30 protein-coding genes, 1 tRNA gene and 3 pseudogenes are annotated in these 43,213 nt (G+C 70.7%); 8 read left to right on the top strand and 26 right to left on the bottom strand.

All coding sequences use genetic code 11. The annotated features are described in order from the left end of the window. Positions 1-20: 20 nt before the first annotated feature. A complete protein-coding gene (locus MXD95_RS26695; protein WP_250643496.1) occupies positions 21-302 on the bottom strand; it encodes a hypothetical protein in 282 nt (93 codons plus the stop codon). 142 nt (positions 303-444) lie between these two features. Further along, positions 445-630: pseudogene (locus MXD95_RS29450) on the bottom strand (DDE-type integrase/transposase/recombinase); the annotation flags it as partial. A gap of 144 nt (positions 631-774) precedes the next feature. Between MXD95_RS29450 and MXD95_RS26685 the strand changes: the two are divergent. After that, complete coding sequence (locus MXD95_RS26685) at positions 775-999, top strand: hypothetical protein (RefSeq protein WP_250643495.1); 225 nt, start codon at positions 775-777, stop codon at positions 997-999. Between the two features lie 417 nt (positions 1,000-1,416). Here the strand turns inward: MXD95_RS26685 and MXD95_RS26680 are convergent, their stop codons facing one another. From MXD95_RS26680 to MXD95_RS26655, 6 genes are all read right to left on the bottom strand, one after another. Then, on the bottom strand, positions 1,417-2,553 hold the full coding sequence (locus MXD95_RS26680) for a hypothetical protein (protein WP_250643494.1): 1,137 nt from the start codon (positions 2,551-2,553) through the stop codon (positions 1,417-1,419). Between the two features lie 13 nt (positions 2,554-2,566). Next, positions 2,567-3,736 carry a hypothetical protein gene (locus tag MXD95_RS26675; protein WP_250643493.1) on the bottom strand — a complete coding sequence of 390 codons (1,170 nt, stop codon included), beginning with the start codon at positions 3,734-3,736 and terminating at the stop codon, positions 2,567-2,569. Positions 3,737-3,759: 23 nt separating this feature from the next. Continuing rightward, entirely contained in the window at positions 3,760-7,464 is a 3,705-nt protein-coding gene (locus MXD95_RS26670) for a hypothetical protein (RefSeq protein ID WP_250643492.1), read from the bottom strand. Then, the gene (locus MXD95_RS26665; RefSeq protein WP_250643491.1) at positions 7,464-9,746 is read right to left on the bottom strand and encodes a hypothetical protein; all 2,283 of its coding nucleotides are present in this window, start codon (positions 9,744-9,746) and stop codon (positions 7,464-7,466) included. The genes MXD95_RS26670 and MXD95_RS26665 overlap by 1 nt, the downstream gene beginning before the upstream one ends. After that, positions 9,743-12,538: a DUF6603 domain-containing protein gene (locus MXD95_RS26660; protein WP_250643490.1), complete on the bottom strand. Its 2,796-nt coding sequence runs from the start codon at positions 12,536-12,538 to the stop codon at positions 9,743-9,745. Before MXD95_RS26660 ends, MXD95_RS26665 begins: the two co-directional genes overlap by 4 nt. Positions 12,539-12,602: 64 nt before the next feature. Beyond that, positions 12,603-14,303, bottom strand: coding sequence for a hypothetical protein (locus MXD95_RS26655; protein WP_250643489.1), 1,701 nt, complete (start codon positions 14,301-14,303; stop codon positions 12,603-12,605). Between the two features lie 224 nt (positions 14,304-14,527). Between MXD95_RS26655 and MXD95_RS26650 the strand changes: the two genes are divergently transcribed. The 5 genes and pseudogenes from MXD95_RS26650 to MXD95_RS29445 all read left to right on the top strand — a co-directional run bounded on the left by MXD95_RS26650 (position 14,528) and on the right by MXD95_RS29445 (position 16,728). Continuing rightward, positions 14,528-15,250 (top strand): ATP-binding protein, encoded by a 723-nt coding sequence (locus MXD95_RS26650; RefSeq protein WP_308301591.1) that lies wholly within the window; start codon positions 14,528-14,530, stop codon positions 15,248-15,250. A gap of 92 nt (positions 15,251-15,342) precedes the next feature. Then, positions 15,343-15,603, top strand: a pseudogene (locus MXD95_RS26645) (class I SAM-dependent methyltransferase); the annotation flags it as partial. Positions 15,604-15,608: 5 nt separating this feature from the next. Next, complete coding sequence (locus MXD95_RS26640; protein WP_250643488.1) at positions 15,609-15,875, top strand: hypothetical protein; 267 nt, start codon at positions 15,609-15,611, stop codon at positions 15,873-15,875. Between the two features lie 59 nt (positions 15,876-15,934). Then, entirely contained in the window at positions 15,935-16,210 is a 276-nt protein-coding gene (locus MXD95_RS26635) for a Scr1 family TA system antitoxin-like transcriptional regulator (protein ID WP_250643487.1), read from the top strand. Next, positions 16,189-16,728 (top strand): RNA polymerase sigma factor, encoded by a 540-nt coding sequence (locus tag MXD95_RS29445; RefSeq protein WP_374122153.1) that lies wholly within the window; start codon positions 16,189-16,191, stop codon positions 16,726-16,728. Before MXD95_RS26635 ends, MXD95_RS29445 begins: the two co-directional genes overlap by 22 nt. Before the next feature lie 299 nt (positions 16,729-17,027). Here MXD95_RS29445 and MXD95_RS26630 read toward each other — a convergent pair whose 3' ends face one another. After that, positions 17,028-17,693 (bottom strand): TetR/AcrR family transcriptional regulator, encoded by a 666-nt coding sequence (locus MXD95_RS26630; protein WP_250643486.1) that lies wholly within the window; start codon positions 17,691-17,693, stop codon positions 17,028-17,030. Between the two features lie 224 nt (positions 17,694-17,917). Continuing rightward, positions 17,918-18,052, bottom strand: a complete 135-nt coding sequence (locus tag MXD95_RS28740; protein WP_285223783.1) for a hypothetical protein — start codon at positions 18,050-18,052, stop codon at positions 17,918-17,920. Positions 18,053-18,068: 16 nt separating this feature from the next. Between MXD95_RS28740 and MXD95_RS26625 the strand changes: the two genes are divergently transcribed. Beyond that, positions 18,069-18,506, top strand: a complete 438-nt coding sequence (locus tag MXD95_RS26625; RefSeq protein ID WP_308301592.1) for an alpha/beta fold hydrolase — start codon at positions 18,069-18,071, stop codon at positions 18,504-18,506. On the opposite strand, the gene MXD95_RS26620 is transcribed toward MXD95_RS26625, so the two are convergent. From MXD95_RS26620 to MXD95_RS26590, 7 genes are all read right to left on the bottom strand, one after another. After that, positions 18,485-19,030, bottom strand: coding sequence for a hypothetical protein (locus MXD95_RS26620; RefSeq protein WP_250643485.1), 546 nt, complete (start codon positions 19,028-19,030; stop codon positions 18,485-18,487). The genes MXD95_RS26625 and MXD95_RS26620 overlap by 22 nt on opposite strands. A 17-nt stretch (positions 19,031-19,047) precedes the next feature. Next, positions 19,048-19,749, bottom strand: a complete 702-nt coding sequence (locus tag MXD95_RS26615; RefSeq protein ID WP_250643484.1) for a hypothetical protein — start codon at positions 19,747-19,749, stop codon at positions 19,048-19,050. Between the two features lie 124 nt (positions 19,750-19,873). Further along, positions 19,874-20,710 (bottom strand): CbbQ/NirQ/NorQ/GpvN family protein, encoded by an 837-nt coding sequence (locus MXD95_RS26610; RefSeq protein WP_250643497.1) that lies wholly within the window; start codon positions 20,708-20,710, stop codon positions 19,874-19,876. Positions 20,711-20,715: 5 nt separating this feature from the next. Further along, entirely contained in the window at positions 20,716-22,254 is a 1,539-nt protein-coding gene (locus MXD95_RS26605; protein ID WP_250643483.1) for a nitric oxide reductase activation protein NorD, read from the bottom strand. Between the two features lie 266 nt (positions 22,255-22,520). After that, complete coding sequence (locus MXD95_RS26600) at positions 22,521-23,846, bottom strand: ABC transporter substrate-binding protein (RefSeq protein WP_250643482.1); 1,326 nt, start codon at positions 23,844-23,846, stop codon at positions 22,521-22,523. Between the two features lie 474 nt (positions 23,847-24,320). Further along, the gene (locus MXD95_RS26595; RefSeq protein ID WP_250643481.1) at positions 24,321-25,439 is read right to left on the bottom strand and encodes an NAD-dependent epimerase/dehydratase family protein; all 1,119 of its coding nucleotides are present in this window, start codon (positions 25,437-25,439) and stop codon (positions 24,321-24,323) included. A gap of 55 nt (positions 25,440-25,494) precedes the next feature. Next, positions 25,495-27,186, bottom strand: coding sequence for an MFS transporter (locus tag MXD95_RS26590; RefSeq protein WP_250643480.1), 1,692 nt, complete (start codon positions 27,184-27,186; stop codon positions 25,495-25,497). A gap of 386 nt (positions 27,187-27,572) precedes the next feature. Between MXD95_RS26590 and MXD95_RS26585 the strand changes: the two genes are divergently transcribed. After that, positions 27,573-27,914, top strand: coding sequence for a putative type II toxin-antitoxin system PemK/MazF family toxin (locus tag MXD95_RS26585; protein WP_250643479.1), 342 nt, complete (start codon positions 27,573-27,575; stop codon positions 27,912-27,914). A 435-nt stretch (positions 27,915-28,349) separates the two neighbouring features. Here the strand turns inward: MXD95_RS26585 and MXD95_RS29770 are convergent. From MXD95_RS29770 to MXD95_RS26545, 9 genes and pseudogenes are all read right to left on the bottom strand, one after another. After that, positions 28,350-28,615: pseudogene (locus MXD95_RS29770) on the bottom strand (SDR family NAD(P)-dependent oxidoreductase); the annotation flags it as partial. Between the two features lie 130 nt (positions 28,616-28,745). Further along, a tRNA-Leu gene (locus tag MXD95_RS26575) sits at positions 28,746-28,830 on the bottom strand. Positions 28,831-28,915: 85 nt separating this feature from the next. After that, on the bottom strand, positions 28,916-29,185 hold the full coding sequence (locus MXD95_RS29435; protein ID WP_374122155.1) for an MmyB family transcriptional regulator: 270 nt from the start codon (positions 29,183-29,185) through the stop codon (positions 28,916-28,918). 190 nt (positions 29,186-29,375) lie between these two features. Then, positions 29,376-30,308, bottom strand: coding sequence for an NADP-dependent oxidoreductase (locus MXD95_RS26570; RefSeq protein WP_250643478.1), 933 nt, complete (start codon positions 30,306-30,308; stop codon positions 29,376-29,378). Positions 30,309-30,406: 98 nt separating this feature from the next. After that, positions 30,407-31,498 (bottom strand): hypothetical protein, encoded by a 1,092-nt coding sequence (locus MXD95_RS26565; RefSeq protein WP_250643477.1) that lies wholly within the window; start codon positions 31,496-31,498, stop codon positions 30,407-30,409. Position 31,499: 1 nt separating this feature from the next. Continuing rightward, positions 31,500-32,462 carry a hypothetical protein gene (locus MXD95_RS26560; RefSeq protein ID WP_250643476.1) on the bottom strand — a complete coding sequence of 321 codons (963 nt, stop codon included), beginning with the start codon at positions 32,460-32,462 and terminating at the stop codon, positions 31,500-31,502. A 65-nt stretch (positions 32,463-32,527) separates the two neighbouring features. Beyond that, positions 32,528-33,301 carry a thioesterase II family protein gene (locus tag MXD95_RS26555; protein WP_250643475.1) on the bottom strand — a complete coding sequence of 258 codons (774 nt, stop codon included), beginning with the start codon at positions 33,299-33,301 and terminating at the stop codon, positions 32,528-32,530. Then, positions 33,298-40,005 carry a type I polyketide synthase gene (locus MXD95_RS26550; protein WP_250643474.1) on the bottom strand — a complete coding sequence of 2,236 codons (6,708 nt, stop codon included), beginning with the start codon at positions 40,003-40,005 and terminating at the stop codon, positions 33,298-33,300. The genes MXD95_RS26555 and MXD95_RS26550 overlap by 4 nt, the downstream gene beginning before the upstream one ends. Then, on the bottom strand, positions 40,005-43,213 hold a 3,209-nt coding region (locus MXD95_RS26545; RefSeq protein ID WP_250643473.1), incomplete at its 5' end, for a type I polyketide synthase. The genes MXD95_RS26545 and MXD95_RS26550, both read right to left, overlap by 1 nt.

Genomic DNA, 43,213 nt, shown 5'->3' with positions numbered 1-43,213 from the left:
TGGGGTTGTTCGACGTCAGATCAGTTCCACGTGCTGGCCGCCGGTTCCCGGTGCACCGCGCACGTCGCCCGGTCCGCGGATCGCACGGAACAGGCCGGGGAGACCGCCGGGTCCTCGTCGAAGTAGAAGTGTGCACCCGGAACCTCGAGAAGAGTCGGCGGCTCGGAGCACTCCCGTGCCCAGCCGTCCAACGCTTCGCTGGCGACGTGCGGATCGTCGGCCCCCTTGACGAGATGGACGCGGACCGCGAGCGGATCAGCGGGCCGGTAGCGGTAACGGGAGACGAGCTGAAAATCCGCCATCATCGACGGGGGGAAGCAGCGCGGCGAGCTCGTCGGAGTCGACCAGTTCCGACGGTAGCCCGCCGAAGAAGGCGACCGCGTCGACGAACTCCCGTCCTGTCAGCCGCGCGGTCTCGCCGCAGCCGGGTTTTCAACCGGCAGTGGCCGTCTGGTCGCGGCGGGTGCTGGCCAGGACGTCGATGACCTGGCCATGCTGGTCGACGGCCCGGCAGAGGTAGGTCCACCGGCCGGCGACCTTGACATACGTCTCATCGACGGACCACCTGTCACCGAGCCGGTGCCGACACGGCCGAGCCGCCTCGACCAGCAGGGGCGTGAAGCGCTGCACGCAACAAGTCGGCGAACTACACGCGATGCGGAGACGCGTGGAGACGGGAACCATTAGAGTCGCTGCCCTGGGGCTCGGCGCTCGGGAGGCCCGGGAAGGCGGACGGGGGCGGCGTGGCGGTGGCCACGATAGTTTGATGTTCTCATGGGGGTGCTCGTGGGCAATCGACTTCGTTTCGGCTTGGGGTGGATTATCGCCGCCACGGCGGTCGTTAGCCTGACGTTCTTCGATCGCCTGAAGTTCGACGATGATTCGGCGCCGGGGGCCCTGAAGCATGCGCTGATCGGTGGCGCAGAATGGTCTGCCACCATACTTGTCTTCTTTGGCCTGGTCGGCTGGTGGAGGCGTCGTAGACGTGGGGGCAGTTGAACGACGTAGCACGAGGCGTAGTTGGGTCACGTGGCCTTCCTACGGATGCCGGCGTGCACGGACACACACGCCGCGCGACGTCCACGGGCCTCTACGGGCGCGGCGAGGCTGGCGACGGCGCCCCCTGGCCTGCCTCGAACGCGGCCGGCGGCGTCCAGCGCACAGGGGGCAGCAGCCCCATCCCGGTGCGTGGCGGGGCAGCCGAGGCCCCGTTCGGTGCGGCGTGTGCGGCGTATGCGGCGCCCTCGGCTCGACGCTCCAGCATGTCAGTGTTGGGGGTGCCGCCCCGACCATCCGCATTGGACCTTGTCCGGCCTGGCCACCGCCAACTGTGACGGCAGCAAAAATACGTCGCGGCTGATACGGGCGCTGAACGCCGGAAGCACCTCGGTCACGGACCATTCGGTGCCGGAGCGGTCAATTGGTTCTGATCGCGTCCCCATCGGGGATCCAGACAAGGGAGAAGTAGGGCTCCGGGCTCTCCGGGACGCTGGGCGGGTCAAGGTGGCGGCAGACCGCGGTGACCTGGGCGCCGCGCCGGATCGGGAGGTGGAACGGGGTTTCCGCGGGGAGTTTGGTGGTGTCGGAGTTGTCGGAGGCGAAGTCGTTGACGTACTCGACGGTGCCGGGGGCCCTGGCGGTGACCTTGATGCCGGTGGCCCGGCCGCCGGCGTTCGCCGATACCCGGCCGAGGAGGATTCCGTCGGTGGGCGCGGTGAAGGAGTGGGTGGTGCCCAGGCCGACCTCGATGGGTTGGCTGGTGCCCATCATCTGGACGGTGTCCAGGGCGGTGAGGTCGTGGACCAGCAGGTGGGGGCGGGCCACGGAGACGAGTGCGGTGAGTACTCGTTCGGCCGTTCCCCCAAGCATGCTCGCGGCCAGGCGGAAGACCGTGGTGTCGTGGAGGGCCGGGGAGGTCCACGGGTTCTGGTCGCTGACGACGGCTGAGCCGCCGCGGCCGCCGGAGTGGCTCTGCCAGGTCATCGTGTAGACGGCGGGAGAGCCGTTCCAGGACAGGACGGCGTGGCCGCCGTTGGGGACGAGCATGGTGTCCGGCCGGAAGTCCGCGAAAAAGAAGTTCGCCGGGAATTTGGGCAGGGCCAGCCGGGTGGTGCGGGTCTGCCAGGAGGAGCCGTCCAGGGAGCTGTCCTCGGCGATCTGCAACTCGGCTGTCCCGGGCGCCGTGTTCACGGCGATGTCGGCGAGGCCGAAGGTGAGCGGCGTGACGGCCAGCAGCCATCCCCGGGCGAGGGTCGGGGTGGCGGTGAACGACCCGCCGGAGGGGGCCGCGATGCGCCAGCCCTCGCCCTGGTGGGGATGGTCGCCGCCGGTTACCGCCAACCGCCGGATCCCGCTCGGGCTGGCGGTGAGGGTGGTGGCGCCGGTGCCGATGGGCAGGGTCAGGACGGTCTTGCGGACATACACGGGGGTGTTCCCGGCCCGTGCGGTTACCCGCAGGGTGCAGGGGCGGCCGGCCTGGATCGGGTCCGGGTCGAAGGCGAGTGTGTAGTCGAGCAGGGGCGCGGCTTCGGTGGCGGCGACGGGCTGGGACACGGAGACTCCGAGGTCAGGATGCGGGCGGGGTGATCGCGGTGAGCTGTCCGACGCCGCGTGGCAGCCAGGTCAGGCCGCTGCTGTCGCCCTGCTGGCCGAACATGCGGACCGTCAGCTGGGCGTCTCTGGGTACCGGGACGTTGATCGGGGTCTCGGTGGGCGGCCGGGAGGAGACGCTGTTGTCGGAGGTGAACCGCATCGTGTACTCGTTGACGCCGGTCCGGCTGACCGTCACGGCGACGGTCGCGGCGGGGCCGCCGCTGGCTGCCTGCACATAGCCCACGACGGTGCCGTCGGTGGGCGCTTGGAAGTATCTGATGTTGTCGGCGGGGGCGGGGGTGGGTGCGTCGAGGTTCTGGCGGGTGCCCTGGACCTGGACGATGCCGTTGACCTCCAGGTTGCCGACCTTGAGATCGGGTTCGCGGACGGTGACGGCGGTGGTGAGCGCGTAGATCATCGGGGCGCCGCCGCCGTCCACCGACCGCTCGGCGACCAGCATGAAGGCTGTCGTGCTGGTCAGTTCCGGTGAGGGCCAGGTCGACAGGCCGGTGACGGACGTCTTGTCGCTGTCCCAGTGCATCCAGTACCGGGGGCCCAGGCTCGCCTCCCATCTCAGCGTGACGCTCTCGCCCCGCTCGACCGAGATGTGGTCGGGACGCAGATTGTGGAAGGTGAAGTCCGTCGGCCACTTGTCCACCGGCAGCGGGTCCACCGGCCGGGGCTGGTAGCCGCTGTCGGTCGTCGAGGTCCACTCGGTGACGTCGACATAGCAGGTCCCGATCGTCTCGCTGGCCGACAGGCCGGTGAGCGCCAGGGTGACGGTGTCGCTGCCGGACAGCTCGCACGGGTCGAAGTCGGTTTCGGGGGTGAAGGTGAAGACGGCGTTCTCGCCGTCGCGCCTCTTGCTCCTGGTCCAGATTCCGCCGAGGTCGGTGGGGCTGCGCCGTTCGACGACCATGCCGACCGTGGACGGTTCGGTCGGTGCCAGAGCGGCCTCGTCGTTTCCGATCCGATACCTGATCTCGATCTTCTGCAGGTAGGTGGTGGATCCCTCCCCGGCGGTGATCTTGAGCATGACCCGCAGGGGCTCGGGGTCGTCCTTGCCACTCGCCCGCACCACGGGAGGGTCGGTCAAGAGCGTGTAGGCCAGCAGGGTGCCGGCGCGGGGAGCGTGAATGGCCATGCGGGGGCTTCCTCTCGGGCAGGTCACTCGTCGCGGTCGGTCGGCGGGTCGAGCAGCAGGTAGCCGGCCCGGGCGTGCGGGACCGGATCGTCCAGGTGCGCCTGCTGGTCGGCGGCCAGCAGCGGCAGTTCCGTCCAGCCCAGCTCCGACTCGCCCGGTGCGGTGTACGGCTGGGCCCAGGTCCAGGTGCCGTGGTGCGCGGCCGGGTGGACCACCACCAGGTGTTCGGTCGCCCCATCCGTCCGGCTCGCGGGCGGGGCCTCCCGGGGCTCGAAGACCCGGACCGGGGCCAGCAGCGGGCTGAGCCGGAACGCCGCGCGGATGCGGCGCAACGCCTGGTGGACCAGGTCGCCGGGCAGCTGCGTCGGGATGACCGGCAGGATGTGCGTGGTGGCGTGGACCGGCACATGCGGATCGGCCAGGACCGTCAGGTGGTGGATCCGCTTCTCGGAGCCCGGTGGGGTGGCCGGCAGCGCGATTCCCTCCCCGTTTCCGATCTCGACCAGGTAGGGGTCCGCGCAGACGGGTCGGGTCACGTGCAGCTGGGTGTAGTCGGTGTCGCCGCCCGGCCCGGAGCCGCTGGCGTAGTAGCCGATCAGTCCGTCGGCAAGCCGGTCGGGGTCGCCCAGGCGGATCGGCCACGGGTAGGTGGGGTATTCGGGGGTGTCGGGGGTGACCGCCTGGTCCCACGCCTGGCTGGTCAGCGGTTCCCCGCGCAGTTCCAGGTTGAGCCGGGCGCGGTAGAGCGCGAGGGGACGGCCGATCAGCTTGGCCGGGCTGCGGTCGTCTTCGGCGGCCGGGTCGACGATGCTCTGGACGGAGTGGTTGATCGTGTTGAGCAGCGCGGTGAACCGGGCGGGCGGCCCGACCAGCGCGTGGACGAACCCGGCGAGGTGGGGATGGTCGGCGCGCAACGCCGGGTCGGTCTCGTCGCGGTAGGCCGAGCCGGGTAGCGGGGTGAACGTCACCCCTGAGCCGACTTCCCGCAGTTCACCGACCGGATCCCCGGCGGCGGCGTAGAGAAGCAGGTTCTGGTCGAGATGGTTGACCAGCAGCCACCCGGCGATCGGTGTGTTGGTGCCGGCCGGGGTGGCGCGGCCCGGGGGCAGCGCCTGGTCGTCCTGTGCGCGTGCGACCTCGAACCGGAGGCGGGCGTCGTGCAGCAATCGGGGCGGGAGCTGCAGGAACCGTTGCGGGTCGGTGGAATGAAGCGGTTCGGTCGGGGTGACGCTGTCGGCCAGAACGGGGGTGAACTGTTTGAACCGGTCCCCGGGCACACTGGTGATCACCACCGAGCGGCCGAACCGGTCTATGACCCGCAGATCACGGAAGTAGAGCTGCCCAGCGCGCAGCGGCTGGAACCGGGGCCGGGAGTCGTCCGCGTCGTCCGCGGGGGCCGGGACGTAGGCGACGTCCCCGGTCAGCGGGGTGATGTCGCCGGGCAGTACCGCGCGCACCCCGATGTCGCGCATCAGCAGATGGTCGTTGAACCCTTCCAGGGTCTGCGCGAGCAGGTCCATGTTTCGGTAGTCGTCGCGCAGCGCCCGCAGCCCGGCGTCCCGGGTCGCGCCGTGGGTTTCCAGTAGCCGGTCGATCTGCGCCGCCGCCACGTACGGCGCCGACGGGGTGATCAGCGCCCGCCCGGTGAACGCAAGCCAGGACGGGCCGTCGATGCCGTCGCCGGGAGCGTCGCCGGTGCCCAGCCAGGCGTACTCGGTCCCCTCATCGTTGATCGCCCAGTGTCTGCCCGTCTCGTCCTGGTAAGGGATCGCGTGGTAGCGCAGGTCCCACTGGACGTACATGGGCAGCCAGGGCTGCCGCCACATCCCCGCGTATTCCGGTGGGGTCCCCGCGATCAGCGACCGGTCCTCCAGCACGACCTCCAGGGCGGGCCGATTCGACTCGTGGTCGATGCTGATCGCGGCCAGGTCGAGGGCGGCGAACTCACGCAGCAGTGGGCCGGCCGCCGCTGGAAGACCGGCAAGGTTCACCTGCGGCGGCGGCGGCGACTCGGGACGCCCGTTGATCGTGACGGCGGTGATCAGCTCCGATTCCAGTCGGGTCGGCAGGGGTTTGTCGGGATGGCGGGTGAGGGGCTGGGTCAGCCCGCCGCCCGCGATCACAATGGCCGGGTCGGCGGTGGAGTGGAAGTCGCCGCGGGCGAGCCGCCGTAGCTCCAGCGAGTCGGACAGGCCGACCTTCGCCGCGTACGCCGCGATCTGCGGCTCCAGGTCCGCGGGAAGCAGCCCGTCGGGGAGCCCCTCGGTCTGCACCAACTGCCGCATGGTCGCCGCCGCCGTGACCGCCCGGTAGGCCAGCGTCGTGTCGGACGAGGCGTTGAACTGTGCCTGCGCCGCCGCGGCATCGAAGCTGTCGGGATGGTCGGGCAGCTCCTTGAGCCACCACAGGGTCCGCAGCCGCGCCTGCGCGTCATCCAGTTCCTGCGCCGCTGTTTCGTATTCGGCCTGGAAGGCGTTGAGTTCGTCCAGCCATTGCGGTGCGGCGGAGGTGGACGGCGGTGGTTCCCCGTCGCCGTTGTCGCGCGGCACCACCAGCCAGGTGTAGCCCCCCGATCGGGCGCAGAACCAGGCCCGGCGGGTGACCTCGTCGAAGTCGTACTCGCCGTCGGCCGCGTCCAGGCCGTCGATCGTTCCGCTGTACAGCGCCGACAGCAGCCGTCCGGTCTCCCGTGACCCCGTCTGGTGGGCGGTGAGCGCCTCCAGCGCGTCGGCGGTGCTGTGCCCGAAGGCGACCTTCTGGGCCTCGTGGTCGGGACGAGGGTCCGATGAGGGCCTCTCAGGGTCGGTGTAGTTCCACCAGATGCCCAGCGCGCTCCCCGCGTACAGCGACCGGGTCGGTTTCGGTGCCCCCTTCCCGTCGGAGTCCTCCGGCAGGTCGGTGAGGCCCGGCAGATCCCAGCGCAGGCCGCGCAGCACCCGCTGTGCCGTGCGCAGGTCGTCGGGAAGCGGGTGGTTCTCCCCGGGGGGCAGCGAGTCGGCGGGGTCGGGTGGCAGCAGGCCGGGAATCTCCTCGGCCTTGGCGAGGATGTCCGCCGTGTCCCACGAATACCAGCCGATCACCGCGTAGCTGAGGGCGCTCGGCCCCGGGTAGTCCGGCCAGGCGGGTCCCGTCAGATCTTCGAGGGTGTCGTAGAAGGAGAACACATTCTCGTGGTAGGGCTGGAATCCCGCGAATGCCGGGATCCCCGGCCCCGCCGCGGTCAGGAACAGCTCGTTCCCGGGCTCCTCCCAGCCGCCGGACCGCAGGTCGTGCGCCCGCCCAAGCTGGTCGGCCCTCAGCCCGCCCGTCGCCGCGTCCTTCACCAGGAACTGCACGGTGCCCCGCTGGGACCCGCCATGGGTCAGGCGCAGATAGTCCGACTGCACCACCCACGCGGCGGCGTGGCGCCGCCCCTCGTCGGGCAGCCCGCTGGGTACCTCGTAGGTGCGCACCACCAGCCACCGGTTCGGCACCAGCGGAAACGACGTCTGCCCGTCCTCGGGATCGAAAAGCCCGGAGGCGAGGGCCTCGGGGAGCTGCCACTGCACATAGACGCCGGTATTGATGTCGACGGTGTCGCCGGGGGGCGGCTCGGCGGAGGGTCTGTCGTCGGAGAGCATCGCCGTGAAGTTCAGCTTCCACCGGGCGAAGCTCTCCTGCTCGGTCACCGCCCGGTTCACGACCAGCGCGTGCACCTGGACGGGGACGATCAGGTCGATGTCGGGCATCACGCGCTCCCCGGCTTGGAAAGGTAGCGGAACTGCTGCAGCAACGGCGCGTTCACAAGTTGCAGCGCGAACTCGCTCTGCGTCAGGTCGGTCCGGTCCAACGCCCCGCCCAGATCACGCGCGAAGTCGCGCACCCGCAGCACGTCGGGGGTGTCGGAAGTGTCGGGGCTGGGGGCCGGCCGCAGGTAGCGCTCGAAGACGGTCTCGCCGCCGGTGGGGAACGCCTCCTCCAGCGACCAGCCCGGATCGGCTGGGTCCAGGCTGCGCAGCATCACCACGCCGCCGTGATCGATCCCGAAGTGGATGCCCTGCCCCGGCTCGCGGAACTCCACCGTGTCGGGGACCTGCCCGAACAGGACCAGGAGGATCTCCGGGCCGAGCAGATCCCGGCGCAGCTCGGTGACCGGCTGCCTCCTCCGGTATGCGGTGACCTCAAGGCCGGGCAGCGCCCGCAGCAGCCGGGAGTGGACGAGCAGTCCCGCCTCGGGCAGTTCCCCGCCGCGGGCCCGGGCGACCGCGCCGCGGATCTGCGGGTCCAGCGCCACGTCGAGCGGGGTGTGCAACCCCACGTCCGCCGCGCCCGCCACCAGCACTCGCAGCCACGCCTGGTCCACCCGGAACAGCCGCAGCGACTCGCCCGGCAGCATCTCGGCCGACGGCACCAGATAGCAGAACGGCACCCCCTCGAACCGGGCGAGCCGGTCCAGCCACGCGGGCATCGCCCCCGTGGACCGTTCGGCGGCCACTCGCAGCAGGCCCGCGGCCCGCTCGTCGGCCAGCAGTTGCGGGACGCTCAACGGCGCCACGCGGCGTCTGGGCCTGGGCGGTGGCGTCTCGGCGAGGGGGGCGGCCAAGGCAGCGGCCAGGGAACGACCGCCGAACGCCTCGAGCTGCCGCAGCCCGCGCAGGGTCCGCTCACGGTCGGGGTCGGCGGAGGCACGGGCGGGATCGGGGGCGAGTTTGCGCAGCGTGGCGGCCCGGTTGTGTAGCTGGCGGCGGGCCCGGATGATGTCGGCGGCGTAGTCGGGGTCGGCCATGGCGAGCGTGCGCCCGAGCGTCCAGGCGGTGGCGTAGGAAACGTCGAACAGGCCGTACTCCTCCTCGTAGATGAGGGCATGGTCGGAGGTGGTGTGCCCGGCGGCGAGCCCCGGGTCCGGGAGGGCGGGGGTGGCGACCGGGGCGAACGGTCCCCGGTACCAGGCGAAGGTGGTCTCCCCGGACAGGGTCCGAAACGGGGTGGCCACGTAGCCAAGACGCAACCGCTCCCGCACGTAGGTCTCGGAGCTGGACCCGCTGGTTCGCGCGGACGGCGCGGACGGCGCGGACGGCGCGGACGGCGCCGGGGGATTGAGCCGCAGCAGCAGGCTGTCGGCGTGGTCCTCTCTGCTCGGCGTGGCGAGGTTGGCGAGCATACCGGCGATGTCCGCAACATTGTGGGGGTCGTTCTGGAACGACCAGGACCGCAGCGTGCACAACCGGACCGTGCGGTGGCCGGTGGGCGGGTTCGGGCCCACGTGCGGCTCAAATCCCTCCAGGGACACCAGATGGCAGGCGTAGAAGCCGGTGTCGCGGGGGAACCGGTTCCCGGTGATCACTGCGAACATGCCCTCGGTGAGGACTTCTCCGCCCGCACGCCGCGTCGCCGTCGTGACGTCGCGGACGTGTTGCAGGTAGAACATCTCCTCGCGGGTGGGCAGGATCCGGGCGAAGACCGCCGCGGGCACGTCGATCGTCTGGCATCTGCTGGCCAGGACTTCGGGGGTCAGGGAGGACCCGCGCAGGTCCGGGCCGATCACTGCCGTGTCGCCGGAGTTGATCAGGTCCCGCACCGAGCGTTCGACGGTCACGCCGCCCGCCTTCGGGTCGTCCGGCAACTCGCCTTCCTTGAACAGCAGCAGCGCCAGCCACCCGGCGTGCGCCTCGGCGCGGTCGCCGGCGAGCTCCCGCTCCCACGGCAGCACCGCCCGGTTGAGGGTGATGTGCGGCAGCACGTTCTCGTACCTGCCGGCGGAGTTGTGCGGCGGGTAGTAGGCGTGGACCGAGTTCGGGCTGAGGGTGAACCTGAGCGGCCGGATCTCGAAGGTCTGGGCCGACTCCGGCAGCGCCGCCGTGTCCACCCGCTGGCCGTTCTTCCACAGCTCATGCCGGGACCGGACGGTGTAGATGCCGGCAGTGGCGCGGGGCGTGTACTGGTCGACAAAGGTGACCTGCAGCTTCTCGTCGGTCCTGGGAGCTGCGTCGGTCCTGGGAGCTGCGTCGGTCCTGGGAGCTGTGTCGGTCATCGGGGCTCCCTCGTGGGGGCGGTGGAGACGGGGACGGTCGCGGCCGTGACCAACGGATTGTTGATCATGGTGTGGAGGACCAGCTCGGCGTATTCCGTCAGCGACCCGTCGGTGTCCTCGCCGGCTCCCGCCCCCAGGCGGGTGAGGGCCTCGTGGACGGCGGTCCGCTCGTCCGCGGTCGCCTCAGCGGCCAGGGACTCGGCAATCCGCTGGATGGTGTCGTCGGCGACGAGGGGGGCGGGTCCCGCCGCGGTGGCGTCGCGCAAGGGCAGGTCGCCGTCGTCCAGCGGCTCATGGCTCAGCGCCGCGGCCGTCACGGGGCCGACCGAACCGCCCCGGCGCGGCGGCGGCACCTCGACCAGTAGCCCGGTCACGCGGTCTTCCACCAGCCCGGGCTCGCTGGCCATCTCCTCCGACGACAGGGCGGGCGGCCCCCACAGGGCGCCGGGCAGGTCGCGCTTGATCGGGGTGAACTCCCAGCCGTTGGTGTAGGGGTTGAACGGGACCTCCTGCCCGCCCTCGGACCGGGTGATCGTGACCAGGTGCCGGGAGTCGACGTCGGTGAGCCGCATCGGCCGGATGTCGATCTTCGGGCCGTCGTACTCCGAGGTGCCGTTCACCGAGATCTGCGAGGTCGGCAACGCCGCTTCGGTGGCCAGGGTGAACCCGTCGATCGACGCCAGGGGCGGCCCCTGGCGCGCCGCCCGCGCCTGCGATTCGCCCTTCTCCACGTCGGCGAGGAAACCCTTCACCGCCGTGGTGCGGATCGGGGCGGGCAGCTGCGTCTGGAACTCGCCCCACGGCACCGGAGGCGCTCCGAGGCGGACGGACCCGAGATCGAAGCCGAACTCGATGAACCAGAGCTTCACGGTCACCCGGCCGCCGGTCGGCGGCGTCCAGAACTGCAGCGTGATCCCGACCTCGATCGCGATCCGTACCTTGATGAATGCAATCTTGATGGTGGCCGAGACCCCGATGGAGATCCCCATCGCCAGGTCCAGGTAGAACGGCTTCCATTGGATCAGCGCGTCCACATGCGCGGTGAACCAGGCGCTGAGCTGCACGACGCCGCCCAGGTCGTAGCGGGCGCTGAGCGCCCCGCCGAACATGATCGCCCCTGGGGTGAGTGCGGTGTACCCCTGCGCCTGCACCACGACCAGGCTGCTGGGCTCCCAGCGGAAGCCCAGCCGGGCCGCCGCCGGGTAGTGCTCCGGCATGTTCACCCGGAACTGCGGGTGGTACCCGCCCAGGGTAAGGACGAAGTCGCCGCCCTTGCCGCCGCCTGTCCAGACGCAGAACGCCAGCCCACCGGTGAGCTCGGCGGTCTCGGTGAACAGGAACGATCCCTGCCCCACCGCCACCTCCAGCGTCAGCAGATGCTGGTCGGACAGGTAGGCGAACCGCAGGTCGAGGTTGAGCCGCGCGTGCACCTTCCTGTTCGGGTCGGCGTGCTTGGGCAACGTGATCGACGTCCGCCCGAGAATCATGATGTTGAGCCGGTTGCCGAACTCCACCAGCGCCAGGGCCTTGGTCTCCACGAACCGGAACGAGGTGAACGTCAGCCCGAGCGCGATCCAGTAGGAGCCCTCTTCGGGCCGCACCCAGCCGGTCTTGCTCACCAGGTCGTTGAGCATCTCCAGCGGCTCGGGGGGCGGCGGGGCATCCTCTCCCGGGCCCGGCGCCGCCTGCAGCCGGTTCATCAGCGGGAACGCCGGCAGCTGCGCCGCCGTCGGCGCGCGCACCGTCGCGTTGATGCCGAATCCGCCCGACAGCCCGATCACCGTGAACGGCGGCGGCCCGAACAACGCCGTGCCCGGTTTCAGCAGCGCCTCCGCGTACAGGAACACCATCGAGTAGTCGGCGACCGCCCGGGAGAACGCGCCGGCTCCCAGCACCGTCACCGCATCGGTCTGTACCCGGACCAGGCCCGCCAGCCCGTAGGAGATCTCGTCGTCGCCCAGCCCCGTGTACCGCAGGGCCGCGTCGATGTTCAGCTTGGGGATCAGCCGGTGCAGTGACAGCGCCGCGCCCATGAGCTCCGGCTTGGGCTTGAGTCCTTTCAATCCGACCGGGATTGCCAGGCCGAGCCCGTCCAGCGAGAAGTCCTGCCCGCCCACGATCAGGTTCGCGACCAGCTCCACCCGCCAGTGGTCCCGGACGGTACCCCGGCGCACCCCCACCAGCGTCAACGGCCCGAACGACACCGGCATCCCCGGGAAGGAGATGCTCTTGTCCTTCTTGCCGTCCGACTCGTCATCCGACGCCCAGAAGATCGACAGTGCGGGCATCGTGCCGCCCTTGAGCTGCCAGGGGATGCACACCGACAGATACTTCGGCCACGTGTGCGCGCTCATCGCGTTGGGCAGCGGCACCTCCAGGTTCACCCCGTACCCGGCCAGGACCCCGTTGAGGACCCCTACCGTGCCCACGTCGAGCTCCTTGGTCGTGAGGACCACCTGAACCCGGGGGAACGCCAGCGCCCCGTTCGGGATGAACTCGCCCACGAGCGTGAACCGCGAGCCGTCGAACCCCAACGGGGCATCCAGCAGCCCCACCACCAGCGTCGAGCCGGGAATCACCGCCTTGGTGACCAGCAGCACGAACCGGGCGGGCGACGGCGCGCCCGCCTCGTCGCCGAACCCCGGGGTCCACGCCGTGACCAGCGTGTCGCCACGCCCGCCCACGTCCTCGTCGATCACGATCTCTTCCAGTATCGGTGCGAACGCCGCCGGCCACGGGATCGTGATTCCCAGCGGGCGCAGGTATTCGTTGACAAGCTCGGATAGCGGCATCGGCGCGCGTGCGGCCATCATCTCTCCCAGGTGATAATGGAACGGGGCGGGGCTCTGACCGGATTCAGTGGATGGAGTGCGCCACGCTGACCGGAATCGACCCGGCGGGGAAGCCCGGCGGCATCGGTACCGCTATCGAGGCGTCCTTGGAGCGCGCGGTCGTGCTGATCACCGCCACCGAGAAGGGGGAGTCGCTGTCGCACACGTACGCGCGCGTTCCGCCATGGCTGAAGGTGATTCCCCGCGGCGTGCCCAGACCTCCGCCGGCGGCGATGGGGATCCGACCGACCTCGGCGAAGGTGGCGGGCTCGATCACCCTGACTCCGCCGCCCGTCCCCCTGACCAGACCGTAAAGCTCCCCGGTGGGCCGGCAGAGACCCAGGCCGGAGAACTCGGGCAGATGACCCGCGCGGCGAACCTCCTCGGTCTGTAGGTTGAAGGAGGCCAGCCTGTAGTTTTCCAGGAAATACAGGGTGTGTCCGTCGGGGTGCACGCGCAGATCCATCACCCCGTAGGGTCCGACGATCCGCTCATTCCGTGTGACCCGCTTTTCCTGGAGATCCACCTGAAGCACGTGAAGTGTGTCGGAATAGTTCTGAGCTATGTACACGTACCGCCCCTCGGGGCCGACCGCGAAGCCGAAGCCCGGGGAGCTTCCGTACGAACGGGGGCCCGCCCCCGCCTCGGCGATCTCAGCGGAATTCGGGGTCGCGGAAAATGGGATCTGGCTCACCAGGCCGAAGGTCCCGGTCCGGACCGTAACCAGCTGGGTGGTGAAACCCTGAAACAGACCCACATAGTGAGCCAGTTGCCCATCGGGGCTGAACTGCACTCCCGCCAACAGGGCGATGCCGCCCACGAGGTCTTCCAGGTGCTCTCCGGTACCTATGTTCCAGCACACGCGCGGCTTCAGGATGGGAGGGCAGTAGTAGAGATAACGGCCATCGGGACTGAAGTTGAGGCTGTCATACGGGGTGGTGGAGGCGTTCACTCCGGGGACCACCCCGGTCTCGCGTCCCGATGCCAGATCCACGCCCCGGAGGTTGGGTAGATTCGGATTGGGTTCCCCCTGGGGCTTCCAGTGGTACTGGACCAGTAGCCGGCCCGGAGTGAACGCGGTCACCAGCCCCGGCCATGACGTGTCGTCGATCTCTGCCGCCGCGCGGTCCACCCGGCTTTCGGCGAGCACTCCGCTCGTGTACCTGTCGCCCTTGAACAGGTAGAACCTGCCGTCTCCGGGGTCGGACGTCGCCGCGGTGATCCCGGTGGCGAACTGCGGCGCGTAGTTCCCGAGCCCAGCCAGGGTCGCCTCGATCGACTTCACCTCGATGAGCTCGGAGTCGCGCATGTTGTACAAGGCGCACTGGCTGCCCTTGAAGAGGTAGAACCGGTTGTCTCCGGGAGCCGGCAGCGCCGCGTCGATCCCACTCTGGAACGCGGGCGGCAGGCCCGGGAGATATTCATCGATTTTGAACGGGGAGGTCGCCGTACCGGTGAGCGGTTGCAGCTCCACACACATGTCCCCACGCAGCACCACCGTCCACGGATTACGTGACGGAGGAGTAAACGCCGCATCGAACCCGGCTGCGAACTGAGGTGCCTTGTCGGCCAGTTCTGGCCATCTCTCGCCAATCCTCAGGGTATTGGTGGCAACCTTCCTGGCCGCCCAGTCCCACCCAGCCACCAGCCCACCCTGGACGACAAACCCGATCCGACTCGTCCCGTCCCGCACCGTGAAGAACGCTTGCACCAATTCGTCCGACATGTCAACAGCCCCTCTTTCCGGAGAGCGAGATCCACGGTGCGGCGATTCTCAACTCTCAGACATCTGAAGAGACCACGTCAAGATCAGAGATTTCGAGCCTCGAGAATATGGTCACCGCAGACTTGACTTAGGGGTTTTCGTCACGACTTGCGGAGCATCCGGCTGAAGCTACTCAGCCGCTGACCCGGGGAGGAAATGGGGCGCTGTTCCTAGCGGGACAGCTCGTGAAGGCGCACCCCCGCAAGCCGCGGGGCCAGCAGACCGACCTGGGCGACTACCCGCCCGAGAAGATCGCCTTCCACATGCGGACCCCGGCCTGGTGCCGGACGCAGGCCGAGAAGGTCGGGCCGGCCCGCGTGGAACTCGTCGGCGGGCTGCTGGCCGAGAACGCCCTCTACCGGCTGCGCGCGGCCCAGGGCGTGGTCGGCCTGGCCGACCGGCACGACCCCGCACGCCTGGAGACCGTCCGCGGCAAGGCGACCGCGGTCGGCGACCTCTACGGCCCCGTCGGCGTCGGGAAGACCCACATCGCCCAGGCCCTCGGCCACCAAGCCGTCCCAGCCGGCGCCGACGTCCGCTTCACCACCCTCAGGGCACTCGCCGACCTCGCCGGCGGCCACGCCGACGGCACCTGGACCCGCCGCCTCGCCGAACTCGCCCGACCGGCACTCCTCGTCGATGACTTCGCCATGCGAGAACTCACCGCCACCCAAACCGACGACCTCTACGAACTCGTCCGCGAACGCTCCGGCAAGTCCGTGCTCCTCACCTCGAACCGCTCACCCGTCGACTGGTACCCGCTGTTCCCCAACCCCGCCGTCGCCGAGTCCCTACTCGACCGGCTCGTCAACGCCGCCCACCAAGTCGTCATGAACGGGCAAAGCTACCGGCCCCACAAGCGCCCAAGAAACCCCGTCGTCCCCCCGGCCAGCAAGACCACCAGCTAACATCAACATCACGGGCCACCTGGGGAATTACTTGAGCGCAGCCCCTGGGGAATTACCTGATCGTTCACCTCGGTATTGCCGCGTCTCGGAGCGTGGAGTCGTCGACGCCCGACCCGCTTATCGACGACCCGTTCGGTGCCGCGTTTCTGGGCGCGGTGGACTCGCCGATCCCGTTCCTGCTGCGCTGGCCCACCGAGGGCGAACCGGTGAGTGACCGGCACAAACTGTCCCTACATACCTCCCGCTTCATCGGCGTGCGTTCGCGGTTCTACGACGACGTCATCCTGGACGCGGTCCGCGGCGGTGCTGGCCAGGTCGTCCTGGTCGCCGCAGGCCTGGACACACGGGCGTTCCGGCTGTGCTGGCCGTCCGACGTCACCCTCTACGAACTGGACCAGCCGCAGGTACTCGCCGCCGGTCCGGCATTGAGGCGCGGTCGCTGTTCACCGAGCCCCGTCCGGACCCAGTCCAATGGCTACGCCCGAACGGCTGGACCGTCCGCGAGGACGACGACACTGCGGTCGCCCACCGTTACGGCCACGACCTGGCTGACCCGTTCACCGGACAGGCCACCCGGCCCTGGCTCGACACACGTTTCCTCTCCGCCGAGCTCAGCCGCACCTGACTCCCGATCTGCAGGCTTCCACGGACGGCGCTGTCAGGCTGCTGTACCGGCTGTGGGCCGTGCTCGAAGAACCCGTCCTGCTACGCCCCGCCGGCGAACCAAGCGTCATGCGCGACCAACTCCAGCATCTCCTCGCCGTCGCCACCCGCCCCGGCGTCACCGTCCAGGTCGTCCCCCTCGCCGCGGGCGTGCACCCCGCACTCGGCCCCGGCTTCAGCCTTCTCGACTTCCAAGCCGATCAGCCGTCACTCGTCTACGCCGAGGACGCCGGAAGCGCGTCTGCTAGGGAACCGGATGCCGATGAGCGGACATTATGGGGCATGAGGCAGAGATGACAGACGAGTCGGACGAGGCCCTCCTCGCGCGGGCGGCACAGGGAGATGGAGCTGCGTTCGGGCAGCTATTCCGTATACATGCTCATGCTGTCTACTCATATTGTTTTCACCATCTCGGGACTTGGAGCACCGCTGAAGACGCGACATCAATAGTGTTTCTGGAAGCTTGGCGATGTCGAGAAAGAGCGGTGGCGATATCAGGATCGCTGCGTCCATGGCTATTCGGTGTAGCGACGAACGTAATGAGAAATCAGCGGCGGGCGGCTCGACGGTATGACGCCACACTGTATAGGTTGCCGCCGCCGAACTTCGAGCCCGATCATGCGGATCGCGTCGCAGAACAGCTCGATGACGAACGCCAGATGCGTGAGATTATAGCTGATCTCATGAAGCTTGGTCGGGGCACCCGGGAAGCATTTATGTTGGTGGCGATGGAGGGGCTCAGCTACGTGGAAACCGCAGCCACTCTCGGCGTAAGGGTGGGTACGGTGCGGTCGCGGGTTGCTCGCGCGCGATGAAAATCATTCCATTGTGAGCGTTGTCCCATTCTGATTGGCGGGTGGTGGCTGCTCGCTTGCCGGGCGACCACCATCCGATTTCAATTACTAGGAGCCAGTGACTCCCGGTTCCGGACGCTGACGTTCCAGCCCGGCCTTAATATCCTGGTCGCCGACATCACCCCAGTCCAGCATGATCGAGCTTCTGCACTTTCTGCTCGGTGAACGCGCGGACAGGTCCACTCCCTCTGCTGGCGCAAACAGCCGGCCGTGCCGTCGAAGCTGATCTGACCAGGTCGCCGGGCCGCGGGTGGCGCGACCTACCTTTTCTCGAGGCTGCGGACGGTGCTGGCAACGAACTTGTCCAGCATCTCGGCCCGCTCACCCGTCGACCGGTGGTTGATGATGAGGATTCCGTACAGACCGACCAGGAAGAACACTGCGCTGGTGACCGGGTCGACGTCGTCGAAGAGCCGGCCCCGGTCCCGCGCGCGGCCGAGTTCGGCCACCAGCGCACGGATGGTTCGGTATTTGTCCCAGCGGTCGTCGACCGGGCGCGTGGGCGAGAAATGCTGGGCGAGCACCTCCCGGAACAGCAGACTGCCCAGCCGGTTTTCCATCGCCACCACGGCCCGCACGACCTCGTTCAGCACCGACGGAAGGTCGTGCGCCTCACCGAAGAACTGCTCGAGTTCGCCGCTGATGCGAACGTCCTCGTGCCCCTCCAGCTCGGAAAGCACATGTTCCTTCGTCGGGAAGTGAAAATAGAAGGTCCCGCGCGCCACACCGGCCGACTCGACAATGGTGCGGATGTCCGCCTCCGCCGCGCCGGTGCGCTTGAACTCGGCGACCGCGGCGTCGAGAACTCGCTGGCGCGTCTCGAGTCGCTGTACATCGCGGCCGGTCATCCGGTGCTTGACTTCGGGCATCCCTTCCAGGGTACCCTCCATCCGGCGATATGTCAATAACTGGCTACTCCTCGACACCGAAAGCTCGACAAGCTCGACACCGGAAAGCCGGCACCCGGCATCGAACGCGATGTGGCGGCGCCGTCCGTCGAGCGCGGCGGGTGCGAGCGCGGCGGGTGCGAGCGCGGCGGAACCGACGACCCACCGCCGTGGGCGCCATGCGGCGGCTCGGGATCGAGAGTCGGCTCCCAGGAACCCTGCGGATCGCTGTGGGCGTGGGCACCGTGCCCGCCGGCCGCTCCTCAGCGCGCCGCTCGGGAGGAGTACCACCGCGCGACATCCTCGCCTCGCTCGTAGGCGGCGAACCACTCGGCCGCGAAGGCGGGGAGGCGCTGGTGCTCGGGGTCGTGCGACAGCCAGTCCGCCGAACAGGTCACCTTCGACCTCCCGAACCTGCGGCTGCGTGCGCTCACCTGGGGGCCGGCCGACGGGCGTCTCGTCCTCTGCCTGCACGGGTTCCCGGACTCGTCCTGGAGTTGGCGCCAGGTCGCCGCCGGCCTCACCGGGCATGGCCACAGGGTGGTCGCACCCTTCAAGCGCGGCTACGCGCCGACCGGCCCGGCGGCCGACGGCAGCTACCACGTCGCGGCGCTGACGCGCGACCTCCTGGACCTGCACCGCCACCTCGGCAGCCCGTCCGACGCCGTCGTCGTGGGACACGACTGGGGCGCGTTCGTCGTCAACGCGCTGCTCGCCGAGTGTCGGTTGGCGGGCAGATGCGGGGGCCAGCGCCGACAACGCTCAGGGCACAGCCGGGCTGTCCATGTCGGATCGCCACGGAACCGCGGCGATCCGATACCGGGGTGTGCCTATTTCCTGTCCGCGATGTAGGCGCAGTATTCCCGGAACTGCTGCTGCTGTGGGCTCAGGTTCCGCAGTTCCTTGTCCGGTCTGCCCTCGAACTGCTGGCAGATCTGGTAGTGCTTCACGAACTCGCGGAACTCGACCTTGTCGTAGAGCGGCTTTGGCTGGATGCCCGTCACGTCCCTGGAGGTGTGCTGGCCCTGCGCCTCGGCCGGGCCGGCGAGCGGCGGGCCGGGGAACGAGTACGGGACGTCGCACTTGCGGGCCTCGTCGGAGTAGGTGACCTTCTGCAGCTCGCTGCACACCTGGGTGAGGGAGAGCTTCGGGAATCCATACCAGACCGCGAGCAGGGGGAAGGTGAGCGCGCCCTCGAGGACGAGGCCGAACAGCAGCACATAGCAGGTCCGCCGGATGACGGTGTGCATCCGCGCATACTGCGGTGACGTGCCGGGTGGGTTCCCGTCCTTGACGGGCGTCGGGGCCGGGAGCTGGGACGGAGTGTGGTCGGACGCCGAGGGCGACTCCTCCACCGGCGTCGCGTCGTCGGTCATTCTGGGCTCCTCAGCCATCAGTCCGTGAAGATTTCGCGGTTCACCGTGTGCAGGTACGGCAGTGAGACGAAGGGGGTGATGTAGAAGATGTCGTAGAGCCACCACCCGATGACGGGAAAGACGACGGCGGTGAAGCGGATGTCGGCGTAGACGGTCATGTTCGCGACATAGCCGACCCACATCAGGACGCCAGTCCAGCAGGTCAGGATCGTCCACTGGTGGCCCCAGCGTTTCATCTGGAGAAGGCCGATGCAGGCGGCGATCCGCATCGGGAAGACGACGAAGATGCCGAGGACCTCCCAGGCCTTCTCTCCGGGTGCGGAGGCGCCGCCGATGGAGAGCTCGTTGTAGTGCCAGAAGTAGCCGCCGTCGAACATGTTTCCCCAGGTCGGCAGGAAGATACGGCTGACCAGGGTGTGGTTGGCGAGCAGGTCGATGGACCAGCCGAAGGTGTTGAGGGCGCCGTCGAGCATGACCATGTACCCGATGAGGGTCACGATGATCGGTCGCACCGAGAGTCCTCTGGCCTGCGCGCGGCGTTGCAGGGCGAGGCCGCGCAGGAACAGCGGCAGGCCGAGTATTCCGAGGATCGCGGTTCCCATCAGGATTGTGCCGGAGATGAGCCATCTGTCGGCCTGGCGCTGAGCCTCCCGGCTCTCCTCGGTGTGGTCGTCGTACGTGGTGGACGTCTGGCCGGCCACGAGGCCTGTGCTCGTCATCGAACCCCCTACCAGTTTCGCTGCGAGTACATGTGCAGCTGGATCAGGAACATCGCCAGCAGATAGCCGTAGACAGCCAGCTGGAAAACCACGAGTGCTCGTTTGCGCTCCCGGTCCTGTTTGTTCATCGGGTCTTTCCCTTCTTCGCGGGCGGGGCGGGTGCCCCGGCGGCGGGCAGGCTCGCCGCGGCGATCTCCCGCAGGGCGCCGATCACGGTGCCGTCCGTGGTGAGCGGACCGAGCACGCAGCTCTCGATCGCGTCGATCTCGGCCACTCCGCCGGCGACGAGGTGCGCGGCGGTGACGAGCGTGCGGGTCGAGGGCGGTTCGAGGTGGAACGCGGCGTCCGCGCCGCGCAGGGACGACGCGCAGCGCACGAGGCGCGCCGCGGTGGCGGAGTCCACACCGGCTTCGGCCACGAGGACGTCGGCTTCGCGGTCGGGGGAAAGGTAGTCCAGGGCGACGGTGACGAACCGCTGCCGGAACGACGGCTTCAGATCCTTCAGCGTGCTGCGGTAGGCAGGGTTGTACGAGCAGACCAGCATGAACGTGTCGGGCGCTGACACAGCCTCGCCCGTGCGGTCGAGGAACAGGGTGCGGCGGTGGTCGGTGAGCGGGTGCAGGATCGCCAGTGAGTCGTGCCGGGCCTCGACGACCTCGTCGAGATAGCAGATCGCGCCCTCACGCACGGCCCTGGTCAGCGGCCCGTCCTGCCAGACGACATCGCCGCCGGAAACGAGGAACCGGCCGACCAGGTCGGCGCTCGTGAGGTCGTCGTGACAGCTGATCGTCACGACCGGCCGACCGACCCGGCTGCCCACGTGCTCCACCAGGCGGGTCTTGCCGCAGCCGGTGGGGCCGGTGAGCATCACGGGCAGCCGCCGATGGAAGGCGCGTTCGAGCAGCTGTATCTCGGAACCGACCGCGAGGTAGCCGTCGGCCGCCGCGACGGTGGGTGCCATGCCGTTCACGCGGCCACCAGCTCGCGGTGGACCTGGGCGAGCACGCGCGGCAGCTCCTCGACCTGTCTGATCCGCTGGGAACGGCGTGGGCCGAACACCTCGGGAAGAGGGTCGACCCGGGCACTTCCCACGCCGATGTAGTAGACGGCGACGCCGCCGTCGGCCGCCTCCTCGACGGCATGCGCCACGTCAGCCCAGGCGTAGCGGCCCTCGTAGCCCTCGTCGCACATCAGACCGTCCCCGATCAGGATCAGCAGCCGCCGTGCGGAGTGCTGGCCGAGCAGGCGGCTGGTGAGATGCCGGATCGGGGCACCGAGCCTGGTGTAGCCGCCGGTCACGAGCCCCGCCCGGCTCGGGGCAACGAAGCGCGGATGATCGAAGTCCTTCAGGCAGCGGATGTCGACGCGATGGCGGGTGTCACCGGTGAAGACGAAGATCCCGTGCCGTTCACGGGCCAGGGTCATCGCCTGCGAGAGGGCGTCCGCGCACGCGAGCTCCACCTCGAAGATCGTCCCGTGATGGGCGCCGAGCGACGCACTGCCGTCGAGCAGCAGGGCGGTGGTGACGTCCCTCAGGCTGGGAACCAGGTCGCGGAACACCCTGGGCTCGGGGGCATGACCTGCCGCCGCGGAGACGACGTGGTCGACATAGCGGTTGACGTCCAGGTCGGCGCCGTCGTCAAGACCGCCGCGGACCGACCGGTGGGTGTGTTCCTGGAACCACCGTCCTACTGAGGGCGATACGGGTGCCGGCCGGGAGGCGATGGCCGCGGCCGGGCGCTCCAGCACCGCGACGTGGTCGGGTAGGAAGCGCTGCGTCCACATGTTCCACTCGGGGTAGGGAACGCCGACCCGTTCGTCGGGCTGGATCTCGATCTCCTCGTCCTCGGGCCGGCTCGGTGGCGGGAGATTGGGGTTCTGGACACCGCCGTCGCCGCCCACCGGGATCGAGTGAATCCGCGCCCGGTCGCTGCGGGACGACGACCAGGGCATCCGCCCGTAGCGTCGACGCAGCGTGGATGCCAGCCCACGGCCCGGGGGCGAGGACTGCGGCAGCCGGCCCAGCAGCGGGTGGGCGGCGAGTGCGGTGCGGGAACGGGCGAGCTGAAGGGCCGCGGCGAGCATGCCCCGTCCGTCCAGGTCAGGATCCCCCGTCTCCAGATCGCCGAGGACCCGCGCGAACTCAGGGAGCAGGCCGGGCCAGACGGCGGCGACCCAGCCCAGCGCGACCCGGCTCTCAACCACCGCCAGAGCCAGCCGCTCGCGCGGGGCCAGGTTGCCCAGGGCGACCGCGGCGACACGATCCTTGGAGGGAGCTGCCTGAAGCGCTATCCCGCACGTCATCGTTCGAAGGCTCCAGCCGGCGGCGAGCGGTGGATGGGGGACATGCACGGCCGTGCGCATCGTGTTCAGGCCGAAGCCGCGATGCTCACCGGTGACCAGCCGCGCGTCGTCACGGCTGCCCTGAGACAGCGTCGTGGCGACCAGGGCGCACCGTCGTTGTAGCTCCGCCGCCGGTACTGAACTTTGTTCCGTTGCTCTCATCACGTGCTTCCGGTGGTTGCGTCGGTGCGGACCTAGAAGGTTCCGATGCGGCTCATGAGGTAGTACCAGAACACGACGACCAAGGCGCAGACGCCCCAGGCGAAAGCAAGGCTCAGAATTTCGGCAAGCATCGGGAGAACCCCTTTGTCAGAAGGCGCCGGAGAGGAGCGGGTGAATACGGTGGCGTGGTGGATGACGCCGGGAAAGGGGTCCGCGCGACCCGTCAGGAGAGGGGTGCAGTGCGGACCGCAACCGGTTTGCCTTGGTCAGGGGAAGCTCGTCGGTGTCGGCTTGGACCAGCCGCGGTCCGCGTTCGACCAGCAGGCGAAAGGTTTGTCCTTCGTCGCGCCGGCGATCCCGAAGGAGCCGCCCGTGCCGATTCGGATCAGTGCGATGCACTCAAGTTTGGAATCGTGGGTCGTCGGGTCGTCGGGGGTCGGTGCCTGGTGCTGGCGGGACCAGTCGATCGGATTGACGACGCCGTCGGCGCTGTAGTTGGTGAAACGGTTCGTCGCGGCCACGACGGACCTGCGGGTGAAGGGCTCCCCGGCAGCCAGGATCCCGCGGTAGGCGAGATCCGCCGCGATCCAGCCGTACATGGCCAGCTCCGTGGGCCGGCCGCCGGTCCTGGAGACCCACCGGTTGAAGTCCTCGAGGCCGGTGCCGGTGCTTCTCGACTCGAACGGCCGGAAGTAGACCCCGGTGATATCGCCCTCGAAGAGATCTCCTGACGCCCGCACGAACTTCTGGTCATAGCTGTTCAGAAGATACAGCACAACATGGTGCATTCCCTGCCGTTCGAGCTCCAGGGCGACCGTCTTCGCCGCGTTGGTGTCCAGACAGGTCATGATGACCTGGACACCGGCTTTCTTCATCGCGGTCACCTCGGGCCCGACACCGTTTGCCAGGCCGAAGGGAAGGCTGTCGTTGAAGTACACCACCTGCTGGCTGGTCGCGCCGGCATACCGGTTGATACTGTCCCGGATGGATCCGGTGCACTGTCTGGCGCTCGGGGTCACGCCATAGCCGAGTGCGGCCACCCGCCGTGCGCCGGCCAGTTGGGCAACATAGGCGTAGCTGCGCAGCGTGCAGGTGATGCACCGGGCACCCGTCGAAGTGTAGATCGACTGCTGGCCCTCCATCTCGGCCGGGTTGTACGGCGTGCCGTAGACGGGTATCCCGGCCCGGCTGAGGGCATGCCAGCCACTGGCGATCTGGGGTGCGCTCAACGTCGCGAAGGTGTCGTTGGCGGCGACGATCTGCAGGGCTCCCTGCTGGTCCTCGCCGAAACGGTCGTCGACGGTTCGGGAGATGACAAGCCTGCGTCCGTGCACTCCACCCGTGCTGTTACGAAACGCGAAGTAGGCCCTGGCGCCCTCCAGGTAGCAGGTCAGAATGCAGGTGCCCATGGGGTTGTTGGAAATCGTGCCGAGGGCGGCGAACCGGATCTCCGTGTCGGTGACGCCCGGCGCGGCGTCGGCGGCCTGCCGAGGCAGCCCGTTGTCAGTCGAGTTCGAACAGGCCGCGCAGGCCAGCACCAGGAGCACGACAGCGGCCAGTAACCGGCGTAAGTGAGCGCCCCGGTCCGTCATCTTCTGTTGCCTCCCCATTCTGTGTGGCGGAGGGCGTGGCCAACACGCCCATGATTCCTCCGAAATATGGCTCAGATCGTCCCGGAAAACGGGACATCGGCTCCGCTCACAGAACGTCCGGAGGCCCTGTTTTCGGCCTCCACGAACTACCGATGCAGAGCCGTACGGCTTCGGGGGCGTGAGCCGCGCATCCTGCGCGCGGCGGTCGGCACAGCCGGATTTGGTACCGAAATATTAGGACATTGATTGGAGTGTGTCAATGATGCTTTGCGGTCGAGAATGCGCTTTGCGGTCGAGAATGGGGGTGCTTGTGCGGCTGATGCGATCGAACTGTGGGATCGGTCCCACAGTCCGGGCCGACCGCGTTGGGCCCTGGCCGTTAACCGGGCGCCCGACTTTCTGTGCTTACTTTTCCCGGCGAACGTCAGCTGGCCGGGTGGGCCAGAAGTGCTCCACCCCCGTCCGATGCGCTTGTCAGGTAGCGACCGCACCGGTCGCCAGCGCCGCGATCCCATACTTCGCGCTGATGAGGGCCCACGGGTCGGCGTAGCCGCCGCGGTGCTCCCATCGGCGTTGCGCGGCCAGGAAACCCCGGAGGGCCACGCGTAGCACCGGCCCGGACGCTCGGGTCGCGATGCTCAGGCGGCCCAGCGAACCGGCCACCCAGGTGCGGGTCTCGTCCCAGGTATGGCGCTGGAAGCCCAGGATCCGCTCGGCCTCGGCTGTGTCGAGCCAGTCCGTCAATCCCCAGCCGCGGTCGTCGTCGGGATCGCCCGGGAGGAACGCCGACGGCCCGAGGGCACCGACACCGAGCGCACGCATCATGTCGTCCTGGATCTCCCACTGTCGGAACCTGTAGGACTCGCCGCCGCCGATCAGCAGGGTTCTTCCCTGGGCGCCGGTGGTCGACTCGGCGGCATTCGCGAAGGCGAGTGCCGCGTCCCGAACATCCACGGTGTGAACACGGTTGTCCCGAGGGGTCGCCCGTAGCAGTACGAAGTAGTCCGGGTCAAGCATGCGAACACCGTCGGGCGATACGATCCCGGCGAGCCGCAGAATGGCGTGGGGAAGTCCACTGCCGGCAACAATGCGTTCGGCCGCCACCTTGTGGGTACCGTAGCAGTCGACCGGTGCAAGTGGCGTGTCGGCCGTGAGGAGGTCGGTGAGGCGGTGTGGGTTTCGCGGGCCGTACACGGCGGTGCTGGAAGCCTGCACGAACATCGGTGGCGTGGCCAGTGCGCTGACCGCGGTGACCAGATTGGCGGTCCCGTCCACATTCACCCGACGCGCCGCCGCCGGATTCCGATAGCACGACGGTGCCACCGACGCGGCGAGATGAACAACCGCGGAGACCGGCCGTTCGGCGAGCAGCGACCGCAGTGCTGCCTCGTCGAGAAGATTGACGAAGGCGGGTACCAGCTCGCCGGGCTCGCCGGGAGCGGGCGTCAGATCCCTGGCCGCCGCAAGAGTGGCGCTCGTACGCAGGTCGACGGCGATCACCCGGTGACCGCGGCTCAGCAGGATCGCGGTCACCTGTCGACCAAGCTGACCCAGCGCACCGGAAACGAGGACTGGTTTTCTCGAACCTGGCATGTTCCCGAAATCCTCCCGTAGGTCGATCCCCGACGAACATGGAAGCCGCCGCGGATCACAGGCCGTGCATACCGCTCTCCTGGTCGGCCAGGTGCGGAAGACCGGGTCGAAGTGTCATGCGCATGAGGAAAGCGGTCACAACGCACACGGCAGCGCCCACCCAGAACACGACCACGTAACTGTGGACGGCTGCTTCGGCGGCGAGCCTCGACGGCGGAACCGAGCTGTGGTGTCCGGACACGTAGGCGGTCACCGCACTGGTCGCGATCGTGTTGAGCAGCGCGGTACCGACCGAACCACCGATCTGGTTGGCGACGTTCAGCGTCGCCGACGCGATGCCGGCGTCCGCCCCCTGCACACCGAGAGTTCCGAGACCGAACACCGATCCGAAGACGAGCCCCAGACCACCGCCGAACAGTGTGATTCCCGGCAGTACTCCGGTCGCATAGTGGGAGTCCGGGGTGATGTGGGCGAGCAGTACCAGCCCGGCCGCGGCGATCAGCATTCCGACGGGGACCAGCGACCGTGGAGCGAACCGGGAGCTGAGTGCGACATTGCCGACGCCTGCCGTGACCAGGATCATGACGGTCATCGGCAGGAAGGCCAGGCCGGTCATCACGGCGGACAGGCCGAGCGTCGACCGCAGATAGTAGGCAAGGAACAGGAAGACCGCGTAGGACCCGGTGGCGGACAGAAAGATCGCGAGGTAGGAGCCGCCGCGGTCGCGGTCGAGGACGATCCGTAGCGGAAGGAGCGGCATGGCGGTGCGCCGCTCCCAGCCGATGAACGCAGCGAGCAGCGCCGCGCCGGCAAGTGGGAAGGCGATGGTCGAGGCATGCGTCCACCGGGCCTCACCTGCATCACCGACGGCCGTGCCGAACCCGTAGACGATCGCGAAGAGGCCCGAGGACACGAGGACGGTGCCGACCAGGTCGATGCGTGCCCGATACTCGCCGGGCCGTCGCGGCAGCAGGGCCAGTACTCCGACCAGGGCGACGGCAGCGAGCGCGTCGTTCAGATAGAGCGTCCAGCGCCAGTCGAGGTATTCGGTCGCGAATCCGCCGGCGAGCAGGCCGAGGGATGCTCCCGCGGCCGCGACGCCACCATAGATCCCGAGCGCCTTCACTCGATCGACCCCGGTGGCGAACGTGGTGGAGACCAGCGCGAGCGCCGCGGGCGCGAGTAGTGCGCCGCATGCTCCCTGCGCGGCACGCGCCGCGACGAGCATCGTGAAATGCCGTGCCGCGCCGCCCAGAGCCGACGCCGCCGCGAAACCCACCAGGCCGATCAGCAGCGCCCGTTCCCGCCCGATCAGGTCGGCCAGGCGCCCGCCCGGCAGCAGCAGAGCACCGAACGCCAGGGAGTAGGCGGTCACCACCCACTGCCGGTCGCCGTTCGAGAAGCCAAGCGTGACCTGCGCGTAGGGCAGCGCGATGTTGACCACCGTCGTGTCGAGAACGATCATCAGCTGCACCAGCGCCAGCACCGCGAGGATCCGCCAGCGGCGTTCCGGCACGGCATTGCCCGCGGAGGGGTCAGGGGCGGCGCGGGGCGTATGGGGGGCGGCGTCCCGCACGGAGAAGGCCGAGGCCGCTGGCGTGAGCCCGCCCTGCGGGGCAGGGGGATGCGACGCCCGCCTCCGCGCGTGGTTCCTGCTGTGGCCGTCCGCGGACCTGGCGGGTGGGGACTCGTCCTGCTTCGGCGGCTCATGGTGTCGCGGTTGCGCGAGCCCGCTCTCGTCCGGCATGCCGGTAGTCTTACCGTCTTTCGCCGGCACTTGTCAATGACATATGTCAGCAAGAGGCCGGCGGGGAGGACCGGCGACGTCGCCGAGCGGGCAGCATTCGGCATCGGACGACCGGACGAGGAGAGCGCCCGAGTCGTCGTGCCACCCTGGACCCCGCCGGTGGGATACCGCCCATAGCGGAACCGCACGCAGCGTTCAGATGACAGTGACTCCGCCGGCTCTCAGCGCGTCACCGGCGCCAAGCCGACGAATCGGAGAATTTGCACTTATCTTCACGGTGGTCAGGGCGCCGTCCAGCAAGCGACGACGCATTGCCGGCAGGATCCCTTGTCCACTCGTCGCCCCACCTCCCACTATCCTGGCCGGGACCAGACAGGAGAGGCTCCATGCAGTGTGGTGAAGTGTGGTGGGCGGACTTCGGTGAGCGGCGGCCCGTTGTGCTGCTGTCCGAGCCCTCGAACTCCAGATTCCAGGCAGTGCAGATCGTCGAGCCGGCCAACGTCGACCTCACCGGGGTCGGGCTTGAAGTGGCGCTGGGCTCGGCCGACGGGCTTCCCTTCGATGGTGTCATACGGGTGCTCTTTCCAAGTCCCGGCATGGTCCCCTGCACATGGCTTACAGCAGTGACGGAGCAGGACTTGATCGAACGCGCCGGAGCACTCTCGGAGTCAAAGGTCGATGATATCTGGGAGGCCCTTCGACTCAGCGAGGCCCTCCCGGAAGTCTGAGCTTCACATAAGTCCTGGCCAGGTGGAGATGACCGCTGTACTGGCATTCCGTGCAGGCTTGGGCATACGGCACCCTGCGCCGCACGCCCACGGGCAGGGTGGTGACGATCGCGTTCATCAGGCTGCGGTGTGCGTCGGACGTCACCAGGCGGACGCCGGGGAGGACGCGGCGGGAGGGGGCGAGGACACGGCCACCCTTGTGCCGGGCGGAGGACACCGGCTGGTGTTGGGTGATGATCAGGGACGGGTCGACCGTCCCCGCCGCCACCATCGACAGCAGCTACACCGCCGGTGGTCGCGCATGCGCAGCCTGCCTGACAGATTGCGGTTCATCGCCGCGCCGATCGTATAGGCGTTCAGGCTCTGCGGACAGACGCCGATCGAACCGGCCGTGGCCACCGCTTCCACCAACCAGCGCGACGCCTGCGACGGGGCCTCACTCACCGTCGCCAGCATCGGCGTGTCGACAATACCGGGCGCGATCGTGAGCACCCGAATGCCGAATTGCGCCAGATCACGGGCCGCCGGAAGCGTCAGGCCCACGACGCCGCCCTTCGACGAGGAGTAGGCCACCTGGCCGATCTGCCCCTCGGGGCCGCCACCGACGCCGTGTTGACGCCCCGACAACCCAGAACGCACGCCGACGGACCGATCTCCGCAAAGTTGACCACAGTGCGCAGCGGCCCCGCCGCCGCAGCCGATCGTCGCGGCCACCTGGGCGGGGGTCGGCTAATGATCCTGCTCGTGTCCTAGCCACTGACCGCGATGCGGCTGGCTACGTCAATATCATCTGTGGTAGATAACTTGAAGTAATCTGGCAATCACAAAGAGTGTCCGAGGGGGGACTTGAACCCCCACGCCCGATAAAGGGCACTAGCACCTCAAGCTAGCGCGTCTGCCATTCCGCCACCCGGACAGGTGGTCACGGGCCTCGCCCGTGCACATCGGAGATGCTACACGGTCAGAGAGGGAGGTTGTCGCTACCCCCGACCATCGGCAGCTCAAGGCCAACACGATCTCTGCGGGCGACGCTGACCGTCATAGTCCAGCGCGAGGTCGACGGTGTCGAGACCGAGGTCGTCCAAGGTGTCGTGGATGATCCGCTTGTGGTCGGCGCGGCGGACCCGGACCTCGTGTTCGGCCCAGCGGCCGGCGACCTCCTCGCTCGCGGCAGCAGATCCGCCACCAGCGACTCGACGTCCTCGTCGCCCCGCCGGCGGGCGTGTGTGGCGCGGAGGTCCGACACGTGGGCCCGGCTGTGGTGCTCCCAGTCCTCGCGGGGGAAGTGCCCCGAACCGCCGGACTGGTGAACCAGCGCCAGGCGATGAAACGGTCCCGGCCGTATCTGTCGGCGAACCCGCCGTTGAGCGCGGCCGACATCGGGTTCTGGGCCAGCCGCTCGCCGCCGGCGACCGCTACCCCACCGCGATGCTCGCCACGTTGGACAGCGAGCGCAGGAGATCATGACAACTTCTGGTCTTCCGCGACCCTGATGATCGTCTTGCCGGGGGTGCGCCGGTCGGGAGCGAACGCCCCGGGCGCTTCCCGGAGTGCCCGCACGGCCCCGACGATCGGCTTGAGGCGACCGTCCCGGACTCGCCGGGCGAGATCCACGAGCCGGACGCGATCGGGTTCGACGACGAAGAAGACAGTTCGCCCGTCCCGGGGTCGGACCCTGGGTGGCGCGGCGATGGTGACGAGCGTGCCGCCGGCGCGCACCAGAGCGGCCGAGCGGTCGAGGACGTCGCCGCCGATCACGTCGAACACCACGTCGACCTCGCCGGCATCCTCCAGTTGATCGGACTGCAGATCGAGGAACGTGTCGGCGCCCAGGCCGAGTGCGGTGTCCCTGCCGGCCGCCCGCCCTGTACCGATCACCCGGGCCCCCGCCTCGCGCGCGAGCTGCACCGCGATGGAACCGACACCGCCCGCGGCGCCGTGGATCAGGACGGTCTGGCCTGCCGCGAGGCGACCGTGGTCGAACAGGCCCTGCCATGCGGTCAGCCCGGAGATCGGCAGTGCCGCGGCCACGACGTGGTCGACATCCGCCGGAAGCGGAGCGAGATCGCGGGCCTCCACCGCGGCGTACTCGGCCAGTGAGCCGTTGCGGGTCCAGTCCGTCAGTCCGAACACCCGCTGGCCGACGGTCAGGCCGGTGGTTCCGTAACCCAGCGCGGCGACGACACCCGACAGCTCATGGCCAGGCACGCTCGGCGTCCGGTCGCGACCGGCGCGATCGGTCCATGTCGCCGGCCAGTCAAGCTCTCCGGGGGTGAACCCCGCGGCATGCACCCGCACGATGACGTCGTTCTCAGCGGCGTGGGGGTATGGCAGCTCCGTCAGGGAGAGTCCACCGACGCCGGCGGCGCGGTCTCGGACGGTGATGGCGCGCATGGCAGTCCCTCTCAGCGGTACGGGTTCTCGACGTCGAGAACCCAGGAGATGGGCCGCCGCGACATCCCATTGTCGCCGCCGGGTCCCGGGTGGATCCGTCAGTACAGTCCCTCCGGCGCCGACTGGGCGATCTGCAACGGACGGACGTTGGCCACACCGTCACAGGGCCAGCCGTCGCCGGTGTCATGGCGAACGGCCTGGTCGCGTTCCAGCACGTTCGGCAGGAACAGGTCGTCGTGCAGGACGGTGAGGCGCACCTGGCCACCCTCGCCGTAGCCGACTGTTCGCCGCCAGTCCGCCTTGTCGACGACCGCCATCGTGACCTGCGGATAGTTGGGCACGTAGGGCAGCAGATCGCCGTCGCGCTCGGCGGGCAGGCTGGCCGCATTGCCGAAGGTGTTGCCGTAGCTGACCCCGCACGGACCTTCACCCAGGACCGCGACGAACTCGCGGTACATGTCCCCGCTGAGCTGGGTGCCGCTGAGCCGGGCTCCGGCGAGACGTCCCGCGAGGTCGGGATGCCGGCGGGCCAGCGCCGCGAACAGCGCCGGGGTGGTGTTCAGATAGTCGACCGGCTGGGTGGCGAGCACCGTACTGATCTGTTCGAGCAGATGGTCGGTGTAGTCGGCCGCGTCCTTGTGCCGTCCCGCGCGGATCAGCCGTTTGACCCAGCGGGGGTCCATGTCGATGCCGTAGACCAGCGAGGCGTACAGCTCGGAGATCTCCCAGGCGCCGTTGCCGATCAGGTGCGGGCCGGTCGGGGTCGCGTGCAGCCAGCGGCGCTCGGGCTCGAATCCCTCGGTCACGAAGGACCAGCGCCGCCACACCCCGCGGTGCAGGATCATCTCCTCGGTGTAGTAGACCCGGCACGGGCTGCCGGTCGTGCCGCCGGACTCCCAGATCCGCCCGGTCAGCGGCCTGGGTACGGACCGGGGCACCAACCCGGTCGGATCCGCCTCGCGCAGGACGTCGAGGGGAAACGGCCCGAGGCTGGTCAGTTCGTCGTAGCGGGTGATGTCACGCGGGTCGAACGGCAGGTCGGCGGCGCGGGCGAGCCAGTAGGGGCTGCCCCCCTCCGGGTCGAAGTGGCGCCGCACGACCCGCACCGCCCAGTCGTCGATGTCCTCGGCCAGCCATCGCTCGGTCAGCGCCGCGTACCGCGGCCCCGGCGCCCCCACCAGCGCGGGCACGTCAGGCTCCGCGCGAGAGCGCGAGGTCGATGCCGAGATCGTAGATGGCGGTGCTCAGATCCGCGAGGTGTTCCGGCTTCTCCACATGGACGACCGGGAATGGAAAGGCGATGACACCTTCCGGCACGGCCGGGCCCACCACCACCCCGAGCCGGGTGCCGCTGAGCGCGAGGCCCGAGATCAGGTGGACCATGCTGATCGGGGTGACGGCGTTGCGCAGGAACAGGTCGCGGACCTGGTCGCCGGTGGTCAGCGCCTTGTCCTCCAGGCAGGACGCCAGCGGGATTGTGGGCGCGCGGAACTCGACCGCCTCGATGTACGGTGCCAGGAAGTCGTTGGCCGCCTGACGCAGCGGGCTGTGCACCGCCGTCGTCACCCCAGGCAGGATCACCACCGTCCCGGGCGGAACCTGCGCGGACAGGGCCTCCAGCGCGTCCCGGTAGCCGGCGAGCATCAGCATCGCCTTCGTGCCGTCGAAGGCGGTACCGAAGTCGCCGGCGAGGTGGACACCGGGTCGGGCCGGCTCGTGGTAGGTCTCGGTGTCCTCCCCGATCGGCACGAAGGCGAGCGCGAGGCCCTGGGCGGGGGCGTCCGGCGCCGGGGGCGGCGTGAGCCGGGTCTGCCACAGCAGGCCGAAGAACGCCTCCCGGTCGATCGAACCCGCCAGGCAGCTGCTGCTCATCGCGCCGAGGCTCAGCCCGCCCACCGCGCCGGGGCGTATGCCCTGCTCCGCGAGGATGTCATGGATGCCGAGGGCGAGCGCCGCCTGACGGATGGCGCCGATCGCCTGGCGGGCCTCCTGCTCCTCGGGCAGCTCCTCGGTGCGGATCCGCGCCGGCGTCAGACCGGTCCATCCGCTGATGTCCGCGTAGAGCGCGCGCATCACCTCGAAGGCGTCGTACAGCTCGGCTCCGGCACCCGGATCGTGGCTGATTCCGCCGCCGAGAATGTAACCGATGGTCATCTCAGAATCCTTTCGTGCGGTGCCGCCCGATGCGGCGTCAACGACCGACCCGTGCTTGTCTGCTGCTACCGCCGACCGGTTCCGGTGCGGGCAGTCAGGTTTTCCGCGATGGCGGCCGTGACGCCATCGCGCTCGTTCACCAGATAGAAGTGGCCGCCGGCGAAGATGCGCGCCTCGAAGGCACCGGTGGTGTGGTCGGCCCAGGCACGCAGATCCGCGACCGAGGCATGCGGGTCGTCGTCCCCGCCGAAGGCGACGACGGGACAGGTCAGTGGGGGTCCGGGAATGTGACGGTGACGCTCGACGGCCCGGTAGTCGCCGCGCACGACGGGCAGGATCATCTGCTGGATCTCCTCGTCGCCGAGAATCCGCGCGTCCGTCCCGGCGAGCTCGCGCAGCGCGTTCAGGATGTCGGCGTCGGTTCCCCGGTGGACCAGCTCGATCCGGTGCACCGAGGGGGCCCGGCGGCCGGAGACGAACAGGGCGACCGGGCCGGGTCGGCCGGCCCGGTCAAGCCGGCGGGCCACCTCGAAGGCCACGACCGCACCCATGCTGTGGCCGAAGAACGCCAGCGGCGGGCCGACGGCGGATCCGAGCAGCCCGGCCACCTGGTCGGCGACCTCGTCGATGCTTTCGAAGGGCGGCTCCGACCGCCGGTCCTGACGGCCCGGATACTGCACCGCCCACAGGTCGGTGACGGATTCCAGAGCCCGCGCGAAAGGCTGGTAGAAAGTCGCCGATCCACCGGCGTGCGGAAAGCAGACCAGGCGGATCCCGGTGTTCCGCGAGGCGGCGAACCGACGGAACCACAGGCTTTCGAGGACAGCGATGTCGGTCATGGTCGGCCTTTCGTCTTCGTCGGGGTCCGGTCGTCGCCACCGTTCACGAGTGCTCGGCTCGCTGGTGTCCCGCCTGCGTTGTGCCCCGCCTGCTCGCCGAGGGTGTTCTGGAGCCAGTCGCGGACGACGCCGGAGGTGACCTCCGCGTGCTGCTCGCCGATGGTGAAGTGGTTCCCCGGCACGTCGAGGACGGTGTGGGCGTTCGGCCAGGAGGAACGCCAGTCCGTCGCCAGGTCCTCGGGCGCGACGTCGACCAGCGGTTCGGAGGCCCGCACGAGCAGGACGGGCGTCGACATCGGCTCCGGGGCCCAGTCCGCGAACAGGTCGCAGTACCAGCCCATAGCCGTCAGTCGCGTGTCGTTCATCGCGACGAACGCCCCCTCCCGCTCGAACATCCCGCCGACCAGCACGTCCTGGAACTGGGCGATGGCCTGGTCGCTGGCCAGGTAGGTGTCGAGCAGGACGACGGCCGCCGGGTGGAGTCCCCGGCGCTCCAACGCCCGCGCCGCGGCGACCGCGAGCAGGCCACCCGACGACGCGCCCAACAGGACCGGCGGCGCCGCGGCGCCGTGGATGGCGACGGTCTCGGCCAGCAGGTCAATCAGGGCGTGGACACTCGTCGGCAGCGGCTCGTCGTCCTCGAAGCCGGGCAGCGCCACCACGGACACGTCCCGTTCGCCGCGGAAGAACGACGCGAACCGCAGGAACTGGTGGACCCCGCCGAGCGCGACAAAGGACGAGAAGCAGATGACCGGCGGGCGGGCGGGCCCGCGGGCGATCCGGACCGGTTCGGCGATCCGGGCGAGGCCGTCGACGCCGGTGAACATCGGCCGCAGCAGCGCCGCGTCCCGCAGCAGGTCCAACCCGACCTTGATCCTGCCGGCGGCGGTGGCCTGGCGAAACAGCGCGGTGGCCGGTTCGGCGTTCACCCCCGCCGCCGGATCGGGCGAAGCGGGGCCGGCGGCGGGATCCGGCGACGGCGCGTCGCCCGTGGCGGCCCGCCCGTCGTCCAGAACCGCGCCGGCCAGCTCGGCGGACAGATGCCGGGCGAGGTCGACGGGGGTCGGATGGTCGAAGACGACGGTGGGCCGCAGCCGCAGCCCGGTGGCGTCGGCCAGCCGGTTACGCAGTCCGATGCCGGTCAGCGAGTCGAATCCCAGCTCCAGGAAGCTGCGGTGCGCCGTCACCTCGTCGGTGCTGGCATGCCCGAGCACCGCCGCCACATCGGCGCGGACCAGTTCGACCAGGATCGCCTCGCGCTCGGGCTCGCCGAGCCCGGCCAGCCGGCTTACGAACGCACCGCGTTCGACGGCGGCGTCGACGACCCGGCGGGTGGGACCCCGGCGGGTGGGGTCCGGGCCGTCGACGAGGCCGCGCAACAGCGGTGGCACCACGTCCGCCCCCGTAGCCCGCTCCCCCGCCGCCGACGCCGGCGCCGGCCGGCCGGTTCGTCGACGCAGGGCCGTGGGGGTCAGCTGGATCGGCAGGGCCACCGGCACATCGGCCGCCAGGGCCGCGTCGAACAGGGCCAGTCCCTGCCCGGTCGACAGCGGCCGGGTCCCGCCGGCCGACATCCGCGCCAGATCGGCCGCGCCCAGATGGGCGGTCAGCGTGCTGCGCTGTTCCCACATTCCCCAGGCCAGCGACGTCGCCGGCAGCCCGGCCGCCCGGCGCTGGACCGCCAGGGCGTCGAGGACAGCGTTGGCCGCGGCGTAGTTGCCCTGCCCGGCGCTACCGAACACCCCGGCCGCCGACGAGTACAGGACGAAGGCGGTCAGGTCCGCGCCGCGGGTCAGTTCGTGCAGATACCAGGCGGCGTTCGCCTTCGGCCGCAGCACCGCGCCGATCCGCGCCGGGGTGAGCGCGGCGACGACCCCGTCGTCCACCGCACCGGCCGTGTGCACCACGCCGGTGAGCGGATACTCAGCCGCGACGCTCGCCAGCGCGCCGGCGAGCGCGTCACGATCGCCGACGTCGCACGCCGTGAGGGTGGCGTCGACCCCGAGGTCGGCGAGCTGCCCGAGGAACTCCACCGCACCATCCGCCCGGATGCCATGCCGGCTGAGCAGCAGGAACCGCCGCACCCCGTGGGTGGCGGCGAGGTGGCGCACGACCAGCCGACCGAGCGTGCCGGTGGCCCCGGTGACCAGGACCGTCCCATGCGTCGCCCAGACCGGCGCGGCCCCGCCGGCGGCCCCGCCGACGGCCGCGGTGAGCCGGGCCAGCCGTTCGGCGCGGACCATCCCCTCGCGCACCGCGAGCCGCGGCTCGTCGGTCGTCAGCGCCGCCGGGAGGATCGCGTACGACTCCACGTGGTCGTCGATGTCGACCAGCACGAAACGGTCCGGATGCTCCGACTGGGCCGAACGGACCAGCCCGCGGACCGCGGCGGCCGCGAGACTCCACCCGGGCCGCCGGGGCGCCCCGGCGCCGGCGCTGCCGTCCACGCTGCCGTCCGCGGCGACCAGGTCCCGGGTCACGAACACCAGCCGGCTGGCCGCGAACCGCTCGTCGGCGAGCCAGGAGTGCAGCAGCGCCAGCGCGGCGGTGGTGGCCGCCCGCACCGCGGCCGGGACATCGTGGTCCGGATCGCCGCCGGGGATGATGGTGAACACCAGGTCCGGGGCGGGCGGGCCCGGCGCCGTCAGGTCGCGGAGCTCCCCAGCCGAGCGGACCGGCGTGCCGGTGGCGGCGAGCCCGGCGACGAACCCGTCCCGCGTCAGGCCGTCGTGTGCCGAGCGGTCCCGCGCCGAGCCGTCGTGTGCCAGGCCGTCGTGAGTGCGACCGAGTACCGCGGCCGCTCGGGGGGCAGCGCCCCGCCGGGCCGGGAGGTCCGTGCTCATCGGCGCCCACCGGATCCGGAAGAGGCTGTCGGTGCCGGCGAGCCGGGCGGCGCGGGCGGCGCTTTCCGCCTGGCCCAGCGCCCCCGCGGGAACCGGGCGCAGGGTCAGCGCGCCCACGGAGACGACGGTCCGGCCGGCGGCGTCGGTGGCGAGCAGTGACACCACGTCGGGTTCCCGCGGGGTGAGCCGGACCCGCAGGGCGGTGGCTCCGGTGGCCTGCAGCTGGACGTCGGACCACGAGAACGGCAGCCGGCCGAGCGTTCCCGCCGCAACCGGCTCGCCGAGCAGGGCGACGGCGTGGAACGCGGCGTCGAGCAACGCCGGGTGCAGCCCGAACCGTCCGACGTCGGTGCGCTGCTCCGTCGGCAGGGCGACCTCGGCGAACAGCTCCGCATCCCGGCGCCACAGCGCCCGCAGTCCCCGGAAGGCTGGACCGTAGGCGAAGCCGGACTCCGCGAACCGCTCGTAGAAGCCCTCGAGGTCGACCGGCTGCGCGCCGGTAGGCGGCCATGCCCCGGCCGCGTCCGAATCCACGTTCGGCCGGGTCCGCGCCCGGCGCGACAGCACTCCGGTCGCATGGGTTGTCCACGGGTTCCGCTCGTCCACACCGTGTTCGTCCACACCGTGCTCGGCGGCGGCGACGGGGGACGGCTCGGCCCGGGACCGGATGTCGATGCCGCGCCGTCCCGACGAGTCGACCGCACCGACGAGGACCTGCAGGTGGATCGCCGTATCGGCCGCGACAATCAGCGGCGCCGGCAGGGTCAGCTCCTCCACCTGGTCCAGCCCGACCTGGTCGCCCGCTCGGATCGCGAGTTCCACCAGCGCCGTCCCGGGCAGCAGCACGACGCCGGTGACCGCGTGGTCGGCGATCCACGGGTGGGTCCGGGCGGACAGGCGGCCGGTGAGCACCGCCGGCCCGGCGTCCGGCCAGTCCACGGCAGCGTCCAGCAGCGGATGGTCGGCCGCGGCCTGGCCGACCGACGAAGCGTCGCCTCCGATGCCGCGGTCCGCCTCGAGCCAGAAGCGGCGCCGCCGGAACGGGTAGGTCGGCAGGTCGACGAGGCGCGCTCCGGTGCCGGTGAACGCGGCGGTCCAGTCCACCGGCACCCCGTGGACGTGCGCCGCGGCCATCCCGAGCAGGAACTGGTCGAGACCACCCGCGCCGCGCCGCCCCGAGGCGACGGTCACGACGGCGTCCGGCCCGGCTCCGGCCACGCCGGCGAGGTCGAGTCCGGCGTCCAGGGCGGTCTGTTGGATCGCGGCGGTCAACACCGGATGCGGGCCGATCTCGACGAATGTCCGGTGCCCATCGGCCAGCAGAGCGCGGACCGCCCGCTCGAACTCCACTGTCTGGCGGGTGTTGCGCAGCCAGTAGGAGGCGTCGAGGGAGGCGGTGTCGATCCGTTCGCCGTCCACCGTGGAGTAGAACGGTGTCGGGACGGAGACCGGCCGCACGGGCCCGAGCCCGGCCAGCAGCCGGTCGCGGACGCGCTCGACCGCCGGTGAGTGGGAGGCGATGTCGACGGCGATGGGCCGGGTCCGCGTCCCGTCCGCCGCGCAGCGCTCCACCAGCTCGCCCAGGGCGACGGTCTCCCCCGAGACGACGATCGAGTCCGACGCGTTGACCGCTGCGACGGCGAGCCGCCCATCCCAGGGTGCGAGCAACGTGTCGGCCCTGGCCCGGGGCAGCGCCACCGCGACCATCCCGCCGCGCCCGCCGAGCTCGGCCTCCAACGCCGCACCGCGGCGCGCGACGGCGAGCGCCGCGTCGGGCAGGCTGATCGCTCCGGCGACGCAGGCCGCGGCGATCTCGCCCTGGGAGTGTCCGACCACCGCCGCCGGCCGGACCCCGAACGTTCGCCACAGCTCCGCCGTCGCCGTCATCACCGCGAACAGCGCCGGCTGGACAACGCCGGCCCGGTCCAGGCCGGGCGCGCCGGGAACGCCACGCAGGACGTCCCACAACGACCAGTCGACGTGCGGGGCGAGCGCCTGCGCGCACAGGTCGAGCCGGGACCGGAACACCGGCGAGGACTCCGCCAGCTCCAGCGCCATCCCGGCCCATTGGCTGCCCTGGCCGGAGAAGACGAACACCGGCGACCGGGCGGCGTCCGCCACCGCAGTGGCGACCAGGGGGGTGGGGCGCCCGTCGGCCACCGCGTCGAGTGCGCCGAGCAGCTCGTCCGGGCCCGAGCCGACGGCGACCGCCCGGTGTGAATGCCGTGCACGGGCCGCCACGAGGGTGTGCCCGACGTCGGCCGGGCGCCAGGACCCCTCGCCGGACAGTCGGGCGCGCAGCCGTTCGGCCTGGGCTCGCAGGGTCTCGTCGTCATGCGCGGACAGGACGAGCGGCACGGGAACCACGGCGTCGGCGCCTTCGGGGGCCGCAGGGGCCGGGGCGGCCGGGGCGAGCGGCGAGTCGGGCGGACCGCCCGCCGGACCGCCCGCCCGGCCGGCGGCCGGGGCGTCGGCCGGGGCCTGTTCGACGATGAGGTGGGCGTTCGTCCCACTGACCCCGAACGAGGAGACGCCGGCGCGGCGTGGACGGTCGTCGGCTGGCCACGGCATCGCCTTGGTGAGCAGTCGGACCGCGCCCGCGGTCCAGTCGACGGTGCGGCTGGGCCCGTCCACGTGCAGGGTCCGCGGGAGCAGCCCATGGCGCATCGCCATGACCATCTTGATGACGCCGCCGACCCCGGCGGCGGCCTGCGTGTGGGAGACGTTGGACTTCAGCGACCCCAGCCACAGCGGCCGCCGCGGATCCCGGTCCCGTCCGTAGGTCGCCAGCAGTGCCTGGGCCTCGATCGGGTCACCGAGGGTCGTCCCGGTCCCGTGCCCCTCGACCGCGTCGACCTGCGCCGGGTCGAGGCGCGCGTCCGCCAGCGCGGCCCGGATCACCCGCTGCTGGGACGGGCCGTTCGGCGCCGTCAGCCCGTTGCTGGCCCCGTCGGAGTTCACCGCCGAGCCGCGCAGGACCGCGAGCACCAGCCGGCCGGCCCGGCGGGCGTCCGAGAGCCGTTCGAGCAGCAGCAGGCCGGCTCCCTCGCCGAACCCGGCGCCGTCCGCCGCGTCGGCGAACGACCTGCACCGGCCGTCGCGGGACAGCCCACGCTGCCGGCTGAACCCGATGAACAGCCCCGGGCTCGCCATGACCGTGACGCCCCCGGCGAGGGCGAGCCCGCACTCGCGGCGGCGCAGCGCCTGGCAGGCCAGGTGCAGGGCCACCAGAGACGACGAGCAGGCCGTGTCCAGGGTCAGCGCCGGACCTTCCAGGCCCAGCTCGTAGGCGATACGTCCGGATGCCACGCTCGACGACGTGCCGGTGCCGAGGAAGCCCTCGACGTCGGGGGGGACGGCGGGTAGGCGGGCGGCGTAGTCGGTCGCCATCACCCCCACGAACACCGCGGTGGCGGAGCCCCGCAGGCTGTGCGGGTCGATGTTCGCCCGTTCGACCGCCTCCCAGGCGATCTCCAGCAGGACCCGTTGCTGCGGGTCCATCGCGAGTGCCTCCCGCGGCGAGATACCGAAGAAGTCGGGGTCGAAGGCGTCGGCGTCGGCGAGAAAACCGCCCTCGGCCGTGTACAGGGTGCCCGGACGATCCGGGTCGGGGTCGAACAGGGCGTCGACGTCCCAGCCGCGGTCGGCGGGAAAGGGCCCGACGGCATCGACGCCGTCGGCGACCAGGCGCCAGAGCTGTTCGGGGGACCGCACCCCGCCCGGGTAGCGGCAGCCCATGCCGACGATCGCTATCGGTTCGCGCGCGGCGTCCGCGAGGTCGCGGTTGCGTTCGCGCAGCGTGTCATTGTCCAGCAGCGCCGTCCGCAGTGCCTGGACGACCTTCTCCGCCGACGTGGCCATCACTGACTCCCCCCGTCAGGCCGGGACGCGACGTCGGCGTCGCCAGCTCCGTTCGATCCGGGAATCCCGGGCCGGCCGGCGGCGTCGGACGCCTCCCGGTCCCCGAGGACGAGCTGGACGAGATCGTCGAGGTCCATCGACGCGATCGCCTCCTGGCGCCCGAGCGCGGCGCCCGACCCGACGGTGCCCGCCGCACCGGCCGACTCCCCCGACCAGGCCGACTCCCCCGACCCGGACGGCCCACCCGACCCGGACGGTTCGCCTGACCCGGACGGCTCGCCCCGGGCGGGGGCGAGTTCGTCGCGCAGGTAGCCGCCCAGTACCGCGGGGGTCGGATAGTCGAAGACCAGGGTCGCGGGCAGCCGCAGGCCGGTGGCCACGCCGAGCCGGTTGCGTAGTTCGACCGCCGTCAACGAGTCGAAACCCAGTTCGCGAAACGCCCGTCCCCCCGCCGCGGCGGACCCCGGGGTGTGCCCGAGGACGGCCCCGACCTGGCCGAGCACCAGCTCGGCGAGGATCTCGCCGCGTTCCTCGAAGGGGACCGCGAGCAGCCGCCGCCGCAGGGCGTCGGACGCGTCGTCGCTCACCGCGTCCACGCCCGCGGCGCGGCGCGGACGGGCCCGGACTAGCCCGCGCAGCAGCGGCGGGACGCCGCCCGGCCCGGCCCGCCCGCCGAGGGCGGCGAGGTCGAGGCGGACGGGGACCAGCAGGGCCCGGTCCGCGGCCAGGGCCACATCGAACAGTCGCAGCCCCTCGGCCGAGGTCAGCGCCCGCACTCCGGCGCGTTCCAGCCGTCGCCGGTCGGGGTCGCCGAGCCGTCCGGTCAGCTCGCTGCGCTGCTCCCACAGCCCCCACGCCAGCGACGTCGCGGGCAGGCCCGCCGCCCGCCGCCGGTGGGCGAGGGCGTCGAGGAAGGCGTTGGCCGCGGCGTAGCTGCCCTGGCCGGGGCCGCCGAAGACGCCGGCGGCCGAGGAGAACAGCACGAACGCCGACAGGTCAAGCTGGCGGGTCAGTTCGTGCAGGTGCCAGGCGCTGTCAACCTTGGGACGCAGCACCGGATCCAGCCGTTCGGGGGTCAGCGCCGGGATCATCGCGTCGTCGAGGACACCCGCGCAGTGCACGATGCCGGTCAGGGGATGATCGGCCGGGACAGCGGCGAGCAGGTCGGCCAGGTGTTCCCGGTCGGCCACATCGACGGCCCGTACGGACACCTCGACGCCGGAGCGCGCCAGGTCGGCGACGAGGTCGGCCGCGCCCTCGGCGGCCGCGCCACGCCGGCTGACCAGCAGCAGCCGCCGCACCCCGTGCACGTGCGCGAGATGCCGGGCCACCAGCGCGCCCAGGACGCCCGTGCCGCCGGTGACCAGGACCGTTCCGTCCCGGTGCCAGCGGGCGGGCGCGTCTTCGCCGGTCGACGGCGGGGCCGGGGCCCGGACGAGCCGGGCGGCCCGGGCCGCACCGTCGCGGATCGCCAGCCGCGGCTCCCCGCTCGCCAGCGCCGCGGCGACCAGCGCCTCGGTCGAGGCCGCACCACCGCGATCCCCGCGGACCTCCCCCGCGCTGTCGGCGACGCCAGAATCCCGGTCGACGCCAGAATCCAGATTGACGCCAGGATCCAGGTCGAGCAGCACGAACCGGTCCGGAGCCTCCGCCAGGGCCGAGAGCACCAGGCCCCACACCGCGGCACCGGCGAGATCGCGCACGTCGTCCCCGGGACGCGTCGCCACCGCCCCCCGGGTCACCACCACCAGCCGCGATGACTCGAAGCGCTCATCCGCGAGCCAGGCCCGCAGCCAGGCCAACACCCGGTGGGTCGCGCGCCGTACCTCGTCCGGCGGGTCCTCGGATCCGACTCCCGCACCCGCCGCGTCCCGGATGAGCGGCAGCAGAACGACCGCGGGGAGATCGCCCGACGGGTGGGTGGCCGCGAGCGCGTCCAAGTCCGGGTACCGCCGGGTCGGCAGTCCCCAGGTCTCGCCCGCGGCCCGCGGCCCGTCGCCGAGGGCGGCCCAGGGCCGGTCGCCCTCGGGCGGGCTCTGGTCGGCGGCCGAGACGACGACCCAGTCGAGCTCGAACAGCCGGTCGCCGACACCGGCGGGCCCCGTGGGCTGGTCCGCCACCGGCCGCGTGACCAGCGACTCCACCACGGCAACCGGGCCCGCGTTCTGGTCGGCGAGGACGATCCGGGTCCGGTCGGGACCCTGCGGGCTCAGCCGGGCCCGCAGGGCACCGGCGCCCGCCGCGAACAGGCTCACCCCGCCCCAGGAGAACGGTAGCCGGGCCGAGCCGGGCTGCCCGGCCGGATCCGCCCCCTGGCCGGCGGCGACCCACAGGCTCTGCAGCACGGCGTCCAACAGCGCCGGGTGCAGGGCGAACGAGCTGGCCGTGCCCCGCAGCTCGGACGCCAACGCGACCTCGGCGAAGACATCCTGGCCGCGGGTCCACACCGATCGCAGGCCCTGGAAGGCCGGCCCGTAGGCGTAGCCGGCGGCGGCGAAGCGCTCGTACACGCCGTCGAGGTCCACCGCCGAGGCGCCGGGCGGCGGCCAGAGTCCCGCCAGTTCGGCGAACGCGTCGCCGTCCGGATCCGGCTCGGCCGCCCCACCGCCCGTCCCCGGGTGACCGTAGGCCGTGCCGTGGGCCTTCCCGTCGGCCGCGAGCAGGCCACCGGCGTGCCGGACCCAGGCCGCGCCGCTGTCATCCGCGGGGCGGGCGTGCAGGGTCAGCGGCCGGTTCCCGTCGTCGTCGGGACCGTCTATGCGCAGCTGAAGATCCACCGCCTCCCGTTCGGGCAGGATCAGCGGGGCGTCGAGGGTGAACTCCTCGACCTGGCCGCATCCGACCTGTTCGGCGGCGCGCAGGGCCAGCTCCAAAAACCCGGTGCCCGGCAGCAGGACGGATCCGGCGAACGCGTGCTCGGCCAGCCAGGGATGGGTCCGCCGGGACAGCCGGCCGGTCAGGATGTGACCATGGCCGTCCGCGAGCTCGACGGCCCCGCCCAGCAGCGGATGGTCGGCGGGAGCGATCCCCGCCGCGGCGACGCCGCCGGCCGTGGGGGGCGCCGCCGCCCACCAGTAGCGCCGTTCCTGGAAGGGGTAGGTGGGCAGGCTGGCCGTCACCGCCGCGTCACCCGGCGGGCCGGTAGGTGGCGGGCCGTCCCCCGCGGACGGCGGCCCGGCAGACAGCGGCCCGGCGGCGTGCGCGGGGC

This window comes from Frankia sp. AiPa1, assembly GCF_023243075.1.
Classification (GTDB): domain Bacteria; phylum Actinomycetota; class Actinomycetes; order Frankiales; family Frankiaceae; genus Frankia.
Note: the sequence above shows the minus strand (reverse complement) of the source record. Positions and strands in the feature narration are given on the sequence as shown.

What these genes read in the sequence shown, in the direction of transcription:
- MXD95_RS26695 (WP_250643496.1), bottom strand. Translation starts at nt 302, where the DNA reads ATGGCGGATTTTCAGCTCGTCTCCCGTTACCGCTACCGGCCCGCTGAT.
- MXD95_RS26685 (WP_250643495.1), top strand. Translation starts at nt 775, where the DNA reads ATGGGGGTGCTCGTGGGCAATCGACTTCGTTTCGGCTTGGGGTGGATT.
- MXD95_RS26675 (WP_250643493.1), bottom strand. Translation starts at nt 3,736, where the DNA reads ATGGCCATTCACGCTCCCCGCGCCGGCACCCTGCTGGCCTACACGCTC.
- MXD95_RS26670 (WP_250643492.1), bottom strand. Translation starts at nt 7,464, where the DNA reads ATGCCCGACATCGACCTGATCGTCCCCGTCCAGGTGCACGCGCTGGTC.
- MXD95_RS26665 (WP_250643491.1), bottom strand. Translation starts at nt 9,746, where the DNA reads ATGACCGACACAGCTCCCAGGACCGACGCAGCTCCCAGGACCGACGCA.
- MXD95_RS26660 (WP_250643490.1), bottom strand. Translation starts at nt 12,538, where the DNA reads ATGCCGCTATCCGAGCTTGTCAACGAATACCTGCGCCCGCTGGGAATC.
- MXD95_RS26655 (WP_250643489.1), bottom strand. Translation starts at nt 14,303, where the DNA reads ATGTCGGACGAATTGGTGCAAGCGTTCTTCACGGTGCGGGACGGGACG.
- MXD95_RS29445 (WP_374122153.1), top strand. Translation starts at nt 16,189, where the DNA reads ATGGGGCATGAGGCAGAGATGACAGACGAGTCGGACGAGGCCCTCCTC.
- MXD95_RS26620 (WP_250643485.1), bottom strand. Translation starts at nt 19,030, where the DNA reads ATGACCGACGACGCGACGCCGGTGGAGGAGTCGCCCTCGGCGTCCGAC.
- MXD95_RS26615 (WP_250643484.1), bottom strand. Translation starts at nt 19,749, where the DNA reads ATGACGAGCACAGGCCTCGTGGCCGGCCAGACGTCCACCACGTACGAC.
- MXD95_RS26610 (WP_250643497.1), bottom strand. Translation starts at nt 20,710, where the DNA reads ATGGCACCCACCGTCGCGGCGGCCGACGGCTACCTCGCGGTCGGTTCC.
- MXD95_RS26605 (WP_250643483.1), bottom strand. Translation starts at nt 22,254, where the DNA reads ATGAGAGCAACGGAACAAAGTTCAGTACCGGCGGCGGAGCTACAACGA.
- MXD95_RS26600 (WP_250643482.1), bottom strand. Translation starts at nt 23,846, where the DNA reads ATGACGGACCGGGGCGCTCACTTACGCCGGTTACTGGCCGCTGTCGTG.
- MXD95_RS26595 (WP_250643481.1), bottom strand. Translation starts at nt 25,439, where the DNA reads ATGCCAGGTTCGAGAAAACCAGTCCTCGTTTCCGGTGCGCTGGGTCAG.
- MXD95_RS26590 (WP_250643480.1), bottom strand. Translation starts at nt 27,186, where the DNA reads ATGCCGGACGAGAGCGGGCTCGCGCAACCGCGACACCATGAGCCGCCG.
- MXD95_RS26585 (WP_250643479.1), top strand. Translation starts at nt 27,573, where the DNA reads ATGCAGTGTGGTGAAGTGTGGTGGGCGGACTTCGGTGAGCGGCGGCCC.
- MXD95_RS26570 (WP_250643478.1), bottom strand. Translation starts at nt 30,308, where the DNA reads ATGCGCGCCATCACCGTCCGAGACCGCGCCGCCGGCGTCGGTGGACTC.
- MXD95_RS26560 (WP_250643476.1), bottom strand. Translation starts at nt 32,462, where the DNA reads ATGACCATCGGTTACATTCTCGGCGGCGGAATCAGCCACGATCCGGGT.
- MXD95_RS26555 (WP_250643475.1), bottom strand. Translation starts at nt 33,301, where the DNA reads ATGACCGACATCGCTGTCCTCGAAAGCCTGTGGTTCCGTCGGTTCGCC.
- MXD95_RS26550 (WP_250643474.1), bottom strand. Translation starts at nt 40,005, where the DNA reads ATGGCCACGTCGGCGGAGAAGGTCGTCCAGGCACTGCGGACGGCGCTG.